The 52909-nt window shown below is 35.8% G+C and carries 45 protein-coding genes and 1 pseudogene; 23 read left to right on the top strand and 23 right to left on the bottom strand.

Annotated elements, in window-relative coordinates; all coding sequences use genetic code 11:
- The 3 genes from Q0Q99_RS02005 to Q0Q99_RS01995 all read right to left on the bottom strand — a co-directional run.
- On the bottom strand, positions 1-295 hold a 295-nt coding region (locus Q0Q99_RS02005), incomplete at its 3' end, for a hypothetical protein (protein WP_293890667.1).
- Complete coding sequence (locus Q0Q99_RS02000; RefSeq protein ID WP_293890665.1) at positions 295-1395, bottom strand: DegT/DnrJ/EryC1/StrS aminotransferase family protein; 1101 nt, start codon at positions 1393-1395, stop codon at positions 295-297. The genes Q0Q99_RS02000 and Q0Q99_RS02005, both read right to left, overlap by 1 nt.
- Complete coding sequence (locus tag Q0Q99_RS01995; protein WP_293890662.1) at positions 1392-2369, bottom strand: GNAT family N-acetyltransferase; 978 nt, start codon at positions 2367-2369, stop codon at positions 1392-1394. The genes Q0Q99_RS02000 and Q0Q99_RS01995 overlap by 4 nt, the downstream gene beginning before the upstream one ends.
- Before the next feature lie 186 nt (positions 2370-2555).
- Between Q0Q99_RS01995 and Q0Q99_RS01990 the strand changes: the two genes are divergently transcribed.
- From Q0Q99_RS01990 to Q0Q99_RS01970, 5 genes are all read left to right on the top strand, one after another.
- Positions 2556-4268, top strand: coding sequence for a gliding motility-associated C-terminal domain-containing protein (locus tag Q0Q99_RS01990; protein WP_293890659.1), 1713 nt, complete (start codon positions 2556-2558; stop codon positions 4266-4268).
- A 34-nt stretch (positions 4269-4302) separates the two neighbouring features.
- Positions 4303-5082: an RNA methyltransferase gene (locus Q0Q99_RS01985; RefSeq protein WP_293890657.1), complete on the top strand. Its 780-nt coding sequence runs from the start codon at positions 4303-4305 to the stop codon at positions 5080-5082.
- 72 nt (positions 5083-5154) lie between these two features.
- Positions 5155-7374: a RelA/SpoT family protein gene (locus tag Q0Q99_RS01980; protein WP_293890656.1), complete on the top strand. Its 2220-nt coding sequence runs from the start codon at positions 5155-5157 to the stop codon at positions 7372-7374.
- A gap of 77 nt (positions 7375-7451) precedes the next feature.
- Entirely contained in the window at positions 7452-7910 is a 459-nt protein-coding gene (locus Q0Q99_RS01975; RefSeq protein WP_293890654.1) for a Fur family transcriptional regulator, read from the top strand.
- Positions 7911-7961: 51 nt separating this feature from the next.
- Positions 7962-9233 carry an adenylosuccinate synthase gene (locus Q0Q99_RS01970; protein ID WP_293890652.1) on the top strand — a complete coding sequence of 424 codons (1272 nt, stop codon included), beginning with the start codon at positions 7962-7964 and terminating at the stop codon, positions 9231-9233.
- A 22-nt stretch (positions 9234-9255) separates the two neighbouring features.
- On the opposite strand, the gene Q0Q99_RS01965 is transcribed toward Q0Q99_RS01970, so the two are convergent.
- Positions 9256-9924, bottom strand: coding sequence for a hypothetical protein (locus Q0Q99_RS01965; RefSeq protein ID WP_293890650.1), 669 nt, complete (start codon positions 9922-9924; stop codon positions 9256-9258).
- Positions 9925-10042: 118 nt separating this feature from the next.
- Between Q0Q99_RS01965 and Q0Q99_RS01960 the strand changes: the two genes are divergently transcribed.
- From Q0Q99_RS01960 to Q0Q99_RS01935, 6 genes are all read left to right on the top strand, one after another.
- On the top strand, positions 10043-10705 hold the full coding sequence (locus Q0Q99_RS01960) for a thiamine diphosphokinase (RefSeq protein ID WP_293890648.1): 663 nt from the start codon (positions 10043-10045) through the stop codon (positions 10703-10705).
- A gap of 84 nt (positions 10706-10789) precedes the next feature.
- On the top strand, positions 10790-11752 hold the full coding sequence (rlmF, locus tag Q0Q99_RS01955) for a 23S rRNA (adenine(1618)-N(6))-methyltransferase RlmF (RefSeq protein WP_293890646.1): 963 nt from the start codon (positions 10790-10792) through the stop codon (positions 11750-11752).
- On the top strand, positions 11749-12333 hold the full coding sequence (gene nudK / locus Q0Q99_RS01950; protein ID WP_293890644.1) for a GDP-mannose pyrophosphatase NudK: 585 nt from the start codon (positions 11749-11751) through the stop codon (positions 12331-12333). Before rlmF ends, nudK begins: the two co-directional genes overlap by 4 nt.
- Before the next feature lie 73 nt (positions 12334-12406).
- A complete protein-coding gene (gene uvrB / locus Q0Q99_RS01945; RefSeq protein WP_293890642.1) occupies positions 12407-14401 on the top strand; it encodes an excinuclease ABC subunit UvrB in 1995 nt (664 codons plus the stop codon).
- A 14-nt stretch (positions 14402-14415) separates the two neighbouring features.
- Positions 14416-14928 (top strand): GNAT family N-acetyltransferase, encoded by a 513-nt coding sequence (locus Q0Q99_RS01940; RefSeq protein WP_293890640.1) that lies wholly within the window; start codon positions 14416-14418, stop codon positions 14926-14928.
- 250 nt (positions 14929-15178) lie between these two features.
- A complete protein-coding gene (locus Q0Q99_RS01935) occupies positions 15179-15766 on the top strand; it encodes a hypothetical protein (protein WP_293890637.1) in 588 nt (195 codons plus the stop codon).
- 160 nt (positions 15767-15926) lie between these two features.
- Here Q0Q99_RS01935 and Q0Q99_RS01930 read toward each other — a convergent pair whose 3' ends face one another.
- Positions 15927-16328: a TerB family tellurite resistance protein gene (locus Q0Q99_RS01930; protein ID WP_293890634.1), complete on the bottom strand. Its 402-nt coding sequence runs from the start codon at positions 16326-16328 to the stop codon at positions 15927-15929.
- Between the two features lie 115 nt (positions 16329-16443).
- Here Q0Q99_RS01930 and Q0Q99_RS01925 point away from each other — a divergent pair, with 115 nt between their 5' ends.
- The 4 genes from Q0Q99_RS01925 to Q0Q99_RS01910 all read left to right on the top strand — a co-directional run bounded on the left by Q0Q99_RS01925 (position 16444) and on the right by Q0Q99_RS01910 (position 19344).
- Positions 16444-16947, top strand: a complete 504-nt coding sequence (locus Q0Q99_RS01925; RefSeq protein WP_293890631.1) for a hypothetical protein — start codon at positions 16444-16446, stop codon at positions 16945-16947.
- Positions 16948-16964: 17 nt separating this feature from the next.
- The gene (locus Q0Q99_RS01920; RefSeq protein WP_367174953.1) at positions 16965-17765 is read left to right on the top strand and encodes an alpha/beta hydrolase; all 801 of its coding nucleotides are present in this window, start codon (positions 16965-16967) and stop codon (positions 17763-17765) included.
- Between the two features lie 83 nt (positions 17766-17848).
- The gene (locus tag Q0Q99_RS01915; protein WP_293890628.1) at positions 17849-18319 is read left to right on the top strand and encodes a DUF1456 family protein; all 471 of its coding nucleotides are present in this window, start codon (positions 17849-17851) and stop codon (positions 18317-18319) included.
- Positions 18320-18384: 65 nt separating this feature from the next.
- Positions 18385-19344 carry a hypothetical protein gene (locus Q0Q99_RS01910; RefSeq protein WP_293890625.1) on the top strand — a complete coding sequence of 320 codons (960 nt, stop codon included), beginning with the start codon at positions 18385-18387 and terminating at the stop codon, positions 19342-19344.
- 72 nt (positions 19345-19416) lie between these two features.
- Here the strand turns inward: Q0Q99_RS01910 and Q0Q99_RS01905 are convergent, their stop codons facing one another.
- The 3 genes from Q0Q99_RS01905 to Q0Q99_RS01895 form a co-directional block, all read right to left on the bottom strand.
- Positions 19417-19791 carry a hypothetical protein gene (locus tag Q0Q99_RS01905; RefSeq protein WP_293890623.1) on the bottom strand — a complete coding sequence of 125 codons (375 nt, stop codon included), beginning with the start codon at positions 19789-19791 and terminating at the stop codon, positions 19417-19419.
- Between the two features lie 411 nt (positions 19792-20202).
- The gene (locus Q0Q99_RS01900) at positions 20203-20601 is read right to left on the bottom strand and encodes a hypothetical protein (RefSeq protein WP_293890620.1); all 399 of its coding nucleotides are present in this window, start codon (positions 20599-20601) and stop codon (positions 20203-20205) included.
- A 301-nt stretch (positions 20602-20902) separates the two neighbouring features.
- The gene (locus Q0Q99_RS01895; protein ID WP_293890617.1) at positions 20903-21685 is read right to left on the bottom strand and encodes a hypothetical protein; all 783 of its coding nucleotides are present in this window, start codon (positions 21683-21685) and stop codon (positions 20903-20905) included.
- Positions 21686-21957: 272 nt separating this feature from the next.
- Between Q0Q99_RS01895 and Q0Q99_RS01890 the strand changes: the two genes are divergently transcribed.
- Entirely contained in the window at positions 21958-22296 is a 339-nt protein-coding gene (locus tag Q0Q99_RS01890) for a helix-turn-helix transcriptional regulator (protein ID WP_293890614.1), read from the top strand.
- A 72-nt stretch (positions 22297-22368) separates the two neighbouring features.
- On the opposite strand, the gene Q0Q99_RS01885 is transcribed toward Q0Q99_RS01890, so the two are convergent.
- The 4 genes from Q0Q99_RS01885 to argS all read right to left on the bottom strand — a co-directional run bounded on the left by Q0Q99_RS01885 (position 22369) and on the right by argS (position 27417).
- Positions 22369-23256, bottom strand: a complete 888-nt coding sequence (locus Q0Q99_RS01885; protein ID WP_293890611.1) for a bifunctional 5,10-methylenetetrahydrofolate dehydrogenase/5,10-methenyltetrahydrofolate cyclohydrolase — start codon at positions 23254-23256, stop codon at positions 22369-22371.
- Between the two features lie 54 nt (positions 23257-23310).
- Positions 23311-24639 (bottom strand): signal recognition particle protein, encoded by a 1329-nt coding sequence (ffh, locus tag Q0Q99_RS01880; protein WP_293890608.1) that lies wholly within the window; start codon positions 24637-24639, stop codon positions 23311-23313.
- 127 nt (positions 24640-24766) lie between these two features.
- Positions 24767-25528 (bottom strand): hypothetical protein, encoded by a 762-nt coding sequence (locus tag Q0Q99_RS01875; RefSeq protein WP_293890605.1) that lies wholly within the window; start codon positions 25526-25528, stop codon positions 24767-24769.
- A gap of 101 nt (positions 25529-25629) precedes the next feature.
- The gene (gene argS / locus Q0Q99_RS01870; RefSeq protein ID WP_293890602.1) at positions 25630-27417 is read right to left on the bottom strand and encodes an arginine--tRNA ligase; all 1788 of its coding nucleotides are present in this window, start codon (positions 27415-27417) and stop codon (positions 25630-25632) included.
- Positions 27418-27622: 205 nt separating this feature from the next.
- Here argS and Q0Q99_RS01865 point away from each other — a divergent pair, with 205 nt between their 5' ends.
- Complete coding sequence (locus Q0Q99_RS01865; protein ID WP_293890600.1) at positions 27623-32236, top strand: T9SS type B sorting domain-containing protein; 4614 nt, start codon at positions 27623-27625, stop codon at positions 32234-32236.
- A 121-nt stretch (positions 32237-32357) separates the two neighbouring features.
- Positions 32358-34775 (top strand): TonB-dependent receptor, encoded by a 2418-nt coding sequence (locus tag Q0Q99_RS01860; RefSeq protein WP_293890598.1) that lies wholly within the window; start codon positions 32358-32360, stop codon positions 34773-34775.
- Between the two features lie 184 nt (positions 34776-34959).
- Here Q0Q99_RS01860 and Q0Q99_RS01855 read toward each other — a convergent pair whose 3' ends face one another.
- Positions 34960-35964, bottom strand: a complete 1005-nt coding sequence (locus tag Q0Q99_RS01855; RefSeq protein WP_293890596.1) for a 3-oxoacyl-ACP synthase III family protein — start codon at positions 35962-35964, stop codon at positions 34960-34962.
- Between the two features lie 120 nt (positions 35965-36084).
- Between Q0Q99_RS01855 and Q0Q99_RS01850 the strand changes: the two genes are divergently transcribed.
- Positions 36085-38496 carry a prolyl oligopeptidase family serine peptidase gene (locus Q0Q99_RS01850; RefSeq protein WP_293890593.1) on the top strand — a complete coding sequence of 804 codons (2412 nt, stop codon included), beginning with the start codon at positions 36085-36087 and terminating at the stop codon, positions 38494-38496.
- 26 nt (positions 38497-38522) lie between these two features.
- Here the strand turns inward: Q0Q99_RS01850 and Q0Q99_RS01845 are convergent.
- The 3 genes and pseudogenes from Q0Q99_RS01845 to Q0Q99_RS01835 form a co-directional block, all read right to left on the bottom strand.
- Positions 38523-39445 (bottom strand): annotated as a pseudogene (locus Q0Q99_RS01845) (ABC transporter ATP-binding protein).
- Positions 39446-39778: 333 nt separating this feature from the next.
- Positions 39779-40474, bottom strand: a complete 696-nt coding sequence (locus tag Q0Q99_RS01840) for an OmpA family protein (protein WP_293890590.1) — start codon at positions 40472-40474, stop codon at positions 39779-39781.
- Positions 40475-40488: 14 nt separating this feature from the next.
- Positions 40489-40959, bottom strand: coding sequence for a lipocalin family protein (locus tag Q0Q99_RS01835; protein WP_293890588.1), 471 nt, complete (start codon positions 40957-40959; stop codon positions 40489-40491).
- Between the two features lie 188 nt (positions 40960-41147).
- Between Q0Q99_RS01835 and htpG the strand changes: the two genes are divergently transcribed.
- Positions 41148-43049 (top strand): molecular chaperone HtpG, encoded by a 1902-nt coding sequence (gene htpG / locus Q0Q99_RS01830; protein WP_293890585.1) that lies wholly within the window; start codon positions 41148-41150, stop codon positions 43047-43049.
- Positions 43050-43177: 128 nt separating this feature from the next.
- Here htpG and carB read toward each other — a convergent pair whose 3' ends face one another.
- The gene (carB, locus tag Q0Q99_RS01825; protein ID WP_293890582.1) at positions 43178-46030 is read right to left on the bottom strand and encodes a carbamoyl-phosphate synthase large subunit; all 2853 of its coding nucleotides are present in this window, start codon (positions 46028-46030) and stop codon (positions 43178-43180) included.
- A 315-nt stretch (positions 46031-46345) separates the two neighbouring features.
- Entirely contained in the window at positions 46346-46507 is a 162-nt protein-coding gene (gene rpmH, locus Q0Q99_RS01820) for a 50S ribosomal protein L34 (protein WP_008464848.1), read from the bottom strand.
- A gap of 154 nt (positions 46508-46661) precedes the next feature.
- Between rpmH and Q0Q99_RS01815 the strand changes: the two genes are divergently transcribed.
- Positions 46662-47177, top strand: a complete 516-nt coding sequence (locus Q0Q99_RS01815) for a DUF2892 domain-containing protein (RefSeq protein WP_293890456.1) — start codon at positions 46662-46664, stop codon at positions 47175-47177.
- Between the two features lie 116 nt (positions 47178-47293).
- Here the strand turns inward: Q0Q99_RS01815 and Q0Q99_RS01810 are convergent, their stop codons facing one another.
- A complete protein-coding gene (locus Q0Q99_RS01810) occupies positions 47294-48187 on the bottom strand; it encodes a lytic transglycosylase domain-containing protein (protein ID WP_293890453.1) in 894 nt (297 codons plus the stop codon).
- Between the two features lie 128 nt (positions 48188-48315).
- A complete protein-coding gene (locus Q0Q99_RS01805) occupies positions 48316-48981 on the bottom strand; it encodes an alpha/beta hydrolase (protein ID WP_293890449.1) in 666 nt (221 codons plus the stop codon).
- 69 nt (positions 48982-49050) lie between these two features.
- Between Q0Q99_RS01805 and Q0Q99_RS01800 the strand changes: the two genes are divergently transcribed.
- A complete protein-coding gene (locus Q0Q99_RS01800; RefSeq protein WP_293890446.1) occupies positions 49051-49362 on the top strand; it encodes an N-acetyltransferase in 312 nt (103 codons plus the stop codon).
- Between the two features lie 33 nt (positions 49363-49395).
- Here the strand turns inward: Q0Q99_RS01800 and mtaB are convergent, their stop codons facing one another.
- From mtaB to Q0Q99_RS01785, 3 genes are all read right to left on the bottom strand, one after another.
- Positions 49396-50724 carry a tRNA (N(6)-L-threonylcarbamoyladenosine(37)-C(2))-methylthiotransferase MtaB gene (mtaB, locus tag Q0Q99_RS01795; protein WP_293890443.1) on the bottom strand — a complete coding sequence of 443 codons (1329 nt, stop codon included), beginning with the start codon at positions 50722-50724 and terminating at the stop codon, positions 49396-49398.
- A gap of 59 nt (positions 50725-50783) precedes the next feature.
- Complete coding sequence (locus Q0Q99_RS01790; protein ID WP_293890440.1) at positions 50784-51959, bottom strand: GlmU family protein; 1176 nt, start codon at positions 51957-51959, stop codon at positions 50784-50786.
- Between the two features lie 117 nt (positions 51960-52076).
- Positions 52077-52328 (bottom strand): type B 50S ribosomal protein L31, encoded by a 252-nt coding sequence (locus tag Q0Q99_RS01785; protein WP_293890437.1) that lies wholly within the window; start codon positions 52326-52328, stop codon positions 52077-52079.
- A gap of 224 nt (positions 52329-52552) precedes the next feature.
- Between Q0Q99_RS01785 and Q0Q99_RS01780 the strand changes: the two genes are divergently transcribed.
- Positions 52553-52909, top strand: a 357-nt coding sequence (locus Q0Q99_RS01780) for a DUF4199 domain-containing protein (RefSeq protein WP_293890434.1), incomplete at its 3' end; no start/stop codon positions are given.

Here is a 52909-nt window from a genome sequence, read left to right as displayed (position 1 = left end):
TTTTTGAAAAAGCCACTGCTGAAAAGCCATTATTTATAGAAACATTATCTCCTATGTTAATTTCACTCTCTGAATTCCGGGCTTCCAAATAAGCATAATGCGAATAAAAATTTGGCGAAGCTACCACACCAATCTGTACATTTTTACCGAATGAAATTGTTCCTTTTCCTTTCAAAAGCAACGGATGGAACAAGTTCGCTTTTCCGGAAACATTGTTGCAGTCAGATAAAAACCTGTACTTCCAAATGCGAAAGGAAACGAAAAAAAAATTCTTTATTTTATTAAAAATATCCATTAATACTTATTTAAAACTGCTATTACATAATCAACTTCATCCTTTGTCATTACTGGACTTATTGGCAAACTTAACACTTCCTGATGAATTTTTTCGGTTATTGGGAACGAAAGCGAACTCCAGTCAGAAAATGCTTTTTGTTGATGTGGCGGAATAGGATAATGAATAACCGTTTCTATCTTATGTTGTATCAAATATTTTTGAAGTGCATCTCTGTCAGAAGTTCGAACAACGAATAAATGAAACACATGATTTCTTGTCAAATCAGAGATTGGCAGTATTACTTTTTCGTTCTTAATTTCCGACAAATACCGCTTTGCAATTGTTTTTCGGATTTCATTTTCACTATCCAAATATGGTAATTTCACATTTAGAAATGCAGCTTGTAACTCATCCAAACGCGAGTTAAAACCAATATATTTATTATGATATTTTTGTTCTGAACCATAATTCCGCAAGGCAAAAAGTACTTTAGCCAAAGCATCATCATTGGTCGTAATCGCACCGGCATCGCCTAAGGCACCAAGATTTTTTGCGGGATAAAAACTAAATCCCGCAGCATCGGATAAGTTTCCTGCTTTTTTATTATTATTGGAAACAGCACCATGTGATTGAGCAGCGTCCTCAATCACCAATAAATTGTTTCGTTTGGCAATAGCATTTATAACTTCCATTTCAGCCAATTGGCCATAAAGATGAACCGCTAAAATGGCTTTTGTTTTTGAGGATATTTTAGCCTGAATTAAATCGGGATTGATGTTGTACGTTTCTAATTTTGGCTCAACTAAAATGGGAACCAAATCAGCCTGTAAAACTGCCAAAATACTGGCGATATACGTATTGGCAGGAACAATTATTTCGTCGCCTTTTTTGAGTTTTCCGAGTTGGATATATCCTTTAAAAATCAAGACCAAAGCATCTAAACCGTTGCCAACACCGATGCAATGGTTGGAGCCACAATACTCTCCAAAATTGTGTTCAAACATTTTAACTTCGTCTCCCAGAATAAACCAACCCTTATCTAAAACCAATTTCATTTTTTGCTGAAATTGCTCCTGGTATGGTTGATTTATCTTTTGCAGGTCGAGGAATTTAATCATAGCATAATATTTTCTAAAAGATAATAATCCGATGTTTGAACTTGGTAATAATCCTGACCCGTTGTTTTTGCTCCAAAGCTTTCTTTCCAAAATAATAAGCCTTCATTTATTTTACGCCCATTTTCCTCATGGGAAATTCCAAAATCAAAAAAATTTTTATCCTTAAAAACGTCTGTAATCAAATGATTGTAGAGAAAATCTAAACTTCCCAGTGCACTTCTTTGTTCATTTCCCGAAATATATTGTGGATGCGCCACTTTATCAGTTATAAAAACTGTAGTTCCAGCTACAATTTTATTTTCGGCATACACGTTAAAATGGCGTATGTTATTAGGGAATTTTTGTTGTAACAAACTAATCTCTTCTGTTGTGTGCACTGGTTTTGCGTTATGCTTTTTATCCAAATTAGGAATCAATATCTCATTCCAAAACAAGTCGAATTTCAATTCTTCCTTGATTACTAAATCGTTCTTTTCGCCACGTCGAATGCTTTCTTTTCTGGTTTTGGTTACAACAAAAGGTTTTGTCAAATCAATAACCGAAAGGCAATCCCTGCGAAGCAGTTTTGCGTTGGCCAAAAACATAGCATATTCAATCTCTTCAGAGAAAAAAGCGTTGTAAATTGACGGTATTAATTTGACTTGAAAAGTGGTAATATTATCTTGATGCAAAAACTCTAAAAGGGCTTTGGTTATATCAATCGCTTCGCCAAGTTTGATTTTGTCATTAAAAACAAATCCCCCATAAGTCAATCCTTGATGAGAGAAAAGGGTATTGGCAACTCTATTTGCCGGAAGCACCGACATCAACTTGTCTTCGTTAAAAATCAGTAAGGAAAAATCCTGAAATCTATCAGAGTGATACTCCAGAAAATCGCGATGAAACAGAAACGTCGCATTTTTGGCACCACTTACAAAGTTGTTCCAAATTGCATAATCTTCTAAAGTATACCGTCGAATAAAATAGTTTTTCACAAGTTGCTTTTAATCATCGGAAAATTAAACATTTATTTTAAAGTCATCCTTATTAAAATTCAATTTTCAAAAATATTGTTTAATTTTAATCTTCCTAACCGTTTTGCTTTGAAATTAAAACGACATTTTTTCTTTTTTATTATTCTTCTTTGTTTCATTTATAAAATTAATGGACAAAATGTATCATTGTACAACCAATTTAATGGTCGTTATGATTTTACTTTCATAGGCAATACTATGAATACCGCGGAAAACAACACAACTTTTGATTTGGTTACAACCACTTCTTCTACAGCAACACTTTCCTTAAATTCAACTGATGTAATTGAAAAAGCCTATCTGTATTGGGCCGGAAGTGGCGATGGCGATTTTGAAGTCAATTTGAACTCGGATATCATAATTCCAGATAGGACTTTCTCACTGGTTAGAGTGTTTAATAATGAAACATATACTTATTTTAGTGCCTTTAAAGACATTACATCTCTTATTCAAACTACAGGAAATGGCAATTATACATTATCTAATTTAGACATTTCTGCATTTGAAGCGTTGCATTTTCAAAGAAGAACCAATTTTGCGGGTTGGGCAATTGTAATTATTTATACAAATACGACGCTACCCTTGAACCAAATCAATGTTTATGATGGTTTACAAGGTGTTCCTGATGATTTATCTATTACTTTGAGTAGTTTAAATGTCATTGATGACAATAATTCTAAAGTAGGTTTTGTGGCTTGGGAAGGTGATTCTATATTACCAACGGAAGAATTCAGAATGAATGGAAATTTATTAAGTAACGCTTTAAATCCTGCAGATAATGTTTTTAATGGTACAAATTCCGTAACCGGTAGTGCAACTTTATACAATATGGATTTGGATATTTACGACATTCAGAATAATATAGCTATTGGCGATACAAGTGCCGAAATTTCACTTACTTCTTTTCAGGATTTTGTGATGATTAATGCGGTGGTTACGAAATTAAACAGTCAATTGCCCGATGCCACTGTTTCAATCGACTCCGTTGAAAAGCAATGTGACTCAAAAACAATCGTGGTAAATTATACGGTTTCTAATCTAATTGCAACCAATCCATTACCCGCAGCAACTCCAATTTCAATTTACATTGATGGGCAATTATATCAAACCATCCTAACTCCAGTCGAAATTCCTATTGGCGGATCGATTACAGGTCAAGTTACCATTGTTTTGCCTGATACGGTGACATTAAATTTCGACATAAAATTTATGGTCGACGACATTGGCGATGGAACAGGAATTGTAGCAGAATTAGTCGAAAACAATAATACTTCCGTCATAAACGATGCACTTTGGATTTCCCCAACTTTCAACGTTCTACCAAATTTGCTTGTTTGCAATGAAGGTTTTACCCGAGGTACTTTTGATTTCTCATCTTATGAAGATTTGGTCAGAACAAATCCTGGAGATAATGTTAATTTTTATGAATCACGTGAAGATGCAACCGCTGATATAAATCCTATCTTAAATACTACCAGTTACCAGGCGATACCAACGCCAAAAGAAATTTTTGTTCGGATTTCTAACCAAAATTGTTTCAGCATTACTTCGTTTTTACTGACAACAAGAAATTGTCCGCCCACAGTTTACAACTTTGTTTCTGCCAATATGGATTCTTATAATGATACATTTTTCATTGGTGGCTTGCGCGATATTTTCCTTAATTTCAAAGTGGAAGTTTACAACCGTTGGGGAAGATTACTTTGGACAGGTAACCAAAATACCGAAAATTGGGATGGTTATGTAAAGGATGGAATTGGTAGTAAAAATGCGCCAGATGGTACTTATTTTTATTTGCTGTTTTTAAATGATATTGATTATCCTGAACCGTTGCGTGGATTTTTATATTTAAATCACTAAAAAATCTCAGTAACTTTGGAAATCATTACTTAGTATGAAACAAATTACTTCCGCCCAAAATCCGTTTATAAAATCCTTGGTTCAGCTTCAGGAAAAAGCCAAAGCCCGCAAAGAATCAGGTACTTTCTTGATTGAGGGAATGCGTGAAATAGAGTTAGCAATCAAAGGAAATTATGAACTGGAAACTATTCTTTTTCTACCCGAATTAATTTCAAATAACCAAATAATCAAATTAACCGATAACCCGATTGAGATTTCGAAAGAAGTCTACCAAAAACTAGCCTATCGCGACACAACCGAAGGCATTTTAGCTGTTGCAAAAACAAAATCCTTACAATTATCCGATTTAAAACTTCCTAAAAATCCATTGATTTTAGTAATGGAAGCCATTGAAAAACCAGGCAATATTGGTGCAATCTTGCGAACTTGTGACGCGGCTAAAATTGATGCCGTCATTATCGCCAGTCCAAAAACCGATTTATACAATCCAAATATTGTTCGTTCCAGTGTTGGCTGTTTGTTTACCAACCAAATAGCATTAGGTTCAACCGATGAAGTAATTGATTTTTTAATCGGAAATAAAATCAATTTTTATAGTGCGACGTTACAGAATTCCACTTCTTATCATACACAAGATTACACCACACCAACCGCTTTGGTGGTTGGCACAGAAGCGACAGGACTATCTCAACTTTGGCGTGAAAAAGCTACCCAAAATATCATCATTCCGATGCAGGGCGAAATTGACAGCATGAACGTTTCTGTAGCCGCAGCAATATTGATTTTTGAAGCTAAAAGGCAACGCGGATTCTGATTTAGGAAATTGACTTTTCCATTTGCACAATTCATTTGTTATACTTATTTTTAGCTGATTGATTAACATGCTATGATTGAGATAGATTTAGAGGAAGAGAAAAAAGCCATTGCCCGGGAATACAAAGAATTACTTCGCATAAGTTATCAAACACTTACCGATTCGGATAAAAAACTCATTCGTAAGGCCTTTGATGTCGCCGTTGAAGCCCATAAAGACCAACGCCGCAAATCGGGGGAAGCCTATATTTTTCATCCTATTGGTGTTGCCAAAATTGTGGCTTCCGAAATTGGTCTCGGTGCGACAAGCATTGCTGCAGCATTAATGCATGATGTGGCAGAGGATACCGATGTGACCATTGAAGACATCGAAAAAAAATTCAATCCGAAAATTGCCCATTTAGTAGAAGGCCTGACCAAAATTTCTCAGGTTAAAAAAGACATGAACATCTCAATGCAGGCGGAGAACTTCCGTAAAATGCTATTGACCCTAAATGATGATGTACGTGTAATTCTGATCAAAATTGCGGATCGTTTGCACAATATGCAAACCATGGATTCGATGCCGAATGATAAGCAGGTAAAAATTGCATCCGAAACATTATACATATACGCGCCTCTCGCCCATCGGTTGGGATTGTATAACATAAAAACCAAACTCGAAGACTTAGGATTAAAATATACCGAACCTGAAATTTTTAAGGATATTGTCAGCAAGATTAAAGAAACCAAAGAAGAGCAGGACGAATATATCAAAACCATTTCCGACGTTTTAAAAAAATCGCTGGACGAAGAAAATGTTGAGTATGTAATCAAAGGCAGACCAAAATCTATTTATTCCATTCGGAGAAAAATGGCAGCGCAAAATGTAACTTTTGATGAAGTCTATGACAAATTTGCACTCCGGATTATCTATAAATCCAATCTTCACGATGAGAAATTCCTCGCCTGGAAAATTTATTCCATAGTTACAGATCATTATCGGCCGAGTCCGAGTCGTTTGCGCGATTGGATTTCCTCTCCAAAATCGACTGGTTACGAAGCGTTGCACATTACGGTTATGGGACCAAAAGGACGTTGGGTAGAAATTCAGGTACGAAGCGAACGAATGGATGAAATTGCCGAAAAAGGCTATGCAGCCCATTATAAATATAAGCAAGGTACAAGCGAAGAAAGCGGATTAGATACCTGGCTTAATCTTTTGAAAGAAGCTTTGGAAAGCTCGGAAACCAATGCGGTTGATTTTGTAGAGGATTTCAAAATGAATTTGTATGCTAAGGAAATCTTTGTTTTTACTCCAAAGGGAGAAATAAAATCATTGCCAAAAGGCGCGACTTCGCTCGACTTCGCTTTTAGCATACATTCTGAAATTGGCATTAAAACCCGTGGCACCCGTGTCAACGGAAAATTAGTTCCTCTCAATCATGAACTGAAAAGCGGTGATCAAATTGAAATCATCACTTCTGTTCATCAAAAACCAACAATCAACTGGCTTGATTATGTGACCACATCGAGAGCAAAAAATAAAATCAGAAACGTTCTTAACGAAAATACGAAGAAAATTGCCGAAGATGGCAGGGAGTTATTGACCCGAAAGCTGAAACATCTGAAAATCACTATAAACGAAACTGTGATTAACGAAATGGTAAATTACTTTAAACTAAAAACCAGTTTGGATTTGTTTTATCGTGCCGGAATTGGCTCTATAGAAAATCAACAGCTCAAAGATTTTGCGTCCCAAAAAAGCAATACGCTGATGAATTTCTTCAAAAGCAAAATGAAGCGTTCGCCGAGCACAAATCCCGAAGACATAAACAAACCGGAATTGAGCCATCATTATGACATGCTCGTTTTTGGTGCAGAAAACGATAAACTAGATTATAAATTATCGTCCTGTTGTAATCCGATTCCGGGTGATGATGTGTTTGGTTTTATAACGATCAACGAAGGGATTAAAGTGCATAAAAAAGATTGTCCCAATGCCATTTCTTTACAGTCGAATTATGCGTACCGAATTATGATGGGCAAGTGGATTGATTCCTCCCAACAAGAGTTCAAGGCGATTTTAAAAATTACGGGTATGGATAGTTTGGGTCTGACAAACGAATTAACAAAGGTAATTTCTAATAATATGCATGTAAATATCCAAAGCATTTCACTCAGTGGCGAAGCAGGAATATTCTTTGGGCAGGTTGCAGTGATTGTTCAAAATAATGGAATTCTGAAAAAACTCATCGATAATATCAAGAAGATTGATGGTATTGATAAGGTGACCAGAGTTTATACTAATTAATACGGTTATCAAATATTGGTTCCAACTTTGAAACTCTTTAGCTTTGAAACCTTAAACAAAAAAATTACCTTTGTCCCATGACACTAATAGCATCCGATAATACCAAAAATCAAGAGACCGTAAAAAACGTTTTTACACTGTATCTTGAAAATAAAGGACACCGCAAAACGCCTGAGCGCTATGCTATTCTTAAGGAAATTTATGATAGCGAAGAGCATTTTGATATCGAAAATCTGTATATCAAAATGAAAAACAAAAACTATCGCGTGTCGCGGGCTACCTTATACAACACTATTGAACTGCTGTTAGATTGCGGTTTGGTTCGTAAACACCAGTTTGGCCAAAATCAGGCACATTATGAGAAATCGTATTTCGATAAAAACCATGACCATATCATAATGACCGATACAGGAGAAGTTATCGAGTTTTGTGACCCAAGAATCCAAACCATAAAACAGACAATTGAGGAAATATTTGGCATTGAAATCCACAATCATTCATTGTATTTTTATGCGAATAAAAAAGCTGACAGCTAATAGCTTTTAGCTAACAGCAAAAAAAAAATTAACTACACACAACAACACACAATGACCGTAGATTTACTACTCGGATTACAATGGGGCGACGAAGGCAAAGGAAAAATAGTTGATGTTCTAACCTCGAAATACGATATTATTGCCCGTTTTCAGGGCGGACCTAACGCCGGACACACATTAGAATTTGACGGTATCAAACATGTTTTGAGGACTATTCCTTCGGGGATTTTTCATGGCAATAATATTAACCTCATCGGAAACGGTGTCGTGATTGACCCGGTAGTTTTCAAAAGTGAAATTGATGGTTTGGCAAAGTTTAATCTTGATTTGAAATCAAAATTGTTTATTTCCCGCAAAGCACATTTAATTCTGCCGACACATCGTTTGCTTGACGCAGCCTCCGAAGCCGCTAAAGGCAAAGCCAAAATTGGTTCGACACTAAAAGGAATCGGACCGACCTATATGGACAAAACCGGAAGAAACGGAATCCGTGTAGGCGATATCGAATTAGCTGATTTCAAGGAACGATACCGAACTTTGGCAGACAAACATGAAGCAATGATCGCTTTTTATAATGTGGAACTTCAATATAATTTAACCGAACTGGAAAAAGAGTTCTTTGAAGCAATCGAAGAATTAAGGAAATTGGATTTTATTGACAGTGAAGAATATTTGGCACAAGCCCAAAAAGCAGGCAAATCTATTCTTTGTGAAGGCGCTCAGGGTTCGTTATTAGACGTTGACTTTGGTACTTATCCTTTTGTAACCTCATCCAATACTACTGCGGCGGGTGCCTGTACCGGTTTAGGCATTGCGCCAAATAAAATCAAGGAAGTTTACGGAATTTTCAAAGCATATACCACACGTGTTGGTTCAGGGCCATTTCCTACAGAGGATTTTGGCGAGGCTGGAGATGTAATGGCAAAGGTTGGCAACGAGTTTGGTTCCGTTACCGGAAGGAAAAGACGTTGCGGCTGGCTTGATTTGGTAGCACTAAAGTATGCGGTTCAGATAAACGGTGTTACCCAATTAATGATGATGAAAGGCGATGTACTTTCGGGGTTTGAAACACTGAAAGTTGCGACGGCTTATAATTATAAAGGACAGGTAATCCATCATTTGCCGTACAATATCGAAGAAGAAAACGTCACTCCTATTTACACTGAATTCAAAGGTTGGGCACAAGATTTAACAGGACTGACTACCTTTGAAAGTTTACCAAAAGAACTGAAAGAATATATTGAATTTATAGAAAGCGAATTGGAAGTGCCAATAAAAATTGTTTCTGTTGGTCCTGACAGAAAACAGACAATAACGAGGTAATAAATCTGAATGAACAGCTTTTTTATTGTCCTAAAATGTCCACTTTATTTATGATAATAGTAGCTTTGACATTAGTTAATAGTCCCGAAAGATTATTTCCTATCATTCCTCCTTTATCATCGAAAATAGAAAATTGAGCTGTATTTGGGGAAACTGTACCTTCATTCAGTGCTTCAATCACCAACAAGTTCTGGCCATTTCTAAGATCCAATTTAATTTCCCGGTAACCGCTTTCTAAAGTAATAGCATTTATTACAATTTCACCGTTCAGCCAAATTCGGACAACATCGCCATCGGGATCACCGAAATCCTTTAGCGCAAATTTTGCAATAGCAGTTGAACATTTATAAGTTGCCAATAAATAATCCTTTTTGTAATAATCATAAATCTTTCCATCGGTAACCTGCTTGTTCATTTTATCGGTATATATTTTAGCGGGACTGGCGAATTGTTCCTTCTCAAAAATGCTTTTTTCGTCTTCGGGCTTTTTTTTGAGTAATGACACCGTTGATAAAAGTTTGTCCTTTTTATCAAAAATACTGGGATAAGTTATGGATTTTGAAGATGTAGGCGATACTGTTCCTTTCGGATTTGAAACCGGAGCGATACTTATTGTTTTCTTTGGCAGCTCAAATTGAGAGAAACCTTTGAAGCAGAACATTAAAAATAAAAAAGCAAAAGCTGCTTTCATGTAAAGGGTGTTTAAGTGGTAAAAGTATTCAAATTCCGTCCAAAAATTGTTCCAAATTAACCATAGATTAACAATTGAAATAAGTTTCATTACTTTTACAAATCTAAATCTAATATAAATGTCCTCACATCATGTCGTTCGCGACGACCAGGAACCCGCGTTGATTATTGCCAATGGTGAAGCCTGTAGTTCCGAGTTATTGGGACAACTTCTCGAATGGTCGCCAATAGTTATTGTTCTGGATTCTGCTATTGAACGCGTTTTAGAACTGGGAATCAAGGTTGATGTACTGTTAGGTGATTTCGACAGAGCTTTTGATGCCAATCATTACACGGAAAAACAATATCCGATTGAAATTGTATATGCGCCGAATCAGGATAAAACCGATTTGGAAAAAGCCTTTGATTATTTAATCGAAAAAGGCCACAAAGCGGCGAATGTCATCTGGGCAACCGGAAGACGCGCTGATCATACGATTACCAATTTAACCAATATTGTTGCTTATCGAAATCTATTGAAAATCGTAATTCTTGATGATCATTCCAAAGTATATTTACTTTCTGCTACTTTTGAAAAATGGTACACGGCCAATACAATCCTTTCGCTAATTCCGATTGGAAAAGTAACCGGAATTACCACCAAAAATCTTTTTTATTCACTGAATAATGAAGATTTAACCATTGGTTACCGAACGGGAAGCAGCAATCATGTAACTGATGACGGTATCGTTTCGATTACCCATAAAGACGGTGATTTATTATTGATGGAATGCTGGGATTAAGAAGAAAAATCTGGACCGCAAATTCGCAAATTAAAACCCAATCATTGATTTGCGAATTTGCGGTAAATAAAAATAGACACTACGTTGAAAAAACATAATACCACAGAAAAAACAAGCTTGCATCCAAGAAACCCACATCGGTTTCGATATGATTTTGAAGCATTGATAAACGTGCATCCGGAATTGCAACTCTTTGTTTCTGTAAATGAGAACAATCTCGATGAAGAAACCATTGATTTCAGTAATCCTCATGCCGTAAAAGCCCTAAACAAAGCCTTATTAATTTCCAATTATGACATTCAAAACTGGGATATTCCTACTGGATTTCTTTGCCCGCCAATTCCCGGAAGAGCCGATTATATTCATTACATCGCCGATTTATTGGCAACGACTAACAATGGAATCATTCCTGAAGGAGAAAACATAGTTGTATTGGATATTGGCATTGGTGCGAATTGTATTTATCCGATAATAGGAAATGCTGCCTATGGATGGAGTTTTGTTGGAACCGATATTGATGAAAAAGCACTACAAAACTGCAAAAAAATCATAACTCATAATCCTAAACTAATTGATGCAATCAGTTTGCAATCACAAATAGAAGCCCGGTTTATTTTTAAGAATATTATTCTGCCAGAAGACAAATTTGCCTTTACCATTTGCAATCCCCCATTTCACTCATCACCTGAAGAAGCTTCCAAAAGCGCATTGCGAAAAGTAAATGCTTTAGAAGATAACAAAACCTCAAAGCCAGTTCTTAATTTTGGTGGCCAAAATGCGGAGTTATGGTGCAAGGGCGGCGAATTAGGTTTTATTACCCAAATGATTTATGAAAGTGTCAAATACCCGATGCAGGTTTTGTGGTTCACGACATTGGTATCCAAAAAAGATAATCTGAAAAATATTTACAAACTGCTGAACAAAGTTGGTGCTGCTGAAATAAAAACTATAGATATGGCTCAAGGCCAAAAGATAAGCCGGATAGTAGCATGGACATTTCTTTCGCCAAAGCAACAACAAGAAATGATAAATTCCATAAACTCATGAGTAAGCCAAAAATAGAAATTCTAAAAACTGAAGTTCTTTCTGATAATTGGTATACGCTAAAAAAAATAACCTACAATTATCTCAAAAAAGATGGCACTTGGGAAACACAATCGCGGGAAGCTTATGACCGGGGAAATGGGGCAACAATATTACTTTACAACAAGGATCTTAAAACTGTAATCCTTACGCGTCAATTCCGAATGCCGACCTTTTTAAACGGAAACGAAACCGGAATGTTGATTGAAGCCTGCGCAGGATTATTGGATAAAGACAATGCCGAAGAGTGCATCAGAAGAGAAACCGAAGAAGAGACCGGTTATAAAATTTCAGCTGTTCAAAAACTGTTTGAAGTCTATATGTCGCCGGGTTCAGTAACTGAAATTGTGCACTTTTTTGCCGCGGAATATACCAAAGACATGAAAGTAAACGAAGGCGGCGGCATTGCTCATGAACAGGAAAATATTGAAGTTTTGGAATTGGACTTTGACACAACATATAGTATGATTGCTTCCGGTGAAATCAAAGATGCAAAAACAATCATGCTCTTGCAGTATGCTAAAATTAATAACTTACTGAACTAAACTTTGTAACTTTGTTACTTTCAAATTTTGTCCATAACAATATAGAAACGATTGCTTCGTACCTCGCAAAACCATGAAATTCCAAGTCGTATCAGATTATAAACCTACCGGCGATCAGCCTCAAGCGATTGAGAAACTCTCCAACGCAATTCTCAATGGTGATAAATACCAGACTTTATTGGGCGTTACCGGCTCAGGAAAAACATTTACGGTTGCCAATGTCATACAAAACATTGAAAAACCAACGTTGGTTTTGGCACATAACAAAACATTAGCCGCACAATTATACTCTGAATTCAAGCAGTTTTTTCCGAATAACTCGGTGCAGTATTTTGTTTCTTATTACGATTATTACCAGCCCGAAGCGTTTATTCCTGTTACCGGAACATATATTGAGAAGGATTTATCTATCAACGAAGAATTAGAAAAGCTGCGCCTAAGCACTACTTCTGCACTGCTTTCTGGTCGTCGTGACATTATTGTAGTTTCGTCTGTTTCTTGTTTATACGGAATTGGAAATCCCGTAGAGTTTCAAAAGAACGTAGTTTCGATTGCCAAAAATGAAATCATTTCGCGTACTAAATTACTGCATCGACTTGTACAAAGTTTGTACTCCAGGACTGAAGCCGAATTTACACCGGGAACCTTCCGGATAAAAGGTGATACCGTTGATATTTTTCCGAGTTACGGAGATGAGCCTTATCGTGTGCATTTTTTTGGAGATGAAATTGAAGACATAGAAGCGTTTGACAAAAAAACTTCTAAGGTTTTGGAAAAGTATGACAAATTGAATATATATCCTGCCAATATGTTTGTGACTTCGCCGGATGTATTGCATTCTGCGATTTGGGAAATCCAACAAGATTTGGTAAAGCAAGTCGATTATTTCAAAGAAATTGGCAAACATCTCGAAGCAAAACGTTTGGAAGAAAGAACCAACTTTGATTTGGAAATGATACGTGAATTGGGTTATTGTTCCGGAATTGAAAATTATTCCCGTTACTTAGACAGACGTCTTCCGGGAACACGGCCTTTCTGTTTGCTGGATTATTTTCCAAAAGATTACCTGATGGTTGTCGACGAAAGTCACGTTACCATTTCGCAGGTTCATGCTATGTATGGCGGTGACAGAAGCCGAAAGGAGAACCTGGTCGAATATGGTTTCCGATTACCAGCCGCAATGGATAACCGTCCGTTGAAGTTTGAGGAATTTGAAGGCATGCAGAATCAGGTAATTTATGTTTCAGCCACACCTGCGGATTATGAATTGGAAAAGTCGGAAGGGATTTATGTAGAACAGGTTATTCGTCCAACGGGATTATTGGACCCGATTATAGAAGTACGTCCGAGTTTAAATCAAATTGACGATTTAATTGAAGAAATACAGGTTCGGTGTGAAGTTGACGAACGCGTTTTGGTAACCACATTAACCAAACGTATGGCGGAAGAACTGACTAAATATTTAACCAAGGTTTCCATCCGCTGCCGTTATATCCATTCTGATGTTGATACTTTGGAACGTGTAGAAATCATGCAGGATTTGCGTAAAGGTTTGTTTGATGTATTGATTGGGGTAAACTTATTGCGTGAAGGATTGGATTTACCCGAAGTTTCATTGGTCGCTATTCTTGATGCTGATAAGGAAGGCTTTCTTCGTAGTCAGCGTTCGTTAACACAAACCGTTGGCCGTGCTGCCCGAAATGTAAATGGGAAAGCGATTATGTATGCAGACAAAATTACTAACAGCATGCAGAAAACGATAGATGAAACCAATTACCGCCGTGAGAAACAAACTGCTTACAATACGCTAAACGGACTAGAACCGACAGCTTTGGTCAAAAGCCTCGGAAGTGCTTTGGGCAACAACTCACTTTCTACAAAATACTTTGAAGACAAAATTGCCAAAGCCGCTGAACCGGAAAGTTTGTATTTATCCAAACCCGAAATAGAAAAGAAAATACGTGACACCAGAAAAGCAATGGAAAAAGCGGCGAAGGAATTGGACTTTATGGCGGCTGCCAAACTTCGTGATGAGATAAAAAGTTTACAAGAAAAAATAGCAACTTAATTGCGCAATTTAAAATGAATTACCATCTAAGGAAAGCAAATGCTTCGGAAGTTCCTCAAATATGGGATATTATTCAGCAAGCTATCATTCGCAGAAAAAATGATGGAAGTGAGCAATGGCAGGATGGTTATCCAAATGAAACCTTTATTCAACAAGATATTGAAAAACAAATTGGTTATGTTATAATTGTTGATGATACCATTGCTGGATACGCTGTTGTCCTTTTCAATGACGAACCAGAATATGAAAAAATTCGTGGAAAATGGCTGACAAATGACGATTTTGCAGTACTCCATCGCGTTGCCATATCAGATGAATATTTAGGAAAAGGATTAGCTCAAAAAATCTTTCTTTTTACTGAAGTTTTAGCAATAGAAAATAACATTTTCAGCATTAAGGTTGACACTAATTTTGACAACATTCCGATGTTGAGAATATTAAAAAAGTTGGGTTATATATATTGTGGAGAAGTAACTTTTAGAGGTGGCGCAAGAAAAGCTTTTGAGAAGAAATTAACTGAGAATTAATTTAACTGCTCCTTGAAGGATTCCGATAAAAAACTCAGCTAGTAGCATAGCCATGGAAAAAGCGACTAAGGAATTAGACTTTATGTAAGCTGCCAAACTTCGTGACGAGATTATCAGTTTGCAGTATAAAACAACTTAATTCGTATTTATTTTATATAATTAAACTATTGCCAAAAGCTAACTTTTAATTATTTTAGCTTAAATCTTAATCGATAAACTCACTTCAAAAATAATTTTAAATCTTATTCTAATGAAACCACTTTTTACTTTTCTAACGGTACTTCTTTTTAATTTTACAAACAGTCAATCTAACGGTTATATTGTTCAAAATAATGACACTATCAAAGTTACATTTAATGTAGAAGATCTTACTGTTAGAAGTTATGCAAAAATAGAAAAACTACAGGAAAAGGTAAAATATTTCATAAACGGAAAAAGCATCACTTCAACGCCCGCTGAACTAAAAAGCTTTTGCATTAAATCAAATTCAAAGGATTTTTGCTTTGATTCTTTTTATGACGAATCAGCAAAAAAAGGAAATTTTTTATTCAGGCTTTCAGGAAAGAAAGTGGATAAACTTACTGTTTATCAATTTTATGGTTCAGGTTTTATCGGAGTTAATTATACTGTTAGGCTCGGATATTTAGTGAAAAAAGTAAATGAAAAAGATTATGTGTGGAGTGTTAAATTCCCAAAAGATTATAAAGCTTTATTGGAGAAAATCGTTGGAGATTGTCCATCCTATTTAAAACATGTACAGGAAGACATTAAAAAATTATTATTTGAAGATGAATTTGAAAATTACCTGAATGAATACAAACGGCAGTGCACTAAATAAGTGTTGAATTCTAAATTATTGCGGGGACAATTCCTGAAAATCTATTAAGGTTAGAGGCATCAACACTAGCAAAATCGACAGGTTTATCCGGATTAAATTAGTTGTTACAATTTAACTTACGCGTAGTTATAATCTGCTAAAATAATAGAGTGTAAAACAATTAATTCAACTGCTCCTGAAAAACTTCCAATAAAAATTCGGGCGGAATCATCTTGTTTGGTGAAGCTTCCATCGCTTTAAGAACCCGTTTTATAGCGTGAGGGTTTAGGCCCATATTGATACCAATTTCGTGGATTTTTATTTGTTCGCGTTCGTGTAAAACGCCGTCGCAATGCATCAGCAAAGCCAAACGGTAAAATTGTTGAATACGCTCAAACTCCGATTTAATAACAACAGGATATTCTTCCTGATGAAAAAGGCTTTTAAAATCTGCTTTGCTTACCTGAAGTTCTTCGGCAATCATAGTCAGAAAAAGGCATTCCCTTTCATGCAACCTTCCGTCAACAACAGAAAAAGCAATCATTTCAGTTAAAAGGGCCAATCTTTCTTTATAATCGGTCATTCTGATAGTATAATTTTCAGCTAAAATATAATTTTTATGAATATGATAATCATTTATTTTTTAACATTTAGACTATTCATTTTTTATTAATTTTACTTCCTCAATATTAATTCTTATGAAGGCATTCAATATACTTTTTTTCTATTTATTACTTTCTTCTCTTAACGGATTTTCACAGGGCGGCTACCGTCAAAACAATTACAATGGCACTAATAATAGGGATTATAGTAATGAATCTACAAAACCCTCTGTCGAAGACATTGAAAAATACAAAGCCCAACAACTTGACAAAATTATCGAAAAATTAAAAGTAGCATTGACCCTTGATGAGCTTCAGGTAATTGCCATTAAAAACGAAATTGCGTCAAACATGAAAAACGTTGACATTATAATAAAAAAAGAAAAGTCTGAAGACGATAAAAAAATTGAGGTGCAAGCGCTAATGGACAAATCAGAAATAATCATTAATTCTTATTTAAATAAAGTCCAAAAAGAAAAATATAAGGTTTTTGTAGAAGAAAGCAAAAGCGGTAAAAAAGAAAAGAAAGGCAAAAAGACTCGAGGCACCCCAGCCAAAGGAGAACAGAGCGACGCTAAAGACAAAACCGCTGAAGAATAAACCTAACAATCCCCATTTTGAAACAGTTTTTGTCACTACTCTTTTTATTGGTTCTCTTCAATGCTGGTGCGCAAAAAAGCACAGCCAGTAAGCAAGTGTCAACTTTTATCATTGATGCTCCACAATTAAAGGCTTCTAAAAAAATTTGGGTGTATTTACCAAAAAACTACACTACTTCGACCAAAAAATATCCTGTCATTTACATGCATGATGCACAAAATTTGTTTGATGCTACAACATCTTATGTGGGCGAATGGAATGTGGATGAAACTTTAGACAGTATCAATGCCCAGGTTATTATCATTGGCATTGAACATGGCGGCGACAAACGGATAGATGAATTAACCCCGTATAAAAACCCTAAATATGGAGGAGGAAAAGCGGATGATTACTTGGATTTTATTGTTGAAATCCTGAAACCAAAGGTTGACGCAACGTATCGAACCAAAACTAACGCAAAAAACACTGCCATTTTTGGAAGTTCACTTGGCGGATTGGTTTCGTTTTATGCTGCGATAAAATATCCTCAAATATTTGGGAAAGTAGGTTGCTTCTCGCCTTCTTTTTGGTTTGGCAGAAATGAAATGAATGATTTATTAGCGCAAACCAAAGACTTTCATACTAAAGTTTATTTCCTGTGCGGCGATAACGAAGGCGACGACGATGTTATTCGCGATATGAAAAATGTTGAACATTGGGTAAACACCAAACGCTGTGAATGCAAAAAACTGAATAAGGAAGTAATTGTAAAAGGCGGGCAGCACAACGAAAAATTGTGGCGTGAGAGCTTTAAAAAGGCGTACCTTTGGCTGTTTTGAATTACGAATTACGAATTACGAATTGTGAGTTGAAACTTTGAAACTTTGAAACTCTGAAACTCTGAAACTCTGAAACTTAAGAAATGAACAATAACGATATCTTTAAAAAACTCCGTGTGGCTCTTCAATTGCGTGATGACCAAATTGTGGAAATCCTTGAATTAGTTGATTTCAGAATGTCTAAAGGTGAAATTGGAAATATTTTTCGAAATGCGGATCACGCCGATTTTATGGAATGCGGCGACCAGGTGTTACGTAATTTCCTAAACGGATTGGTTATTCATTTGCGCGGTACGAAAGAGAACCCAAAAAATGCAATGGATGTTATTAGACAAAATCAGGAAGTTGTAAAGAAAAATGTTGCCGAAAAATCCAAAGCATCATTTAAACCCGAATCAGAGTTTAAACCCAATCCAAAAACAGATTCTAAAAAGACCCGAGCCAAAGGCGAACGGAGCGGAGCTAAACCTTTTAATCCAAAAGATAAAAAACCCGCACCAAAAATTCAGGTTGTTGAAAAAGTTCAGTATAAAAACGGCAAGAACAAAAAATAATTTTTTTATATTAGGGTAAAGTCTATATTTACTTGTTTTTAAACCAATTAACCAAACGAGACCACATGAACTTATTTAGTAAAATTATAATTGCTGGTTTTTCAATTATTACATTTTCTTGTGATAATGAAAATGGTGCAATTGTTTCAAATAAAGCTACTTCCGCAGCTACCATTACAACCGCAATTCCAAAGAAATTTTTATTCGATGCTACCAAAGCCGAAACCGCAGGAAATGCAGATTGGGTATTAGATGCCGATGCTGTGCCGCAACGTTTCCCAACGCCGGCTCAATCTAACGTTACTGCTACTACAACCGAAAGTTTTTGGCGTGGCGGATTGTCTTCCTGGGGAATTGCCTTAGCTAAATTAGGACATACTGTAGAAACCTTACCATTGGGAACAGCCATTACTTATGGCGGAACGGGTGCGCAAGATTTGAAAAACTATGATGTTTTCGTGGTAGATGAACCAAATATAAGATTTACGGCTGCAGAGAAAACGGCTATTATAAATTTCGTTAAAAACGGTGGCGGTTTATTTATGATTTCAGACCACACGGCATCAGACAGAAATAATGATGGTTGGGATTCACCAGCGATTTGGAATGATTTAATGTCTAGCAATTCTGTACAAACAAACCCATTTGGAATTAGCATTACCCTGAATACTATTTCCGAAACCACTTCAAACCGATTGAGCGCAACGACCAATCCAATTTTGAATGGTTCACAAGGAACAGTTACCCAGCTTAAATATTCTGCAGGAGCAACAATGTCAATAAACATCTCGGCAAATGCAACCGCGCAGGGCTTAATTTGGAGAGGAAGTTCATCACAAGGAACCTCAAATATTATGTGTGCCACGGCTACTTTCGGAACAGGAAGAGTTGTTGTTATTGGTGATAGTTCTCCTGCCGATGACGGAACGGGAGCAAGCGGAGATACACTTTATCCCGGTTGGACCGAGTTGGCTTCTCACTCGCGTTTGCATATGAATGCTTCGCTTTGGTTGGCGAAGTTGTAATTTCATAACCATATAAAAAGCAAAATCCCCTTTCATACCGAAAGGGGATTTTTAATAATAGGAACGGCTATTTTACGGGTTTGGTTTTTTAACCTTTGGACTGTCGTCAACCACTAAACCATAATCACCCAAAACCTTTGGATTTTTGGCATAAATGCTTTTTAATATCGCTGCGCTGTTTTTTACAATTTGTTTTATATCCGGTAAATCCTGATCGCGCTGACGATAAAATTTCTCTGCATTTTTGGCAGCGGCTTCTGCATCATCGTTATTCCGTTTGCATGGTGCTACTTTTGGACCATCGGAAGCCCAATTGTAGTCCTGCATTGCATTTAATGGAGAATTTGCTCCATCGGCTAAGTGTTTATCATAAATTTTTTGAGCTAGATTTAATAGCTCTCCGGGATTGGTCGGAAGGATTATACGTCCTGTTGTTCTTGCTGGCATATTGCTTTTTTTTTAAAAGATTAATAAATATTTTCTAGCTCTAAAATAGTACACCTATTTGATTAAGTAGTAATTTTAGCGCAAATATTAGATAATCTTCAAAAAATACCGATGAACGGTAATTCTGATAAATAAAGATTGAAAATTGATTAGTGAATTTGCCCTATTGATTAATCAATATGTGATATTTATCTTTGAATATACCATATTGATTAATAAATGTGCCTATTTATCTTTGAATGTGCTATATTGATTAATCAATGTGTGATATTTATCTTTGAATGTGCTAAATTGATTAATGAATGTGCCAATTTATCCTTGAATATGCCATATTGATTAATCAATGTGTGATATTTATTTATCATGACGGGGTATTAACAAAAAATCCCGAGCTCTCACTCAGGATTTTTATTAATCATCTTTAATGGTGATGACAACATCTTCATCGAACTTGTATTCGCCTTTTTTATAAACATCTTTGTTGGGCAGTACAACTTCGTATGTATAAATGCCTTTAGGTAATACAAAGAGGCATTCTTTACCGTCTTTTTGGATAACAAGTTCTTTTTTAATCTCGTCTCCTTCCTCGTTTTTACCCACTATCCTGAAAGTAATTTTATCAACCAGTTTGTTTTTGACACAAACGCTTTCAATAAATTTACTATCTGTCTTACTACCTTTGGTGGTTTTAAAAACACTTAAACCGGTTAGCAATAATTCTCCGCCTTTAAGCGCGGTTTGAAGATCGGATTGGGCAAAAGACATTAATGGCAATAGAAATATTATTGCAATGAGTTTTCTAAACTTCATACTTATGATTTTTTTAGAAACTAAACCACTGAGTTGAAGTAGTGATTTAGATTTTTTATTTGTTTATCTAACTTTTCACGAGCAAGATACTCGCATTACCAGAAGCAATATTTTTATTTTCTAAATTCCTTTACACCAAATGCTAGAATAGGGACATAAAGTAATAAATATAATGGATTGAATTTCCCTGGTAGCATAAGTAGTGCAAAAGCTAATACTATTAAAATTATTACAATTATTGTTTTTTTAATCATGTCTTTTTAATTTTTAGTATACAAATATTAGAAAAAAAAATTACAATTTACCAAAGGTTTTTTGAATATCTAATTGTTGAAAAAAAAGTTGATAATTGAGCTTTAGTCTCATCTGAAAGTTTCGATTGAATCAATTTATTTTCATATACCTTAACTGTTTCTATAAATTCATCATTAGAGTCAATTGTTGAAAGATTGATTAAGAAATTTTTAAAATCTTCCTTATTAACTTCTTTAGGTAAGTTTGAAAGCGCATATTCATAGACATCCTCATCACTATTTATATTTTTAACAGTTTCAAATTGTTTTTCTAAATATTCCTTGGTAATATAGACATCTTTAATTTCATACTTATCTTTGTTTTTTACAATGAAATTATAATAGTCTTCAGGATTATATTCTGAATAATTTTCAAAGTAATCATTTATAATCAAATTATGCCTAACACCAACCCAATCTAATTCATTTAGCTCATTTGAAAGGTTTTTGATATTATTTTCATTTGGTTTTACATTTCCAACTTTTGCTAAAGAAGCACCAGCTCCACATATAACAGCACATCCACCTATTGCTGCCCAACCCCAAGGTGTTGCTGAAGCTACATTTATAAATTGCGCAGCAGAAGCAGCACCACCGATAGCACCTGAAGCATCAACTATAGCCGTTGCCCACCAAGGTCTTACAACTGATTTAGAATTACTAATACTACCATTGTATTCTGAATTATTTACAAATGTTTGATTTTTACATGGCTCAAAATTTGTTGCTTGTGCACTACTACTGAAAGAGAACACTACCGTGGCTATCAAGCCAAAAACTAATTTTTTCATTTTTAATTGTTTTAAAATTATACATTTTTTTCGTTTAACAAAACTTTTCGCGATTATTTTGATGTTGTAAAGTTGCCAATACTGTAAACCATTGCCAAACAACAAATTGTTTAAATCAAACAACTTATTGTTTGAAATTATTAAAAAGGTGTTTGAAAAAACATCCTTTTTATACAATAAATCTGTAATTCCTACGTTATACTCTACCACACTTTAATAAATTTCAAAATACCACAAAAAACAAATTATTAATAATTTAAAAAATCAAAACCATGACAACAGGTATTAAATTGAAATTGTTACGAGAAAAAAGAAAATTATCCCAAGAGGAACTTGCCTATAAAATAGGTGTCGTTCAGGCCACAATTGGCAACTGGGAACGTGGTAAAAGCATTAAAGTGGATTATATCCCCAAATTGGCTGATATACTAGAGGTGTCGTCAACCTATTTTATGGAAGAAAGTCAGCCAATAATTAATGATTCAATTACTGATGCAATAGTTAATAAAGAAACAGGTTTTGAAATAACCATTAAAACGCCTAATACTTTATTTGATGCCCTTAATAAAAAAATGGATTTTATAATTAACCAGTTCAATGGTGTCTTATAATTACTAAGTCAATAAAAACAAAATCAACTTACACTATATAAAAAAAATCCTGAGCTTTCACTCAGGATTTTTTTATTCTAGTCTGTGTCTCTTCTGTTCTCTTGCCAATAAAGTATTTTTTAAAAGCATGGCAATGGTCATCGGACCTACTCCACCGGGTACAGGCGTTATATAAGATGCTTTTTTGGAAACCGCATCAAAATCTACATCTCCAGTAATTCGATATCCTCTTGGGTCAGTTTCATCAGCAACACGTGTAATACCAACGTCAATTACTACTGCATCGTCTTTAATCATTTCAGCTTTCAGATAATTGGGAACACCTAATGCGGTTATAATAATATCAGCCTGTGTTGTGATTTGGGCAATGTTTTTAGTATAACTATGAGTGAGTGTTACGGTTGAATTTCCCGGAAAACCTTTTCTTCCCATCAGTATACTCATTGGCCTTCCTACAATATGACTTCTTCCAATTACCACTGTATGTTTTCCTTTGGTCTCTACATTATATCGTTCCAGTAATTCCAAAATTCCAAAGGGTGTTGCCGGAATAAAAGTCGTCATATCCAACGCCATTTTTCCAAAATTCTCGGGGTGAAAACCGTCCACATCTTTACTCGGATCAATGGCCATTAATATTTTCTGTGTATCAATTTGTTCGGGCAAAGGCAATTGAACGATGAAGCCATCGATATCATCATTTTCGTTAAGTTCAGCAATTTTTTTCAATAGCTCCGTTTCCGAGGTGGTACTTGGCATTTGGATTAAAGTCGATTCAAATCCAACCAATTCACATGCTTTTACTTTGCTTCCTACATAAGTTAAGCTTGCACCATCATTGCCCACAATTACAGCCGCCAAATGAGGTACCTTTTCCTTGTTGGCTTTCATTTTGTTAACCTCTGCTGTGATTTCGATTTTGATATCGTTAGCGATTTTCTTTCCGTCTAATAACTTCATTTTGTAATGTTTTGAATAAATGAAAAAGACGCGATAAATCGCGTCTCTACTATACTATTTCATACCTCCCATCATCTTCATCAAATTCTTTCCGCCTCCGCCCTGCATCATTTTCATCATTTTGCTCATTTGATCGAATTGTTTCATCAGCTGATTTACTTCTTCTATTTTTCTCCCGGAGCCTTTCGCAATTCGGGTTTTTCTTTTCATGTCGATAATCGTAGGCTTGCTTCTTTCCTTTGGTGTCATCGAGTGAATAATTGCCTCTATATGTTTGAAAGCGTCATCTTCAATCTCAACATCTTTTAGTGCTTTCCCCGCACCGGGAATCATTCCGACTAAGTCTTTCATGTTTCCCATTTTTTTCACTTGTTGGATTTGAGTCAGGAAATCATCGAAACCAAATTCATTTTTGGCAATTTTCTTTTGGATTTTTCTCGCTTCTTCTTCATCATATTGCTCCTGAGCTCTTTCTACCAATGAAACAACATCACCCATTCCCAGAATTCTTTCCGCCATACGGGCTGGATAGAACACATCAATAGCTTCCATTTTTTCTCCGGTTCCAATAAATTTGATTGGTTTATCGACAACTGATTTTATAGAAATGGCGGCTCCACCACGCGTATCACCATCCAATTTGGTTAAAACAACTCCGTCAAAATTCAATCTGTCATTAAACGCTTTTGCGGTATTCACTGCATCTTGTCCGGTCATCGCATCAACAACAAACAATGTTTCCTGAGGTTTGATTGCTGCATGAACATTGGCAATTTCGTTCATCATTTGTTCATCAATTGCCAAACGACCAGCCGTATCGACAATCACAACATTGAATCCGTTTGCTTTTGCGTAAGCGATGGCTTTAAGCGAAATATCAACCGGATTTTTATTTTCGGGTTCCGAATAAACTTCAACACCAACCTGGTCTCCAACAATATGCAACTGAGTGATTGCCGCAGGGCGATAAATATCACAAGCTACTAAAAGCGGTTTTTTTCCTTTTTTGGTTTTGAGGTAATTGGCTAATTTTCCTGAGAAAGTTGTTTTACCCGAACCTTGTAAACCCGACATCAAAATCACCGTTGGGCTTCCGGAAAGGTTAATTCCCGCAGCATCTCCGCCCATTAATTCGGTTAATTCGTCTTTTACGATTTTAACCAATAATTGACCCGGTTGTAATGTTGTCAATACATTTTCACCTATTGCTTTTTCCTTAACTTTTGTGGTAAAGTCTTTGGCGATTTTAAAATTAACATCGGCGTCAAGCAAGGCACGACGGACTTCTTTCAAAGTTTCGGCTACGTTGACCTCGGTAATTTTCCCATGTCCTTTTAGGATGTGAAATGCTTTATCCAGTTTATCGCTTAAATTATTGAACATAATGTATGCTTGTTTTAATGAAGTGCAAATTTAAGGATTTGATTCCGAAGTATGAAAGTATTGGAAATAAAAAAACCAGCATTTCTGCCGGTCGTTTTAATAATTTTATTAAGCACTATTTTAGAGATTAATCTCCATCATTATGATTTCCATCATCTTCATTGTCGTTTTCATCATCTGAATCATGATTCCCACATTCCGAAGTTGCATCGACTATGTCTTCTTCAAGTTGATGGTTGTTTTGAACCACTACAGTATGACCGTTCGCATCAACGATTGAAATTGGATAATTAATAGTTACATAGTTACTTCCTTCAACAGTTTCAAGTAAAACATATAAATCATGGTCATTATTGATAGTGACATCTTCAAGAACTGAATTATGGGTAGTAGAAATTACAAACGGATAAGTTAAGGAAACACAATTGATAGCGTTATCGTCATCGTCATTGCTTTCATCTTCGTCATTGTCAACATCATCACTTTCACACTGTTCTGTCAAAGCATGCAATTGTTCATTCGAGGTAACCACTTGTTGCGTGAAATCGGAGAAAATTATGGTTATTGGAAAAACAAATTCTAAGTGATCCTCATCATCTTCATGCTCATCAAAAAGATTGGCAACAGCTTGATAATCGGCTTGGGTTGCAACAACCACTTGAGTATTATTGACAATAACTGTAAACGGAAGTTGGACTGTAAAGCAACTGGTACTGTCAACAACATTGTCATTCGAAGTTCGTTTTTGGGAAACTCTTGATAACAATTTTTTCAGAGTAGAGTTTGCCGTAATCTTGTTTGAAGAGCCTGCGCTGTCATTTGAACAAGAATTCAAAGAAATCAACCCAATAAGGCTAATTAACATTAATAATTTTGATGCGTTTTTCATTTTTTTAAGATTTGGTTTAACATACAGAATTCATATAACCTTCAGCTATATATTTAAGAAACGTAAAATTAAGAAAAATATTGTCTTAAAAGCATATTTTTTTACATTCTTTCCGGAACTTCTATCCCAAGTAAATTAAAAGCAGACTTTATTGTTTCTGCAACTTTTTTAGAAAGCTGCACTCTGAATATTTTCTTTTTTAAGTTTTCTTCACCTAAAATGGAAACTGATTGATAAAATGAATTGTATTCCTTAACCAATTCATAAGTATAATTCGCAATCAAAGCTGGGGAATGATTGTTTGCTGCGTTTTGTATTGCTTCCGGATAAAGCTCGATTTGTTTTAACAGTTCTTTCTCTTTTGGATGCAGAGATGCTTCATTAGCACTCAGAATGACAGTTTGGTAATCGAAATCGGCTTTTCGCAAAATAGACTGAATCCGTGCATATGTATATTGAATAAACGGACCGGTATTTCCTGTAAAATCAACTGATTCTTCAGGATTAAAAAGAATTTGCTTCTTTGGGTCAACTTTCAGAATGTAATATTTCAAGGCACCAAGGCCAATCATTTTAAACAATCGGGCTTTTTCTTCTGCAGAATAACCTTCAAGTTTTCCTAATTCTGTTGAAATTTTTTCTGCGGTAGCAGTCATTTCTTCCATCAAATCATCGGCATCAACCACAGTTCCTTCTCTTGATTTCATTTTCCCTGAAGGTAATTCCACCATTCCGTATGACAAATGAAATAAGCTTTCTGCCCAATTGAATCCTAGCTTTTTCAGAATTAAAAACAACACTTTAAAATGATAATCCTGTTCATTTCCAACGGTATAAACCATTCCGCCAACATCTGGTAAATCCTTGACGCGCTGAATTGCTGTTCCAATATCCTGAGTCATATAAACCGCGGTTCCATCAGAACGCAATACAATTTTTCGGTCTAAGCCATCTGACGTTAAATCAATCCAAACTGAACCATCAGCATCTTTTTCGAAAATGCCTTTTTCCAATCCAAATTGCACCACTTCTTTACCTAACAAATAGGTATTACTTTCATAATAATAACTATCAAAATCAACTCCGAGATTTTTATAGGTTTGAGCAAAACCATCGTAAACCCATTGGTTCATTGTTTTCCAAAGTTTAATAACGTCAGGCTTTCCTGCTTCCCAATCGAGGAGCATTTGTTGGGCTTCCAAAATAATCGGAGCTTGTTTTTTTGCTTCGTCTTCTGTTTTTCCCCGGGAGATTAATTCACTAATTTGTGCTTTATATTCCTGGTCAAATTTTACATAGAAATTGCCAACTAACTTATCTCCTTTTAAACCGGCGCTTTCCGGTGTTTGTGCATTGCCAAATTTTTGCCAGGCCAACATCGATTTGCAAATATGAATTCCACGGTCGTTTATGATTTGGGTTTTATAAACCTTTTTTCCGGAAGCTTTGATAATTTCAGCGACAGAATATCCTAAAAGATTGTTTCGGACATGACCAAGGTGCAGAGGTTTGTTTGTATTTGGCGAAGAATATTCGACTACAATGGCTTTGTCATTTGGAGAAACATCAGTAAAACCAAAGAGTTCATTATCCTTTATCTCATTGAAAAAATTGAGATAATAATCATCTGAAACAACAATGTTTAAAAATCCGGATACAACGTTAAAGCGGATAACTTCGGCTATATTTTCCACTAAATAATTTCCGATTTTAGTGCCGATTTCTACCGGACTGCCTTTGATAACCTTTAACAAGGGAAAAATGACTAGTGTTATATCGCCTTCAAACTCTTTACGTGTGCTTTGAAATTCAACTCTATCAATTGTAACATCGAATAATTGCTGTGCTGTTTTTTGAACTGGTGAAGTAAGAATTTGTGAAAGCTTCATGGTAATTTCTTTAAGTTGGCAAAGATAATCATTACAGTATAATTCTGGTATGATAGAGCATTTTATAAAAATAGAGATAAATAGTATTCAAAATACTGTTTGTAAGTTTTTTATTTATTTAAATATAAATATTATGTATTTTATCGATATTATTTGTATTTAAATGATATTTGGTTAATATTTGTTTTGTCAAAATTCCCAGATTATGAAAAAGTTATTACTCTTAACCTCCATTATGCTTACTTCTTTTGGTTTTTCACAGCCACTGTCAGTGAGCACTACCAGTTACTCAGTGCCTCAACTGGTAAACAATGTGTTGATTAATTCACCATGCGTTAATGCTACCAATGTTACGTGGACCACAGGAACTAACTTTGGTTCTTCGAATGGAATTGGGTATTTCCAAAATACAAATCCGAATTTTCCGATGCAAAGTGGTGTAGTATTAAGCACCGGAAATGTATTATATGCTCCTGGACCAAATACTTCCATACTAAATGATGGCGCAACCACCTGGCCTGGTGATGCGAATTTAGAATTGACATTGGCAGCGGCAGGAATTTCTATGGTGTCAAAAAATGCTACTGTTTTAGAATTCGATTTTACGCCCATTTCTCCAAACTTCAGTTTTGATTTTATTTTTGCCTCTGAAGAGTATGGAAATTTTCAATGTTTATATTCTGATGCTTTTGCATTTTTATTAACTAATATGACAACGGGAGTTACAACTAACTTAGCCGTTGTTCCCAGTACTACTACTCCAATTTCTGTTGTAACTATCAGGGATTTTCTTTATAATTCTTCCTGTCCATCCGTCAATGCTCAATATTTTGGAAGTTTTAATGGCGGTTCTGGTGCCGCTGGTTCAGCAACAAATTTTAATGGTCAAACAAAAGTCTTAACTGCGGCTTCCGTGCTAACAGCAGGCGTGCCTTATCATATTAAATTAGTTATTGCAGACAGATTAGATCCACAGTCAGATTCGGCTATTTTTTTGTCTTCTAACAGTTTTAATGTAGGTCAGGACGTGTTAGGACTGGATTTAACTATTGCCGCGGACACAGCATTGTGTTATGGAACAAATCACACGATTGACACTGGTTTAAGTCCTTCTAATTATACATTTATTTGGAAAAAAGATAATGTAGTTGTGTCTGGAGAAACTAGTCCTACTTTAAATATTAGCCAGGCCGGCACTTATGAAGTAACTTATGATAATGTTTTTGATACATGTGTGCCTTTCACAGATTCAGTTGTTATAGAATATTATCCTGAAATTACATCTCCAAATCCTAATACAATTTATAAATGTGATTCGGGAGCTTCCACTTATGTTTACAATTTGGATTTAAATACTCCCGTAGTTAAAAACGGATTGGATCCTTTGACCAATGTTTCTTACCATATTTCCCAGAATGACGCTGATAATAATATAAATCCGCTTCCATTACTTTACAGTAGTCCAAGTGGTCAAACCATTTACGTTAGAATTCAATTACCAAATAGCAGTTGCTTTATTGTTAAATCTTTTCAGTTACTTGTTTCTCCTGGTCCGGTCGCTAATCAACCAAATGATCTAAATAAATGTTCAACTTCAATAAGTCAACTTCGAGCCCGTTTTAATCTTACTTTACAAGGAACCCAAATTTTAAACGGTCAATCGCCTGCGATAAATATTATTAGTTATTACACATCATTAAATAATGCCAATAATGGTGTTAACCCTATAAACAATTCTACATTATTTAACTCCACTGGGCAAACTATTTATGTTAGAGTGGAGAATGTTAGTGATTCTTCTTGTTTCAGCACTACTAGTTTTAATCTTATCGTCGATCCACTTCCTTTAGTTGACGACCTTGACGATGTACTAGTGTGTACCAGTTATACTTTGCAACCTTTAACTAACGGAAATTATTTTACAGGTTTAAATGGGAATGGATTTCCCTTATTTGCTGGAACATTAATTACACAAACTGAAACTATTTATATATTTAATCAGCCAGGAGGACCAGGTACTTGCGGAGCCAATAGTTCTTTTAAAATTACGATTGTGGATGAAAGTAGTTTAACCCCTCCCAATGTTACAAGTTGTGGAGAGTATACCTTACCCGGTCTAAACTATGGAAAATATTACACCGGACCAGGGGCATCAGGTTCACAAATCCCTTCGGGAACTGTAATTTCTGCCTCGCAAACTGTTTATTATTATTTCACTACCACGACACCACCAATCTGTATAGTAGATTCTAGTTTCAATGTCACAATTTTACCAAGTATTGAAGTTGGAACCAGACCAGATGTTTTTGAATGTGGTTCTTATACTTTACCCTCACTGACTTTAGGAAATTATTTTACTGGACATAGTGGAACCGGAACACAATTAGCAGCCGGAACTTTTATAACAACAAGTCAAACCATCTATGTTTATGCAACTACAAGCGGAACAAGACCATGCACTGATGAAGATGTTTTTGATGTTTTTATTGGAATGCCGCAACCAGCAGATATTGCTCAATGTAATGGATACATCTTGCCGGCACTTGCGATAGGAAACTATTACACTGGTCCAGGTGGGACAGGAACGCAAATTCCTTCTGGCACTGTAATAAATGATAGTTCTATTATTTATGTATATGCACCAACTACAAGCAGATCAAACAACTGTAGTGATAACTTACATTTTGTATTAAATCTTGCTCAACCCCAAATTGATGTCTTGCCCGATGTTTCTGTTTGCGAAAGTTATACGCTACCAGTTTTAACAAATGGTGACTATTTTACTGATATTGAAGGAACAGGAACAATGCTTTATCCCGGAGATGTTATTTTTTCAACACAAACCATTTATATCTTTAAAAGATTAAATGCAACTTGTTTTAATCAACACAGTTTTACTGTTACTATCAATCCACTGCCAGCTATTGATTCTCGTTCTGATATTGATATCTGTAACCAATACGTTTTAACAGCTTTAGCCGTTGGGGATTATTATACTGGCCCAAATGCAACGGGAACAATGCTTGCGCCAAATAGTGTTGTCACTTCTTCGCAATTAATTTATATTTATGCTATTTCAAATACAACTCCAGCTTGTAGTATTCAAAATACGTTTCAAATAAACATCTTTTCAACAACAGCGGATTCGTTACCAAATGTTACTGCTTGTGATAGCTATACGTTGCCAGTTTTAACTGCTAATAACCATTATTATACTGCATCTGGTGGTTCGACTGGTACTGGAACAGAAATATTGCCCGGCACCGCGATTACTTCAAATCAGACAATATATATATTCAAAGAATATTTAATTAGAACCTCTTTTTCCTGTCTTGATGAAAATATATTTACAGTAACCATTAATATTACCCCGACAATTAGTCCAATAGCAAACCCTTCAACTTGTAACTCTTATACTTTGCCACTATTGCCTATTGGGGATTATTATACGGGCACAAATGCTTCCGGAACCTTATTGCATGCAGGCGATGTGTTAACTTCGTCACAAACACTATATGTTTATGTGCATACTGCTACTTCGCCTGATTGTTCTAGTGAAAGAAGTTTTACCGTCACTATTTTTAACGTTGATAATTTACCAAATATCACTATTTGCGAAAATTATACATTACCCACTTTAATTGTAGGCAGATTCTATACGGGTCCGAACGGCACAGGAACAATGCTGGTTTCAGGAACTGTAATTAACAGCTCAATGACAATATATATTTATGCTATATCACCTTTCATTCCAAGATGTAGTGATGAAAGTTCTTTTACCGTGACAATTATTGATACGCCGGTTGCAAATTTAGTTCCTGTAACCATGCGAACTACATGTGACCTGGATGGTACTAATGACGGCATAGTTAATTTTAATTTATCAACATTATCAGCTACAATTCTGGGAACCCAAACAGGTAGTGAATTCAGTGTTACCTATTATGAAAGTCTGACAAACGCAACAACTGCATCAAGCCCGGTAACATCTTCTACTCAAACTTTAGTTTACGCCAGAGTGAGTAACTCATTGGCTCCAAATTGTTATGATGTAAAGCCGATAATTATTATTGTAAATAAACTTCCGGAACCCAAACCTGTTGACGGAATTGTATGTATAAACAGTGAAACCGGAACACTATTAAATGCCTACACAATGTATAGTGGATTAAGTGCTTCTATCCATTCATTTGTTTGGACAAATGAAGCAGGAACTACTATTGGCACTGGCACGAATTATCAGGCAATTGTGCCTGGATTGTTTACTTTAGTCGCTACAAATAATGCTTCGGGCTGTTCTTCAGTACCTGTAAATGTTACGGTTTCACCTTCTGAACCAGCACTCGTAACCTATGAGGTGAGCGAAGATTTTTCAGAAAGCCAATCTATAACGGTGACAGCAATCGGACAAGGAAATAATTTTGAATACCAGTTAGATAATGGTCCATTTCAAGACAGTAATGTTTTTGAGCATGTTCCATCAGGAATTCATATCGTAACTGTCAGAGATAAATATGGCTGCGGAATTACAAGCATTCAAGCTTTGGTTGTGAACTATCCCAAATACTTTACGCCAAACGGTGACGGATACAATGATTCTTGGAATATTAAAGATTTAGCTGGTCAACAAAATGCCCGTATTGAAATCTATGATCGTTTTGGTAAAATGCTTACACAAATAAAACCAAGTAATAGCGGTTGGGATGGAACCTATAACGGTCATTTAATGCCATCTGACGATTATTGGTTTAATGTTTCCTACACCGATGAAAATCAGGTTAATCAAGAATTTAAAGCTCATTTCGCTATGAAACGATAAGCTACATGAAACTTACTTTGTCAAAACTCCTGAATACTTTTCAGGAGTTTTTTTGTTAAAATTTGTAACAAGCTATGACTTTTAAAGTCTACTTGTGCATTAATAAAACCATTCAATCATAATGAAATTAAAATTTTTACTATTAAGTTTACTTTTCTTCTTTTCGTTTCTACAAGCCCAAAACGCCTCTCAAAGTGCATTCGCATTAGGCAGCATTTCGGGAAAAGTAATCGACAACAATTCTAAACAACCTATTCCTTACGTAAATGTCAGCGTTAAATTGGAAGGAAAAGTTATTACGGGCGGAATCACACAAGACAATGGAAATTTCAGCATCAAAAATTTGGAGCTAAAAGAATATACTGTTGAGTTCCAATTTATGGGCTATAAAAAGCAAACAGTTATCGCAAACTTAACTGATACCAATAAAAACATCAATCTAAATACTATTTCGCTCGTAGAAGATGCAGTTCAACTGGAAGGCGTAGAAATTGTCAAAGAAAAATCTACTTACGAGCAAAAAATTGACCGAAAAATTATAAATGTTGGTAAAGATTTAATTTCCGCAGGAGCAACGGCCGGAGAAATTTTAAACAACATTCCGTCAGTTAGTGTTGATGCGCAAACCAACGCCATTAGCCTAAGAGGTAATGAAAACGTGCGGGTTTTAATCGATGGAAAACCAACCAATATTGACCCTGCACAACTGCTTAAACAAATCCCATCGGCATCCATAAAACAAATCGAATTGATTACAAACCCTTCGGCAAAGTACAATCCGGAAGGAATGAGTGGAATAATTAATATCGTTTTACACAAAAATGCAAATCAAGGTTTTAATGGAAGTATTAACAACGGAGTAACATTTGCCAAAACGCCAAAAGTGAATTCGTCCTTCGACATGAATTACAAAGTTGGAAAATTCAATTTTTATGGAAATTATGGTTTTAATCACGGTTTGCAAAAGAACCATGGTTTTGTAAATAGCCATCAGCCTAGTGCTGAAAAAACGGTAGATTTTAATTTCGGAAATAAAAACACCTCTCATTTATATAAAATAGGTGTCGATTATTATTTGAATGACTTTAATACGTTGTCTGTTTATACGAACCAAAATCTTTACTTATCCAGCGGAAACAGTTCAACAATGGTAGACTACCAATCAAATGCTCTTACAGACATCCTTCAGACAAATGATAGTCACAGTAAAAACCCATCCGGAACTTATAATTTAGATTTTAAACATAAATTCAAAAAAGAAGGCGAAAATATTGAATTGGAAGCAAATTACAACCGAAACAAAGGCACTGAGCATTCTCAATTCGTTACGATTTCTGATGTCAGCACTTCGTATATAAACGACATCAACAGTATCAATAACAATACTAAAATCAATTTGGATTATACAAATCCATTGCCAAAGGACGCCAAATTAGAAACCGGTTTAGAAACTCGAATTGAAGACACCAATAATAATTTCGACAAAAATCAGGACTTTGATTCCGATTTTCATTATGAAAGAAAAATTCAATCTGCTTATGCAACATATGGCAAACAATGGACAAAATGGGGTTACCAGATAGGCGCGCGTTTTGAAAATTATACCGCCGACGCAAAATTTAATGCCGTTGATTCGGAAGACACCAACGGAAACGGAAACACTACTGAAATCATTACCGGCACTTTTAACGATAAAATAAATACCGTTTATCCAAGTGGTTATTTATCTTATAAACTTTCGGAGAAAAATTCATTTAATTTCAACTATTCGCGAAGAGTTGACAGACCAAGTATTGGCCAGGTAAATCCTATCAGAGAATGGAGTACGCCAACGATTAGTTCGGTTGGAAATCCATATTTGAAACCACAATTTACCAATTCTTTTGAATTGAATTATACCCGTAAAACAAAAATTGGTTCTATTTCAAGTGTGGTATTTTATCGAATGATTACTCAGGAAATTACGCGTTTGGTAGAAATTGATCCTAATGACAGCAACAGAAATATTTTGTCCTACGCCAACTTTAAGGACAACAATTCCTATGGTGCTGAAATCTCGGCAAATTTAGATTTTACAAAATGGTGGAGCGCAAACATCGGAACCGATATTTATTTCAAAAAAATAAGGGGAACCGTAACTGCTCAATTCATTGAAAAAGATGTTTCAATTTTCAACGGAAGAATCAATAATACTTTTAAAGCTACCAAAAACCTGCGTTTCCAACTTTTCGGAATGTATCGCGGACAAGAACAAGGGCTACAATTTTTAAGAAAAAGCATGTACAAAACCGATATCGGTGCGAGCTATAATGTACTAAAAGGGCAAGGAACCATCAGCGCGAGAGCAAGTGATATTTTTAACACCATGAATTTTAGCTTTGACGGAACATTGCCTTACAAACAGGAAGGTGCATTTTATTGGGAAAGCCGAAGTGTTTACTTAGGATTTAATTACCGTTTTGGTGGTGGGAAAAATGCTGCGCTACAAAGAAAACAACGTGATAAAAACGAAACCCAAGGTAGTGGCGGAATGATGTAAAATAGTTAATTTGAATTTAGTGTTAGGAAAAAGTCATCAGTGCAAGGATGGCTTTTTCTGTTTTTAAGTTTTAGGAGCACGGCAAATGAATATCTTAAGTATGCATCCTCCCGCTATCCGCTATATCTTTTTCCTCGTTTGACAACGAGAAAAAAGGATGCCGCTTCTATCGGGGCTAAAGACGCTACCACTTAATTATGGCACTCGCCCATGTAAATCCGCTTCCAAAGGCAGCCAAAACAACGGTATCATCTTTCTTTATTTTTCCCTGTTCCCATGCTTCAGTCAAAGCAATCGGAATTGAAGCTGCGGTGGTATTTCCGTACTTTTGAATGTTGTTAAAAACCTGTTCATCAAGTAACCCAAATTTCTTTTGGATAAACTGTGAAATCCTCAAATTCGCCTGGTGCGGAATCAACATATCAATATCGGAAACCTGTAAATTATTCGCCTGCAACCCTTCGTTGATTACTTCACTAAAACGAACCACCGCGTGTTTAAAAACAAATTGCCCATTCATATACGGAAAATAACTCTCATCATCAGGATTGTTTTCAGCTAAAATATCGGTAATCCATCTTCCTCCCATTCCGGGAGCTAAAACTGCTAACTCTTTAGCATGTTCACCTTCTGAATGCAAATGGGTGGATAGAATTCCGCTATCGTCATCGCTCCTACTTAACATAGCTGCTCCTGCCCCATCTCCAAAAATAACCGAAACACTACGCCCGCGCGTTGTCATGTCCAGTCCTAATGACTGTACTTCAGAAGCAACAACCAAAACGTTTTTATACATTCCGGTTTTTATGAATTGATCCGCTACAGAAAGCGCGTAGACAAAGCCCGAACATTGGTTACGAACATCTAAGGCACCGACAGTTTTCAAACCCAATTCCTGTTGCAAGGCAACGCCCGGACCGGGAAAATAATAATCGGGAGAAATGGTAGCAAAAACGATAAAATCAATTTCGTCGTTAGTAATTCCTGAACGTTCAATAGCGATTTTAGCTGCTTTTACACCCATTGACGTTGTCGTATCCTGACCGCGAATGATATGCCTTCTTTCCTGAATTCCGGTGCGTTCCTGAATCCATTCATCATTGGTCTCTATTATTTTTGACAAGTCATCGTTGGTAACTACATTATCGGGAACGTAAAACCCTAAGCCTGATATTTTTGAACGAAACATAATTTTTATTTAGTTATGCTAAGGTAAACATTTTTAAAAAGCACCACTTTTATTTAAGATTTTTAAATTTGTAACAAGTCAGGTTTAAGTCAGACATATCAAAAAATCAAAACCTATCTTATGAAGAACCTTTTACTTTTTCTGGCTTTCTGCTTTTCAGCATCCATTGCTGTTGCACAGGAAAACCTTACTTATCAAAAACCTTCAGCTACTATTTTGGCTTTAGCCGATTATGAAAGAGCTCCAAGCGTTAGTATGGACTCCAAAAAGGAATACATGCTTTTTTCTTTTCGAAGTACCTATAAAACCCTCGACGATTTAAATCAGGATGAAATGCGTTTGGGCGGTTTGCGTATCAATCCGATAACAAATATTGCCAGTGCGGTAAATTATGTTTCCAATTTAAAGATTAGAAAAGTAAGCGATAAAACCGAAACCCAAATCAGCGGTTTGCCGGAAAATCCCCGAATTACTAATGTTACATGGTCGCCAAATGAAAAGAAAATAGCATTTACCAATACCATTGTAACTGGAGTTGAGTTGTGGGTTATTGATGTAGCTTCGGCTTCCGCCAAAAAACTTACAGGAGCAACTTTGAACGCGAATCTGGGAAATCCTTTCAACTGGATGAAGGATAATGAAACCTTATTGGTAAAAATGATTGCCACAAATCGACCTGCTGTAATCGACAGCAAAAAGGATTTGCCAAAAGGCCCAACGGTGTCCGCCAGCGACGGTTCAAAATCGCAAAACCGGACGTATCCCGATTTGTTGAAAAACAAAACCGATGAAACCAATTTTGAAACGTTAATGTCTTCTGAACTCTACAAAGTAAACCTTTCGGGAAAAGCTGATTTCTTTAAGGCAAACGATTTATATGCTGGTGAAAGTTTCTCTCCTGACGGGAATTATTTAATGATAACAACGATTCAAAAACCGTTTTCCTATATCGTTCCTTATAACCGTTTTCCGTTAAAAACTGTGGTTTATGATGCTGGCGGAAAAGAAGTAAAAGTGGTGAATGAAGTTCCCCTTAACGAGGTAATTCCAAAGGGTTTTTCATCGGTCAGAAAAGGAAAAAGAAGCATGGGATGGAGAGCTGATAAACCAGCAACATTGTCCTATGTTGTAGCACTTGACGAAGGTGACCAGGCAAAAAAAGCCGATTACCGGGACGAACTTTTTACATGGAATGCGCCCTTTACAACTCAGCCCACTTCTTTGGTAAAAACGCAACAACGGTTTGATGGTGTTATATGGGGTAATGAAAGCACTGCGATTGTATCAGACGAATGGTACGATACAAGAAATACAAAAACGTATTTGATTAATCCGTCAAACCCGACTCAAGCTCCGAAGATTATAGCCGACAGAAATTCACAGGATATTTATTCTGATCCGGGGAATTTTGAAACCAAAAGAAATGAATATAACCGTTATGTTTTGGCCATCGAAAATAACAATACCTACTTAATTGGCGACGGATTTACCAAAGACGGGCAGTTTCCTTTTATTAACGAATTCAATTTGGGTACCTTAAAACCGAAACGTATCTACACCTCAACATTCAAGGACAAAAAAGAAGATTTATTATCTATAGAAGATTTTAAAAAAGGCGATGTTTTAGTACAGATTCAATCTAAAAATGAGTTTCCAAATTATTACTTCCGAAATCTGAAATCTAAGAAGTTAACCCAACTTACCAGTTTCAAGAATCCTTTTGAAAGCATCAAGAATGTGTACAAGGAAGTGATTAAATACAAACGAAAAGATGGTGTTGATTTATCCGGAACATTGTATTTGCCTGATGGTTATGACAGAAATAAAAAATCAGAGAAATTGCCATTATTGATTTGGGCTTACCCTGAAGAATTTAAGGACAAAAGCTCCGCTGGGCAAAACAAACAAAATCCAAATGAATTTACATTTCCATATTATGGTTCGTTTGTGTATTGGGTCACTAAAGGCTATGCGGTTCTTGATGATGCTTCGTTTCCAATCATTGGTGAAGGAACAACCGAACCAAACGATACCTTCATGACACAATTAGTTGATGATGCCGCTGCAGCGATTGATGCTGTGGATAAATTGGGTTATATCAATAGAAAGAAATGTGCTATTGGAGGCCACTCTTATGGTGCATTTATGACGGCTAATTTGCTTACACATTCCAATCTGTTTGCCTGTGGAATTGCCCGAAGTGGCGCTTATAACAGAACACTGACACCATTTGGTTTCCAAAGCGAACAAAGAAACTACTGGGATGTTCCGCAAATCTATAACGAAATGTCTCCGTTTATGAATGCCGATAAAATGAAGACTCCATTACTGTTGGTACATGGTGATGCTGATAATAATCCTGGCACATTTACATTGCAGTCAGAGCGTTATTTCCAGGCATTAAAAAATTTGGGCGCACCTGTTCGATTGGTATTGCTGCCAAAAGAAGCGCATAGCTATGTGGCAAAAGAAAATATACTGCATTTGCTGTGGGAACAAGATCAGTTCCTGGAGAAGTATTTGAAAAACTAATTTAAAAACCCTAAAATCAAATGACTTTAGGGTTTCTTCTTTAAGTAAATTTTACTCCCAACTTGAATTTCATTCGGACTTTCAAAGAAGATTTTGGAATCGATATGATTGCCTTCAATTAAATAATGACTTCCTAAAAAATAAGCCTTTACAACTTCAACTTTTAGGTCGGACTTTGCTACAACCTCTAATTGATGTGAATAAATGATCTGTATTTTACCATCAATTTCAATCTCATTTACATCACCAAAAAGCGACGCCATATATTTGCTTTTTGGGTTATCATAGATGTTTTTTGGATTTCCTTTTTCCTTTAGTTGCCCATCTTTTAAAACCAAAATATCATCGCAAAAGAAAGCACATCAGAGCTGTCATGCGTTGCAAAAATGGTAGTGATTTGTTTTTCTTTTAAATAACCAAAAAGTTTTCTGCGCAAGCTGTTTTTCCTGAAATTATCAATATGGCTGAAAGGTTCGTCCAGTAATAGAACTTCGGGCTCAAGCGCTAAAACTCTTGCTAATGCTACACGTTGCATCTGTCCGCCACTTAAATTTTTTGCTTTTACATTGGCATAATCCTTCATTTCGACAATTTCCAGTAATTCGGCAATGCGTTTATTTTTTTGTTCGGGATAAAAATTAGAAAGGTATTTTCCAACATTTTCGTTAACCGTAATAAACGGCATTAAATCAAAGTCCTGTGCCAGATATTTCATGAAACCCATGCCCGGGATGAGATTATATTTAGGCCCTAAAATTTCGATATCATTCCAAAATAGTTGACCCTCATTTAAATCGTACAAGCCATAAATAAGCTTTAGTAAAGTGCTTTTGCCGCAACCACTTTCACCAATTACTGCCATATTTCTTCCTTTTTCTAATGCAAAAGAAATGTTGTGAATTGTTGGTTTTTCACGGTAAGAAAATGAAATATTTATGACTTTTATCATAGCTATGTTTGATCACAAAATTGAGCAATCTAAAACGAAATAAAAAATATATTTAAAATCTCCGCTAAACTTTTTTGAAGTAAAACCAATAGATAAAACCAATAGATAAAAATAAGAGCGAAACCCCTTTTACAGAGAATCGCTCTTACCAACCTAACCAATAACAAATCATTTCGTGAGAAATATATTTTTGTATTTAGTGCCAGTTTTGTTTTGTAAAGTTACTGCCGATTTATCGTTTATAAAAATTATCAAACAGAAAGTTTTGTTAAAGTTTGTTCAAAAAAAAGCGTCCGCTATAATGGACGCTTTTTCTAATTTATTAATATAATTTTATTTTCCTGCTTCCTTTTGAGCGTCTTGAACCATTTTTTCATTTGCTGTAATAGCAAATTCAACACGACGGTTTTGAGTTCGTCCTTCCGGTGTATCATTTGTTGCCACTGGATCAGCTATTCCTAAACCTGTAGTTGTAAAACGTCCAGCACTAATACCTTTTCCGGCTAAATAACTTTTAACCGTAGCCGCTCTTTGTTGCGACAATGTTAAATTATATTCTGCCGTACCGGTGCTGTCTGTATAACCATAAATTTGTATGTTGGTATCAGAATATTGGTTAAACACCGGAACCAGTTTATCTAAATTAGCCTTTGCTGTAGTTGTTAAAGTGGATTTGTTAGTGTCAAAACGAACCGAATTTTCACCCAAAACCAATTTAATTCCTTCCCCTACCCTTTCTACCTGTGCGCCAGGCAAAGCCGTTTCAATTTCACGTGCCTGTTTGTCCATTTTATGTCCAATTACACCACCGGCAACACCACCAATAACTCCGCCAAGAACAGCACCAAGTGCGCCATTTCCTCCTTTACCAACGTTATTACCTAAAATACCCCCGATAACAGCACCTCCGGCAGCTCCAATCACTGCCCCACGTTGCGTTTTGTTAGAGTTTTTTACTGCTTCACAACTAGTGAAGAGACTTCCTAAAAGAAAAAGACTTGCTAAAGCTATTGTTTTTATATTTTTCATAATGATTTAAAATTTTAATTTCTACTGAATTGATAAACTACATCTGTTGATTTTCCCGCAACAACAATGTTGTCGATAAGCTGGAAAGAATTGTCCGTTAGATTGGCAACTCTTAAAATATAGCCCTCTTTTACTCTCTTTGCTTTTGATTCATCCAAAACTTTAAAAACAAATTGCCAGTCTTTATTGACAAACCATGTAATTGGTGTGCTGTAGGATGTACATTTTGGGCTGTTAAGCGAGAAGTTTCCTTTATTGTTATTGGAAACAAATTTCCATTTACTGCCAACAAAACATTGCGAATCAGCCAAGTCAAAAGAATTCACTTTTATCATATTAGAATTAGGATAAGTCACAGAGGAAACAGACCAGTTCCCTTTCATTGCAACCTGGGTTTTAGAATCCAGTTTGGTGTCGGTTGCCGATTTTGATTTACATGATAAAATCAAAACTGCCAATGCACTCATTAAAATAAACTTTTTCATTCGTATTTGTATTTAATAATTAGTTACCACAAATATACGGCGATTCTAACAAGTGAGTTTACATTATATTGCAAAATTGTTTCAAAATTAATAAGAATTTTTACTACGTCAATTTGTCATACATACTACTAATGGTATTAGTTTTGACTAGTCAGATTTCACAATTGTTTAATCTAAAAATTATAAATATGACAACAGGAAAAATAAATGTATCCGTAGAAAACATCTTTCCCTTAATCAAGAAGTTCTTATACAATGACCACGAAATTTTCTTGCGTGAATTAGTGTCCAATGCAACTGATGCAACACTTAAACTAAAGCATTTAGCCAGCATAGGAGAAGCCAAAGTAGAATACGGAAATCCTATTATAGAAGTCAAAATTGACAAAGAAGGCAAAAAATTACACCTAATCGACCAAGGCTTAGGAATGACTGCCGATGAAGTCGAAAAGTACATCAATCAAATTGCTTTTTCAGGGGCGGAAGAATTCCTTGAAAAATATAAAGATTCCGCCAAAGATTCAGGAATCATTGGTCACTTCGGTCTTGGTTTTTATTCTGCCTTTATGGTAGCTTCCAAAGTGGAAATCATCACCAAATCATATAAAGATGAACCGGCAGCACATTGGACTTGTGACGGAAGTCCCGACTTTACTCTGGAACCATCTGACAAAACTGAAAGAGGAACCGAAATAATCCTTCACATTGCAGAAGATTCTCTAGAGTTTTTAGAAGACTATAAAATTCGTGAACTGTTGACCAAATACAATAAGTTCATGCCTATTCCAATAAAATTTGGCACACGGACAGAAAAAATTGAACAGAAAAAAGGAGAATCGGTTGCCGAAGAAGACAAAGACAATATTTTCACTGAAGTGGAAGTTGACAACATCATCAATAATCCTAATCCGGCATGGACAAAACAGCCGGTCGATTTGACTGATGAAGATTATAAAGACTTTTACCGCGAATTGTATCCAATGCAATTTGAAGACCCATTATTCAACATCCATTTGAATGTGGATTATCCTTTCAACCTGACAGGAATTTTATATTTCCCTAAAATGTCTGCCGATATACAAATGCAAAAGGACAAAATCCAAATGTATCAAAACCAAGTCTTTGTCACCGACAACGTCGAAGGAATTGTACCGGAATTTTTAGGTATGTTAAAAGGTGTGATTGATTCCCCTGATATTCCGTTGAACGTTTCGCGTTCCGGCTTGCAGGCGGATAGCAATGTTAAAAAAATCTCAAATTACATCACAAGAAAAGTCGCTGATAAATTGAAATCCCTATTCACTGAAAACCGTGAGGACTTCGAGAAAAAATGGAACGACATCAAAATTGTATTGGAATACGGAATGCTTTCCGAACCAAAATTCTATGAAAAATCAGGCGACTTTATTTTGTATCCAACGGTTGATGACAAATATTACACTTTAGCAGAATTAAAAGAAATCTTAACCTCAAACCAAACCGACAAAAATGGCAAGTTGGTAGTGTTATATGCTTCGAATAAAGATGCACAACACGGCTATATCGACATCGCCAAAGAAAAAGGATACGAAGTCCTGCTTTTAGATTCTCCAATTGTATCGCACTTAATCCAAAAACTGGAAAGCGACAACGAAAACCTGACGTTCACGCGTGTTGATTCCGACCATATCGATAAACTAATCCAGAAAGAAGACACTCAGATTTCTAAACTGTCTGAAGACGAGTCAACGCAATTGAAAACTGTTTTAGAAGAAATTGTACCAAAAGCAAATTACTCCGTTCAATTGGAACCAATGGATAGCACAGCAGCGCCATTTATCATCACTCAACCTGAATTCATGCGAAGAATGAAAGAAATGAGCCAATCCGGCGGCGGCGGAATGTTCGGAATGGGTAACTTCCCCGAAATGTATAATCTGGTGGTGAACACCAATTCTGAATTAGCTACAACAATCCTAAATACTTCCGACAAATCAGCTCAGGAAGGCTTGGTGAAACAAGCGTTAGACTTAGCCAAGATTTCTCAAGGATTATTAAAAGGCGAAGAGTTGACTGCTTTTGTTAAGAGAAGCTTTGAACTAATAAAGTAATTAGGCAATAGTCAAAAGGCAATAGTTAAAAACCTGTGAGTATCAACTTGCAGGTTTTTTATTGAAATAAATTCACGAACTTTGTGCTTAATTGTCACCCTGAACTTGTCGAAGGACACAACTCATAACTACTTACTCAGGTACATCTTCCTTCTGCTGTACAATTCGTAAAACTGATCATCCTTCAGATCATCAATAAACAATATGCTTTCTCCTGTTGATTTCATCTCCGGACCAAGGGCTTTATTCACATCCTTAAACTTACTGAACGAAAAAACAGGCTGCTTAATCGCAAATCCTTTTAGTTTCGGATTAAAAGTAAAGTCAGTCACCTTATTCTGTCCAAGCATAACTTTAGTCGCATAATTTACATAAGGCTCACCATACGCTTTCGCAATAAAAGGCACCGTTCTCGAAGCTCTCGGGTTGGCTTCAATGATGTAAACGATATCATCCTTAATTGCAAACTGAATATTTATTAAACCAACAGTTCGTAGTGCTAACGCAATCTTCTTTGTGTGATCTTTAATCTGCTGCATAACAAACTCACCCAAGTTAAAAGGAGGCAAAGTCGCATTACTATCCCCCGAATGGATTCCGCAAGGCTCAATATGCTCCATGATTCCGATGATGTATACATTTTCACCATCACAAATCGCATCCGCTTCTGCTTCAATGGCGCCGTCAAGATAGTTATCCAAAAGCAATTTGTTACCGGGAATATTTTTAAGCAAATCAATAACATGTTCTTCCAATTCCTGCTTATTGATGACAATCTTCATCCCCTGTCCACCCAAAACATACGAAGGGCGAACTAATAACGGAAAGTCCAAAACATCAGCAAGTGCCGATGCCTGGTCAGCATTTTCAGCAATCCCAAATTGTGGAAACGGAATCTTTAATTCGGTCAGCAATTCTGAGAATCTTCCTCTGTCTTCTGCTAAATCCAGAGCGTCAAATGAAGTTCCAAGTATTTTTATATCGTATTTAGATAGCTTTTCTGCTAACTTAAGAGCGGTTTGTCCGCCCAACTGAACAATTACACCTTCCGGCTTTTCGTGCCGGATGATATCATAAATGTGTTCCCAAAAAACAGGCTCGAAGTACAGTTTATCTGCCGTATCAAAATCCGTAGAAACCGTCTCCGGGTTACAGTTAATCATAATGGTTTCATAACCACATTCCTTAGCGGCCAAAACCCCGTGAACACAGGAATAATCAAACTCAATTCCCTGCCCAATTCGGTTTGGTCCAGAACCTAGAACAACAACTTTCTTTTTATCGGAAACAATGCTTTCATTGTGAACATAACGCTCTCCTGTTGCTGTTTCTATTTCTGCTTCAAAAGTCGAGTAATAATACGGAGTCTGAGCTTTAAATTCAGCCGCGCAGGTGTCAACCAATTTATAGACACGTTTGATGTTCATATCATCACGTAATTTATACACCTGGCTCTCCAAACATTTCAACATATGCGCAATCTGTCTGTCACCATACCCTTTTTGTTTTGCTTCCAATAACAATTCCTTTGGAAGATTAGTGATATTGTATTGTGAAATTTCTTTTTCTATTGCATATAATTCTTCGTATTGTTTCAGGAACCACATATCAATCTTGGTAATTTCATGGATTCTGTTCAACGGAATTCCCATCGCAATCGCATCATAAATCACAAATACTCTGTCCCAACTTGCATAAGTTAGTTTCTCGAGAATCTGCTCGTAATTTTTGTATCCTTTTCCGTCTGCACCTAATCCGTTCCTTTTAATTTCCAATGATTGCGTTGCTTTGTGTAATGCTTCCTGAAACGAACGCCCAATTCCCATAACTTCTCCAACAGATTTCATTTGAAGTCCTAATGTTCTGTCTGCACCTTCAAATTTATCAAAGTTCCAGCGTGGTATTTTTACAATGACATAATCTAATGTTGGTTCAAATAGCGCGGAAGTTGATTTGGTAATTTGATTTTGAAGTTCATCAAGATGATATCCCAAAGCCAGTTTCGATGCAATCTTAGCAATAGGATATCCTGTTGCTTTTGACGCCAATGCAGATGAACGAGAAACCCTTGGATTGATTTCAATCGCAACAATATCTTCCTTTTCATCAGGTGAAACAGCGAATTGCACATTACAACCTCCTGCAAAATTCCCAATAGAACGCATCATCAAAATCGCCATATCTCGCATCTTTTGAAACGTTGTATCTGATAAAGTCATTGCTGGCGCAACTGTAATGGAATCTCCAGTGTGAATTCCCATTGGATCCATATTTTCGATGGAACAAATGATGACTACGTTGTCATTTTTATCCCGAAGTAATTCTAGTTCATATTCTTTCCATCCAATTAATGCTTTGTCAATTAAGACTTCATGAATTGGTGACATTTCTAATCCGTAGGTTAGTTTTTCGTCAAATTCTTCTTTTGTATGAACAAAAGCTGCTCCGGTTCCACCAAGCGTAAACGACGGACGGATAACCAATGGAAAGCCAAATTCCTGTGCAATTTCTTTTCCTTTAAGGAATGATGTTGCAGTTTTGGCCGGAGCTGTTGGCACTCCGATTCTTTCAAGTAATTGCTTAAACTGTTCCCTGTCTTCGGTAACGTTAATTGCATTTACATCAACACCAATTAATCGCACACCAAAGTCTTCCCAAATTCCTTTTTCGTCAGCTTCCAGACAAAGATTCAATGCTGTTTGTCCGCCCATTGTTGGTAAAACGGCATCAATTTGCGGATGCTCTTTTAGGATTTGGATAATGGATTTGGTTGTTAATGGCAATAAGTAAACATGATCCGCCATACTTGGATCAGTCATAATCGTAGCCGGATTGGAGTTGATTAGGATTACTTCAATTCCTTCTTCGCGGATGGAACGTGCCGATTGTGAACCTGCATAATCAAATTCGCATGCCTGACCAATTACGATTGGACCTGAACCTATGATTAAAACCGATTTTATTGAATTGTCTTTGGGCATTGTAGTGTGTAGTTATGTAGTTAGTTGTTCTGCATTATTTCGAAATTCTTCATTCCTTGTTCATATATTCAACATTCTTTTTTAAAGTTTGGACATCGATTAACGAATGTTCAATGTTGAAGTTGGTTATCTAGCCCCGATGGCAGTGAAAATCCTTTTTATTTTTCTAAAAATAAAAAGATTGTAACGAACAGCGGGAAATAGCTCCTAAAAATTATCAATAGTTGTAAACAAATTTGCTTCGTTCCTCGCAATGACATAAAAAAAGCCGCTACTAATAAAAGTAACGGCTTGATATTGATTAATTGCTAATCATTATTTTTTGTGTCTTGGTTCAGAAGATACAGTCAATTTATGTCTTCCTTTTGCTCTACGACGCGCAAGGACTTTTCTCCCATTTGCAGAAGCCATTCTGTCCATAAATCCGTGTTTATTTCTTCTCTTTCTTTTCGATGGTTGAAACGTTCTTTTGCTCATTGCTTAGTATCTTTAAAATCGTGTATTAATTTCTATGGTAATTGGGCTCTTTAAAACCGAGTGCAAATATACAAACCTTTTTTTTTCTGGCAAGTAGTTTTATAAAAATATTTTCAAATCCTTTTATTACCTTTGCGGCACAAAATTACAACTTATGTTTCACAGATTTATCAAATTAATTATAGCGGCTTTATTGGTTGTAACTGCCGTTTGGCAATTTACCGAAGGAAATATCGGAAACGGAATTTTTCTAATTCTATTGACGGCAATTCCGATTTTTCTTTATTACAAAAATGAATTCATTCTTTTGGCATTCTTAAAACTGAGAAAACAGGATTTTCCGGGTGCAAAAGTGTGGTTGGATAAAATCAAAAACCCGGAAACGGCTTTGGTGAGAAAACAACAGGGTTACTATAATTATCTTCATGGCTTGATGATGTCGCAGACGAATTTACACCAATCGGAGAAATTTTTTAAGAAAGCAATTGAATTGGGTTTGAGTATGGATATGGATTTGGCTGTTGCAAAATTAAACCTTGCCGGAATCGCAATGTCAAGAAGACGCAAAATGGAAGCTACAGCTTTACTAAACGAAGCCAAAAAGCTCGACAAACAAGGCATGCTGAATGACCAGATTAAAATGATGAAGGAACAGATGAAGAAGATTTAAGTTAGACTTCTTAGACTGACTTAGACTTTTTAGAAATAAAAAACCATCCCAATTAAACCGAGATGGTTTTTTATTTAGATTCCAATCTAAGATGTTAACTGTCTAAGCAGTCTATTTTAATATCCAGCTAATGGAATCTTAATTTCGTATTTCTTCTTACTTGGATTCAACAATTTTTTGTCGCGAAGCCACGGGTTGTGGATTTTTAAGATCTTATAGTTGATTCCCTGAGACATTGCAAATCCTGTTAAGTCGTTAATTGTGCTGTCTATTTCAACATTTTTCGTTGGAATTGATGGATACAATTCGGTTGGGTAAATACTGAATCCATACAATGCAGGTTGTTTCATGATTTCCTTTAACGCCAAAATCCGGAATACATAACGTGAAGTTTCTTCGGTCAGGCCTAAATCGTAATAATTGGAAACTTTTTGTTCTTCAATCTTTTTGGCTAATCCACTCATTCCACCATTATAGGAAGCGGCTGCCATAGTCCAGGAACCAAACTTTTCTTTGGCTGCCAATAAATATTTACAGGCGGATTCAGTAGATTTCTCTAAATGGTAACGCTCATCCACAAGTTCGTTAACTTCCATTCCTCGCTCACGAGCCGTATCAGGCATAAACTGCCAAACTCCCTTGGCTCCCGACGGAGAAGATGCATTAGTCAAACCACTTTCAATAACGGCAAGATATTTAAAATCGTCCGGCACGTTATACTGTCGCAGGATTGGTTCAATAATAGGAAAAACCCGATTGGCTCTTTTTATTATTAAAACTGTTGTTGCATCCAAATTCGCATTTATAAGTAGTTCTCTGTCTAATCGCTCTTTGACGTCATTTATTTGTAGGGGCGTACTTTCTCCTGCAAAGTCAACAGCAGCCGGGAAGTATAGTGGAGTGCCTTGCCGTAATAACTTTTCCTTATTGTCTCCCGATATTCCAAAAGTCAATATTCCAGAAACTAAAATTACTACGAATGTCGATAATAGGGCTTTATTCGTTTTCATATCTGTAGGATTTATTTTTTTTGTCAGATATGCAATCGCTTTTAGTATTGTCTTTCAACAAACTTTTTTTGTGGCGATGTTATAATATGACATTTAATATTGGTAAATCTACAAAAACCAGTTTAATATCACCCATTTTCTAACATAATTTTAGGCAAGTTTTCGTTAAGCCATCGGTATTTAGTGAGAATCATAATATGGGTTCCGCCTTTTACAATAATGCATTTCTTAATATGTTTTATCGGAAAAACTTCATCGGCTTCGCCGTGAATATGAATAATTTCATTGTCAATTTCTGTCCGGTCCCAATTAATTATTTGTTCAATTGCCCAATCTAAATACACCTTATCCCGAACGAAAAGAAATTTTTCATAGAGTTTTATTTTTTGTTTTAAAATGGAGGAACCAAAAGTGTATTTTGCTAAAAGCTCAATGTTTTCAAATAGTTTTGTTGGTATAAGTTTGTAGGCTTTAGTGGTTTTCGCAATTTTCATCCGTTGTGGTAATTCCGAATTTGATTTTACACTGGAAATAATAATTACTTTTTTGGGATTTACAAATGACTTCATTTCCTGAACCAAAATGCCTCCAAAAGATACACCAACCAAGATAACATTTTCATGCTTTACATTTTCTGACATTCGCTTGGCGTAACCTTTCAATGATTCACTTTTTTTGGGTGAAACCCATTCTAATAAATGAATTTCAAAAGTTTCAACGGATAACTGAATTCGCTCAAAAATGCTTGGACTGGCAGCCATTCCTGGCATAAAATAAACATGAATTTTACTCATTTTTTAACTGGAAAGTGGTTAATTATTAGTAACTTTGCCTAAAATTAATCCTTTTTTATTTACTTGATTATGGAAGCGACAGTATTTTTAGAAAAAATTGAGATCAAGGATAACACCTTTGCACGTCAGTTTGAAACTTTGGTTGATGGAAAATTAATTTCTGTAGAATATTCTTTTCAGGAGAAGAAGATTTTCTTAACAAGAATCAATGTTTTTGATGGTTTTACCAATGAAGAATTCATCAATGATTTGCTAAAGAACATTATGGAAATCGCTTATGAGCGTAAGTTGAAAGTTGTTCCGATTTTACCTAAAATTGCACTTTTCTTTAGGAAAAATACGTGTTATAGAGATTTACTTCCTCCTGGAATTAAAATATAATTATAAAAAACGTTTCAAATTTGGAGCGTTTTTTTATACTTCAACATTTAAAAATTCTAATCTAACACTTCCGTCTTCGTCTATTCGTGACAAATTAATTTCGTGTAAAGTATTCACCAATTCCGGATTCCAGGGTGTTTTTACTTTTACGTAATTTTCGGTAAAACCATGAATGTAACCTTCTTTGTTTTCGCTTTCAAAAAGAACTGTTCTGTCAGTTCCAATTTGGCTTTCATAAAAAGCACGACGTTTTTTTACTGACAATCCACGAAGCATTTTACTTCTTTTATTACGCACATTCATTGGAACAACATTAGGCATTTCGGCTGCTTCGGTATTATCCCTTTCAGAATAAGTGAAAACGTGCAAATACGAAATATCAATCTCATTTAGAAAATTATACGTTTCCAGAAAATTTTCATCGGTTTCACCCGGAAAGCCAACAATAACATCAACACCAATACAGGCATGAGGCATTACTTCACGGATTTTATTTATGCGTTCCGTATAGATTTCACGTAAGTAACGGCGCTTCATTTTTTTCAAAATTTCGTTGCTTCCACTTTGTAGCGGGATATGAAAATGCGGTACAAATGTTCGGCTTTTTGAAACAAATTCAATGGTTTCGTTTTTCAAAAGATTAGGTTCAATGGATGATATCCGTAATCTTTCAATGCCTTCTACCTTGTCCAACGCTTTGACTAAATCAAGGAAAGTATGTTCGTGTTTTTTATTTCCGAACTCGCCTTTTCCATAATCACCAATGTTTACTCCAGTTAAAACAATTTCTTTAATTCCTTGTTTCGAAATATCGGAAGCGTTTTGCAACACGTTTTCTAAAGCATCACTTCTCGAAATTCCACGTGCCAACGGAATTGTACAATACGTACATTTATAATCGCATCCATCCTGGACTTTAAGAAACGCACGCGTTCTGTCTCCGATGGAATAACTTCCGACATAAAAATCCGCTTCCTCTATCTCGCAGGAATGCACTTCGCCCATATCGTTTTTGGACAAATCATTAATATAATCGGTGATTTTGAATTTTTCGGTAGCGCCTAGAACTAAGTCAACTCCATCAACAGCAGCAAGTTCTTCGGGTTTTAATTGCGCATAACAACCAACGGCAGCAACAAATGCTTTATCGTTAAGTTTCATGGCCTTTTTTACAATTTGTTTGAATTGTTTATCGGCATTTTCGGTTACAGAGCATGTATTGATTACATACATATCGGCAACTTCTTCAAAATCGACGCGTTCAAAACCTTCGTCCTGAAAATTTCTCGCAATAGTAGAAGTCTCGGAGAAATTGAGTTTGCAGCCTAAGGTATAGAAGGCGACTTTCTTTTTTTGTTCCATAATTCACTTCAATTAATGAAATCGTTGTCAAAAATTGAGAGCGCAAAGATAAATAAAATTTACTCTTTTCTGTATTTTTTAGTAATCTCAAAAATGTGTTCTAAAATTTTTGCATCTTCATCTGAAAATTCTACCTGGCGACGTGCCATGACAATTTTAGCTGTTTGAAATGCTTTTGAAGTTAAATAGGTTGTAAAACCTGATGCACCTCCCCACGAGAAACTCGGCACAAAATTACGTGGAAACCCTGAGCCAAAAATATTTGCGGAAATGCCAACCACAGTTCCTGTATTGAACATGGTATTTATGCCGCATTTGCTATGATCACCCATCATTAATCCGCAGAATTGCAAACCAGTGCGGGCAAAACCTTCGGTTTCATAACTCCACAAACGCACTTCTTCGTAATTGTTTTTCAGATTAGAATTATTGCTGTCGGCACCAATATTACACCATTCACCAAGAACAGAGTTTCCTAAAAATCCGTCGTGCCCTTTATTTGAATATCCCATCAAAACCGAATTGCTTACTTCTCCTCCAATCACGGAATGCGGTCCGACAGTTGTAGCTCCATATACTTTAGAAGCCAGCTTTACTCTTCCCGATTCGCACAGTGCAAATGGACCGCGAATAACAGAACCTTCCATAATTTCGGCATTTTTCCCAATGTAGATTGGGCCTGTGGAAGCATTGAGCGTCACAAATTCGAGCTTTGCTCCTTCTTCGATAAATATATTTTCGGGCGAAAGTACATTTACATTTTTTGGAATTGGTTGTGAATGCCTGCCTTCGGTAATCAACTCAAAATCTTCGCGCAGCGCTGCATCATTTTTGGCGAAAATATCCCAGGTATTTTCAACTGTAATACAGTCTTCGCTGAACTCGATAATTTCATAACTATCAAAATCAACTTCTTCCTGGGTGTCGTTTGTATAAAAAGCGATGACTTCGTCTCCTTTAAAAATAGCCTGATTTTTTTCCAGGCTTTTGATCATTTCAGAAAGAATGTCATTAGGCAGGAAAGATGCATTAATCATCACATTGTCTTCCATTTCAACCATTGGAAACTTTTCGGAAAGGTATTCTTCAGTCAAGGTTGTTGTGGTATAACCTAGATATTTCTCCCATTTTTCGCGAATAGTTAAAATTCCGATACGAATATCAGCAACCGGTCTTGTGAATGTGAATGGTAGAAGCGCGTTACGAACTGTTCCGTCAAAAAGTATATAGTTCATTATGAAGGTGTATAAGTTTATGCGTTTAAAACGCTATTCAAAAGTACGAAGATTTCACAAATAAAAAACCACTCACTTTCGTGAATGGTTTTGGTATAAATTGAACACTGAAAATTATTATTTTGAGTGCTTAGCGTATTTGGTTTTGAATTTATCAATACGTCCTGCGGTATCGATAAGTTTAGATTTACCTGTGTAAAAAGGATGAGAAGTTCTGGAAATCTCCATTTTGAAAACTGGATATTCAACACCTTCGTGTGTGATAGTTTCTTTTGTTTCTACTGTTGATTTAGTGATAAAAACATCCTCGTTTGACATGTCTTTAAAAGCAACTAATCTGTAATTTTCTGGGTGAATTCCTTGTTTCATTTTGTAAATCTTTTATTGTTATGAAGTAGTTTTGTTTTGAAGCTTTCTTTGTAAAAGGTATAAACGGGCTACAACTTTTATTAATCTTTTTTAATTAGAGTGTGCAAAAATACAACTATTTTTTATAAATCAAACTAATAGGTAAACTTTTTTTAATTGTTTTGTACTTACCAAAAAGTAATTGTGGAATTACTATATTTGTTAACTAATCAAAACTAAACATTATGAATGAAATTATTAAGAAAAATGGAGTAACCTTCGGGATTATTTTGGGAGTGTTTTCAGTGCTGTTTACTACCTCCATCTATGTAATAAACTTAACGCTATTTACAAAGTGGTGGGTAGGTATTGTAAATATCCTCATCTACATTTCTATTGGAGTTTATCAAATGGTTAAAACCAAAAGAGAATTAAACAATGTTTTTCCTTTTAAGGAAGCCTTTACAACTTATTTTATATCGGCGGTGATAGGGATTTTAATATCTGTTGCATTCAATATTCTATTGTTTAACTATATTGATCCGGGCGCAAAAGACACTATTAAGGAATTGACAATTAAGTTTGCAGTTGAAATAATGGAA

Origin of the sequence: Flavobacterium sp., from assembly GCF_025352425.1 — a bacterium.
In the GTDB taxonomy this organism is placed as follows: domain Bacteria; phylum Bacteroidota; class Bacteroidia; order Flavobacteriales; family Flavobacteriaceae; genus Flavobacterium.
Note: the sequence above shows the minus strand (reverse complement) of the source record. Positions and strands in the feature narration are given on the sequence as shown.

Bases quoted from the DNA above. Each gene is read 5' to 3' on its own strand.
- Q0Q99_RS01930 (WP_293890634.1), bottom strand. From the start codon at position 16,328: ATGACCGATTATAAAGAAAGATTGGCCCTTTTAACTGAAATGATTGCT.
- Q0Q99_RS01915 (WP_293890628.1), top strand. From the start codon at position 17,849: ATGAACAATAACGATATCTTTAAAAAACTCCGTGTGGCTCTTCAATTG.
- Q0Q99_RS01895 (WP_293890617.1), bottom strand. From the start codon at position 21,685: ATGAAAAAATTAGTTTTTGGCTTGATAGCCACGGTAGTGTTCTCTTTC.
- Q0Q99_RS01855 (WP_293890596.1), bottom strand. From the start codon at position 35,964: ATGTTTCGTTCAAAAATATCAGGCTTAGGGTTTTACGTTCCCGATAAT.
- Q0Q99_RS01860 (WP_293890598.1), top strand. From the start codon at position 32,358: ATGAAATTAAAATTTTTACTATTAAGTTTACTTTTCTTCTTTTCGTTT.
- Q0Q99_RS01970 (WP_293890652.1), top strand. From the start codon at position 7,962: ATGACCGTAGATTTACTACTCGGATTACAATGGGGCGACGAAGGCAAA.
- Q0Q99_RS02000 (WP_293890665.1), bottom strand. From the start codon at position 1,395: ATGATTAAATTCCTCGACCTGCAAAAGATAAATCAACCATACCAGGAG.
- Q0Q99_RS01800 (WP_293890446.1), top strand. From the start codon at position 49,051: ATGGAAGCGACAGTATTTTTAGAAAAAATTGAGATCAAGGATAACACC.
- Q0Q99_RS01960 (WP_293890648.1), top strand. From the start codon at position 10,043: ATGTCCTCACATCATGTCGTTCGCGACGACCAGGAACCCGCGTTGATT.
- htpG (WP_293890585.1), top strand. From the start codon at position 41,148: ATGACAACAGGAAAAATAAATGTATCCGTAGAAAACATCTTTCCCTTA.
- Q0Q99_RS01810 (WP_293890453.1), bottom strand. From the start codon at position 48,187: ATGAAAACGAATAAAGCCCTATTATCGACATTCGTAGTAATTTTAGTT.
- Q0Q99_RS01790 (WP_293890440.1), bottom strand. From the start codon at position 51,959: ATGAACTATATACTTTTTGACGGAACAGTTCGTAACGCGCTTCTACCA.
- Q0Q99_RS01940 (WP_293890640.1), top strand. From the start codon at position 14,416: ATGAATTACCATCTAAGGAAAGCAAATGCTTCGGAAGTTCCTCAAATA.
- rpmH (WP_008464848.1), bottom strand. From the start codon at position 46,507: ATGAGCAAAAGAACGTTTCAACCATCGAAAAGAAAGAGAAGAAATAAA.
- Q0Q99_RS01910 (WP_293890625.1), top strand. From the start codon at position 18,385: ATGAACTTATTTAGTAAAATTATAATTGCTGGTTTTTCAATTATTACA.
- Q0Q99_RS01805 (WP_293890449.1), bottom strand. From the start codon at position 48,981: ATGAGTAAAATTCATGTTTATTTTATGCCAGGAATGGCTGCCAGTCCA.
- Q0Q99_RS01890 (WP_293890614.1), top strand. From the start codon at position 21,958: ATGACAACAGGTATTAAATTGAAATTGTTACGAGAAAAAAGAAAATTA.
- Q0Q99_RS01785 (WP_293890437.1), bottom strand. From the start codon at position 52,328: ATGAAACAAGGAATTCACCCAGAAAATTACAGATTAGTTGCTTTTAAA.
- ffh (WP_293890608.1), bottom strand. From the start codon at position 24,639: ATGTTCAATAATTTAAGCGATAAACTGGATAAAGCATTTCACATCCTA.
- Q0Q99_RS01905 (WP_293890623.1), bottom strand. From the start codon at position 19,791: ATGCCAGCAAGAACAACAGGACGTATAATCCTTCCGACCAATCCCGGA.
- Q0Q99_RS01965 (WP_293890650.1), bottom strand. From the start codon at position 9,924: ATGAAAGCAGCTTTTGCTTTTTTATTTTTAATGTTCTGCTTCAAAGGT.
- Q0Q99_RS01875 (WP_293890605.1), bottom strand. From the start codon at position 25,528: ATGAAAAACGCATCAAAATTATTAATGTTAATTAGCCTTATTGGGTTG.
- Q0Q99_RS01975 (WP_293890654.1), top strand. From the start codon at position 7,452: ATGACACTAATAGCATCCGATAATACCAAAAATCAAGAGACCGTAAAA.
- Q0Q99_RS01980 (WP_293890656.1), top strand. From the start codon at position 5,155: ATGATTGAGATAGATTTAGAGGAAGAGAAAAAAGCCATTGCCCGGGAA.
- Q0Q99_RS01850 (WP_293890593.1), top strand. From the start codon at position 36,085: ATGAAGAACCTTTTACTTTTTCTGGCTTTCTGCTTTTCAGCATCCATT.
- Q0Q99_RS01835 (WP_293890588.1), bottom strand. From the start codon at position 40,959: ATGAAAAAGTTTATTTTAATGAGTGCATTGGCAGTTTTGATTTTATCA.
- Q0Q99_RS01885 (WP_293890611.1), bottom strand. From the start codon at position 23,256: ATGAAGTTATTAGACGGAAAGAAAATCGCTAACGATATCAAAATCGAA.
- nudK (WP_293890644.1), top strand. From the start codon at position 11,749: ATGAGTAAGCCAAAAATAGAAATTCTAAAAACTGAAGTTCTTTCTGAT.
- Q0Q99_RS01840 (WP_293890590.1), bottom strand. From the start codon at position 40,474: ATGAAAAATATAAAAACAATAGCTTTAGCAAGTCTTTTTCTTTTAGGA.
- uvrB (WP_293890642.1), top strand. From the start codon at position 12,407: ATGAAATTCCAAGTCGTATCAGATTATAAACCTACCGGCGATCAGCCT.
- Q0Q99_RS01985 (WP_293890657.1), top strand. From the start codon at position 4,303: ATGAAACAAATTACTTCCGCCCAAAATCCGTTTATAAAATCCTTGGTT.
- mtaB (WP_293890443.1), bottom strand. From the start codon at position 50,724: ATGGAACAAAAAAAGAAAGTCGCCTTCTATACCTTAGGCTGCAAACTC.
- Q0Q99_RS01815 (WP_293890456.1), top strand. From the start codon at position 46,662: ATGTTTCACAGATTTATCAAATTAATTATAGCGGCTTTATTGGTTGTA.
- Q0Q99_RS01900 (WP_293890620.1), bottom strand. From the start codon at position 20,601: ATGAAGTTTAGAAAACTCATTGCAATAATATTTCTATTGCCATTAATG.
- Q0Q99_RS01865 (WP_293890600.1), top strand. From the start codon at position 27,623: ATGAAAAAGTTATTACTCTTAACCTCCATTATGCTTACTTCTTTTGGT.
- argS (WP_293890602.1), bottom strand. From the start codon at position 27,417: ATGAAGCTTTCACAAATTCTTACTTCACCAGTTCAAAAAACAGCACAG.
- Q0Q99_RS01925 (WP_293890631.1), top strand. From the start codon at position 16,444: ATGAAGGCATTCAATATACTTTTTTTCTATTTATTACTTTCTTCTCTT.
- carB (WP_293890582.1), bottom strand. From the start codon at position 46,030: ATGCCCAAAGACAATTCAATAAAATCGGTTTTAATCATAGGTTCAGGT.
- Q0Q99_RS01935 (WP_293890637.1), top strand. From the start codon at position 15,179: ATGAAACCACTTTTTACTTTTCTAACGGTACTTCTTTTTAATTTTACA.